The following is a 55680-nucleotide window of genomic DNA, read 5'->3' as shown; positions in this document are numbered from 1 at the left end:
TGCTGCGCAGGACGATGAACGGCCAGCTCGGTTCGGGTCTGTACCTGTCCGCCGTCCTCGGGCTCGCCCGCGAGTATCCGGAAATGCTGACACTGGCGAATCCGCTCGGTGTGCTGCTGGCTACGTCCCCACTGAAGGACCAGTGCATCCTGGCCCTCGCACCCGCCGGGATCGCGTTGCTTCCCGCCGAACTGTTCGCGGCCGTACCCGACCCGTTCGGCAATCCCACGGCCCGAACGGTGGTCGCCGAGAACAGGATGGGCGCGCTCACCCCGGCCACGCCGGTGCTGCTGTATCACGGGTCGTCGCGGGTGTTCCTCGGCGACGAATGGATTCCGGAGGAGGGGGTGATCGCGCTGCAGCAGGAGTGGTGCCGCGGCGGCGGCGACGTCACCTACGCCCCGCAGTTCGGCGAGCACCTCACCGCGGCCGTGTTCGCGCTGCCCGAGGTGGTGCGCTGGATCGACGAGCGACTGGCCGGGGTGCCTGCGGCCGCGGGATGCCGCTGACGGTTATCCGTGCACGTGCGGCAACAGCAGATCGGCCTGACCGATCTGGACGACCCGCGCCTCGTCGAGCCACTTCGCGGTCTGCTCCCGTGCCCGCGTGATCAGCTCGTCGGCGTCGCCGAAGTCGGCGGGACTCGTGTCCAGTGGGCACAGCGGGGGCACCACCCGGATGTCGGCGGCACTCTCGTACCGTTCGATGTCGAGGGCGAGCCGCTGATTGATCGCGAGGGTCACACCGAGCAACCCCATGCCCAGGGCACTTCCGGGGACCTTCGAGAGGGTGCACGCATATCCGGTCGGGAGTACCCACACGGTCGTGGCCCCCAATTCGATTGCATGGGAGATGGGCGTGTTGTTGACGACCCCGCCGTCCATCAGCGCCCGGCCGTCGATCACCACGGGTGGGAGGATGCCGGGCAGCGACGCGCTGGCGGTGACGGCGTCGACGGCCGGCCCTGTGGACAGCCGGACGTCCTTGCCGGTCAGCACGTCGGCGGCGATGACGTGCAGCGGGATCGGTGCGTCCTCCATCCGTTCGAACCGGAGATTCTGCTCCAGCAGCCTCCGGATGGCGCGGTTGGACACCAGATGGTTCCGGAGGCCGACGAAACCGGTGAATCCGGTGAGCAATCCGGTGGGGAACACCGCACTGCGGGTGAGACCACGCCACAGGTCGGCGAGTGCACGCAGATCTGCGTCGGAGGAGCCGCCGGCGAGCCAGGCACCGTTGAGCGCGCCGACGGACGTGCCGACGATGAGGTCCGGCCGAATTCCCCTGCCGATCAGGGTCTGCAACATGCCGACCTCGATGGCACCGAGGCTCGCCCCACCCGACAGAACGAAAGCTGTTGTCATGCCGCCACCGTAACGGGTCAGCCCCGCCGGTACAGGCTCGCGATGTCGTCGGCGAAGCGCTCGGTCACCACGGGACGCTTGATCTTCAGGGTGGCGGTCAGCTCTCCGTCGGCCTCCGTGAGGTCGCGGCCGAGGACGACGAACCGTTTGATCGACTCCGTGTGCGAGACGGTGGTGTTCGCGTCGTCCACCGCGCCCTGCAGGTCCCCGCGCAGCTCCTCGTCGTCGCGCAGGTCCGCCACCGTGGCGTCGGACGGCTTGCCGTGCGCGGACTTCCACTTGTCGAATTCCTGCGGATCGACGGTCAGCAGGGCACCGATGAACGGGCGGCCGTCGCCCACCACGACCGCCTGCGAGACGAGGGTGTGCGAGCGCAGCCGGTCTTCGAGGGGCCCCGGCGACACATTCTTGCCGCCGGCGGTGATCAGCAGATCCTTCTTGCGGCCGGTGATGGTGAGGTAGCCCTCGTCGTCCAGGTCGCCGAGATCGCCGGTGCGGAACCAGCCGTCGTCCAGCACGTCCCGGGTGGCGTGTTCGTTTCGCCAGTAGCCGCCGAACACGACGCCGCCGCGCAGTTCGATCTCACCGTCTGCGGCGATGCGCACGCTGTTGCCGTCCAGGGGCTGACCGACCGTCCCGATCTTCTGGGCGCCGGGGACGTTCACGCAGTGCGCGGCAGTCGATTCGGTGAGACCGTAGCCCTCGTAGACCGGAACTCCCATGCCGCGGAAGAAGTGACCGAGCCTCGGGATGAGGGCCCCGCCACCGGAGATCGCCCACCAGCAGTCGCCGCCCAGGGCGGCACGGAGTTTCGCGTAGACGAGTTTGTCGGCGAGCGCACGCTCGAGCCGGAGTCGCAGCGACGGACCGCCCGTGTCCTGGGCCTCGCTGTACGCCACCGCCGTGGTCTCGGCGAAGTCGAAGATCCGTTTCTGCAGGCCGCCCGCCGACGCCGCCTTGCGCGCCGCACCGTCCCGCACCTTCTCGAACACGCGGGGTACACCGAGAATGGTGTTGGGCCGGAAACGTTCGAATTCGCCCGTGACCGTGCCGAAGTCGGACCAGTGTGCCTGCGTCGCGCCGGCCTCGAACATCGCCAGCGACACCGCGCGCGCCAGCACGTGCGCCAGCGGAAGGAACGTCAGGACGCGGTTGCCGGGCCGGGCGACGTCACCGATCGGTGCCGCGAGCAACGCCCGCACCTCCGACAGGAAGTTCCGGTGGGTGAGGGTGCAGCCCTTGGGACGGCCCGTGGTCCCGGACGTGTACACGAGCGAGGCGAGATCGTTGGCGGTCAGCGCTACCACCCGTTTGAACACCTCGGAATCGTCGATCGACAACCCGTCCTTGATGAGCGTGCCCACCGCGTCCTCGTCGATGGTGAGGATGCGCTTCAGCGTGTAGGGGATGCCGTCACCCTCGACACTCGACGCGTGGGCCGGAGTCTCCACGAGCGCGGCGACCGCCCCTGAATCCTCGATGATCCACCGGATCTGGTCGTGCGAGGACGAGTCGTAGATCGGGACGGACGCGGCGCCGGCCGCCCAGATCGCGTAGTCGAGCAGCGACCATTCGAATCTCGTCGACGACAGCAGTGCCACACGGTCGCCGGGCTGGACACCGTTGGCGATCAAACCCTTCGCGACCCCGATGACGAGCGCGCCGAAGTCCTTGGCCGTCACGTCGACCCACCCGCCGGACTCGGGACGTGTGTACATCACCCGATCCGGATGGCTCTCGGCGTGCGCGAACACCCTCAGCACGGCGTTCTCGTGGTCGGAGACGGTGAACGTCGGGGCGCTGGTGTACTCACGCACGGGTGTCGTCTCCGATGCTGTCGTGGTCTGTGTCGCCGCCCTGGCGGAATTTCCGGAGGTGCCGGGCGAACGCGGCGATTTCACTGTCCGACCACGTGGCCACCCGGTCGCGGACTTCCTCCACGCGGCGTGCGTCGGCGCCGGCCAGCACCGCGACGCCGCCGTCGGTGAGGCTCAACGGATGACCGCTGCGGAGCGGTCCCGGCTCGGCGTGCACCCACCCCTCGTCGATGCAGCCCCGGAGTTGACGCGACACCGTGGAGCGGTGCACGCCGAATGCGTCCGAGATCTGGGTGGCCCGGCATCCCGGATTGCGGGCGACGAAGGAGAGCAGCGAATGTTGAGCGAACGTCGGGGATCCGACGGGAGGACGGTCATCGGCAACCAGTTGACGGACGAGGCGGACGAGTTCGTCATGGACGGCCACCACGCCCGACGCGGGCGTTTCCTCCGGCTCGACCTCGTTGTGTTGCACACCGCAACTGTATCCGACCACTCTGGCCTCGACCACCCGCACCCCGATTCCCTTTGTCCTTCGCTCGACTCACGTTCTGCCCATACTGCTATCGATCGTTCGGAAATTCATTCGGCCCGAATCGTCACACGGTCACAATTGGAGAACGCTTTCCGTCCACCGCTACCGGCCGGACAACGGGCGCCGTCAGAAATCCGTTGCGGCCGCGGGCCCGTCGATACACTCTGTCCGCATGCTGATCAGACGCGAGAATCCGGGCGACATCGACGCGGTGGCGGAGGTGCACCGGCAGGCCTTCGACGGCGACACTCCCCTCGAGGTCGGCCTCGTGACCCGATTGAGGTCGGGCGACGCGTGGATTCCGCAGCTGTCCCTCGTCGCCGAACTGGCCGGGTCCGTCGCCGGCCACGTGTGCCTGACCCGCGCGACCGTCGACTCCACGGACGTACTCGCGCTCGGCCCGATCGGCGTGCTCCCCGACCTCCAGCGCGACGGCGTGGGTTCGGCACTGATGCACGCCGCACTCGGCGGCGCCGACGCCAGGGACGAACCCCTGGTGGCACTGCTCGGTCACCTCGACTACTACCCGCGGTTCGGCTTCGTCTCCGGAACGTCGGTCGGGATCGAGCCGGACCAGCCCTCGTGGTCGTCCCACTTCCAGGTCCGCCGGCTCGCACGCTGGAATCCGAGCATCACCGGCACGTTCAGGTACGCCGCGCCCTTCTACGACCTGTGACGTCGTAACCGCTGGTAGTTTGAGGTGGCACGTGTCACGGGGGTGAGCGGAACCGAGGTAGGAAACGATGGAGCACGCGGCCGAGGGCGCCGGAACAGCCGGGCCGGTGGATGCGTCCGTCACGACGACCATCGTCCGCCGGGTCCTTCCCGGCTGCGCCGAGGAGTTCGCCGACTGGATCCAGACCGGACTCGGGCTGGCCCGGCTGTTTCCCGGATTCCTCGGCGGAGGATGGCTGAAGGAGAGCAGCACCTCCGATGTCTGCGTGATCGTGCTGAAGTTCGAAACCCAAGCCGCGCTGGACAACTGGTTGACATCGTCGCTGCGGAACGGATGGCTGAGGACCGGCGGGAACATCGCGGTCGAGGAGCCGGACGAGCCGGCATCCGACGTGGAGAGCCTGTTCGAACGCCCTCGACGCCGGACCGTCGCCGGCCACGGTCAGGCGGACTCCCCGGGGATCTGCGCACCCGACGGCATCCCCTCCCCCAAATAGGTCTGATAAAACGGGCGCCAGTCCGCGGACGCATCTCCACGGTGACCGGGCGCGTCGGAGCCGTCGAGGTGCCGGTCGAGGTCGGCGAGGCAGACACTCCACCCGGCGGCGTTCCTGGCTGCCGTGTTGCGGACCTCGAGAACGTTGACGAGCGTCAGGGCGCACCCGTCCGCGGTCGGCTCGACCTCGAAGTGGATCTCGTCCCCGCCCCACGTGAACGCGAGCGTGCACGGGGCGCCGTAGACGAGGACCGTCCCCGTCTCGGGGTCGCTGTGCGGTTCCGGGAGGAACTCGATGTCGCCGCCGGCGTAGGTGTCGAGGCGGACCCGTGACGGAAACCAGTGCGCGAGCTCGTCCGGCTCCGACACGGCCTCCCACAGCCTCTGGACGGGGAACGGGTACGTGCACCGGAACCGCACGGCGGGACGACCCTTGAACTCGAAATACCTTCCGTGGATCACCGGCCCACTCCCTCGCTGTCGTACCTGACGACAGCTTGACACGGGAGACCGACGTCCACACCGAAGTTGGCCGACAATTCCGAGCACCCTCCTCCCTTCCTGTCGGACAACTCCCCTACGGTGGCGGAGTGACGTCGCCTTGGTCGGAGGGACAGGTCGCATCGGTCGCCCCCGATGCCGGCTCGCTCGCTGCCGCCGCAAAGCTGTCGGCCGCGTGGTCGGAGACGGGCAGCAACGGTGGCGCGCTCTGGGGTCTGTGCCAGGGCAGCGGCAAGAGCCCCTATCGATCGGTCGTCGATCTCTCCGGGCCGGCGTACAACTGCTCGTGCCCGAGCCGGAAATTTCCCTGCAAACACACGCTCGGATTGTTGCTGATCTGGTCGCACGGCCGGGTCCCGGAGCGGTCCGAACCGCCGCCGTTCGCGGCGGACTGGCTGAGCCGCAGAGCGGGGCGGGCAGCCGCGCCGGCGGCTGCCGCCACCACGACGGCCGGTGCGAAGGCCACCGAACGCCGGACCGAGCGGGTGACGGCGGGCCTCGACGAACTCGACCTGTGGCTCACCGACCAGATCCGCGGCGGGCTCGGCGCAGCCGACATCTCGGCATCCGCGTTCGACGCCATCGCCGCCCGCATGGTCGACGCGCAGGCGCCCGGCGTCGCGTCCGCCCTGCGTCGCCTGCCGATCGTCGTGGCCACCCGCGCCGACTGGCCGGACCGGCTGCTCCGCGAGTACGCCAGGCTGCACCTCCTCGTCGTCGCCCATCGCCGTCTGAGCGAACTACCGGAACCACTGCAGGCGTCGGTGCGCTCACACGTCGGGTACCCGGTGGCCACCGACAGCGTGCGCAGCGAGCCGGGAGTCCGTGACCGGTGGATGGTCCTGGGAATGCAGACAACCGAGGAGAAGCGCCTCTTCACCCGCAAGGTGTGGTTGATCGGCCGCGACCACGGTCGGCGCGCGATCCTCCTGGACTTCGCGTACGGCTCCGCGAACTTCTCGACAGTGGTCCCGCCGCTCGGATCGCTCGTCGACGCCACCGTGCACTTCTACCCCGGCGCCGCGCCGCTGCGCGCCCAGTTCGGCGACGCCCACGAGACCCCCGAACCGTTCACCACGGTCGCACCGAGCGACATCGACACCGCTCTCGACCACTTCGCCGCCGCGGTCGGCGCCGACCCGTGGGTCCGCTCGTGGCCGGCGCTGCTCACCGGCGTCACCCCGGCATTCGACGACGGGCACTGGTTCCTCGTCGACGCGCAGGGGCGCGCGCTGCCGCTGTCCGGCGAAGACCCGGTCCTGTGGCGGCTCCTCGGAATGTCCGGCGGCCGTCCCGTCACCGTGTTCGGGGAGTGGACCAGCGAATCGCTGGTTCCCGTGTCGGTGTTCGATCGCGGCGACGTGTTCCCGCTCGGGCCCGGCACGCCCTCGCCCGCGGCGGCGGGGAGCCGGCGATGAGCGAACTCCTGTCCGCCGCCCTGCTCGGCACGGCACGGTCCACCCCCTCGTTCGAGGATCTGGCCACCGGCGAACTGACGCAAGCGGTCAGCGGTGATCCGGCGGAGACCCTGCTGGGCGCCGCCGCGCTCGAGAACGCATACCGCGACGGCGGGGTCGCCGCCTCCGCGCGCGTGCTGCCCGCCCCCGCCGAGGACGATCCGCGGCTGCAGTTGCCGTCCGCGTCCGCGTCGCACCTGATGCAGTTGCTCGCAGCCAAGTCGTGGACGCTCACCGAGTGGTTCGCGGTCGTGGCCGAGCGGAATTACCGCGCGCCGGATCATCTCGTCGCCGACCTGATGGCCGTGGCTCGCACCAACGACGCCCACCGCGAGAGCATCCTCCGACTGGTGGGCCCCCGCGGCCAGTGGCTCGCCGCGCAGAACCCGGACTGGTCGACGCTGGTCCGCCGATCCGATCGCACCGACGTGTGGACGCACGGCGCACACCAGGAACGACTGCAATGGCTCACGGCGATGCGGGCGGTGAACCCGGCGATCGCGATGACCGAACTGAGCCGCACCTGGGATTCCGAACGGGGCGAGCACCGGGCGGCGTTCATCGCCGTTCTGGGAACGGGGCTGAGTGATGCCGACTCCGCATTGCTCGAGCACGCACTCGACGACCGGCGGAAAGAAGTGCGCCAGCAGGCGGTCCAGTTGCTGCGCCAGCTGCCGAACTCCGCATACGCCGAGCGGATGGCCGCTCGCGCCCGGGCATGGGTGCGCGTGGAGAAGAAGCCGCTGCGCACCCGTCTCGTGGTGAACATGCCCGGCTCCCTGGATGATTCGGCCCGTCGCGACGGCATCGAGGACGTCCATTTCAAGAACAAGGGAATCCGCAGCTGGTGGTTGCGGATGGTGGTCACCGCCGCCCCCTTGTCGGTGTGGGAAGGCATGATCGGCTCCGCCTCCACCGCGTTGGAGATCCGGATCGAAGACCAGTGGCGGGAGGTGATGATGGAGGCGTGGACCACCGCGACCGTGCTGCAGCGCAATCCGCGCTGGGCGTCGGCTCTGCTGCACCGCGAAGGGCGGACAACCGAACGTCGCGTCGTGCCGATCGTCCCCGCCCGCGAACGCCTCGCATACATTCTGTCGGGTCGCGCCGACTCCTACCTGCTGGGCGTCGACGGCGCCGCCCTGTTCGACGGCCTGCCCCACCCCTGGCCGCTCGACCTGGCCGAGCGGGTGATCGCTCGCCTCGAGGACGTCGCCGGGCGGCACGCCGCGACCGGCAAGGACCTCGGGCAGTTCTCCCGGCACAGCCACTACTCGACCCTCCGCAGCGCCGAGACGCATTTCCCGTTCGCTGCGGCGCCGCTCCTCCGCGCAGCAGCCGAACGCACCCGTGATCCCGGCTGGCACCAGGCATTCGCCACCGTCGCCACCAACATCGACCACCGCAGAACAGTCCTGAAGGAGCTCGAGTGACCGAGATCGCGGCCGCCCAGGCCGACCTGCTACGACCCCACGCCGAGCAGGCCTACGCCGACGAACTCGCCGCCCTCGCCGCGCACGACACCCGGCCCCGGCCACCGTCGTGGAAATTGTCTCCGTGGGCGGTCGTGACGTACCTGCTCGGCGGCGAACTCGACGACGGCACCGTCATCACCCCCAAGTACGTGGGTCCCCGCCGGCTCATCGAAGTGGCCGTCGCGACGCTCGCGACCGACCGCGCGCTGCTTCTGCTCGGCGTCCCCGGCACCGCCAAGACGTGGGTGTCCGAACACCTGTCGGCGGCGGTCTCCGGCGAGTCGACCCTGCTCGTCCAGGGAACGTCGGGGACGCCGGAGGAGGCCATCCGGTACGGCTGGAACTACGCGCGGCTGCTCGCCGAGGGTCCGACAGCGGGTGCACTCGTTCCGTCCCCCGTCATGACGGCCATGCAGGGCGGGCGGATCGCACGGGTCGAGGAACTCACCCGCATTCCCGCCGATGTGCAGGACGCGCTCATCACCGTGCTGTCGGAGAAGACGCTGCCCATCCCCGAACTGGGCACCGAGGTGCAGGCCGCCAAGGGTTTCAACCTGATCGCCACCGCGAACGACCGCGACCGCGGGGTCAACGAACTGTCCTCCGCGCTGCGCAGACGGTTCAACACGGTGGTCCTGCCGCTTCCCGCCGACGAGGAGGACGAAGTCGCCATCGTCGCGCGGCGCGTCGAGCAACTCGGGTCCTCGCTGGAACTGCCGGAGATCCCGGCGACCGTCGACGAGATCCGGCGCGTGGTCACCGTGTTCCGCGAACTCCGGTCGGGCGTCACCGGCGACGGCCGCACCAAGCTGAAGTCGCCGTCCGGAACGCTGTCCACGGCGGAGGCGATCTCCGTCGTCACCAACGGACTCGCCCTCGCCGCGCACTTCGGCGACGGGGTGCTCCGCCCGTCCGACGTCGCCGCCGGCATTCTCGGGTCCGTGCTGAAGGACCCGGTGGCCGACAAAGTGGTGTGGATCGAATACCTCGAGGCCGTGGTCCGCGAACGGGAGGACTGGGGCGACTTCTACCGGGCGTGCCGCGAGGTCACCGGGTGAACTCCGACGTCCGTGTTTTCGGCATCCGCCACCACGGGCCCGGTTCGGCACGATCGGTGCGGCGGGCGCTCGACGAATTCGTCCCCGACGCCGTCCTGATCGAAGGGCCCGCGGACGCCGATCCACTGGTCGCGTTGACCGCCTCCGACACCATGGAACCTCCGGTGGCCCTGCTCGCGTATGCCACCGGGGAGCCCCGGACGGCGGCATTCTGGCCGTTCGCCGTGTTCTCCCCGGAGTGGCAGGCGCTGTCGTGGGCGGCCGGACGCGGCGTCGACGTCCGCTTCTGCGACCTTCCCGCCGCCAACACCCTCGCCGCAGACGACTCCGAGCCCCGTACCGAGGATCCGCTGACCCAGTTGGCCGCCGCGGCGGGCTACGACGACACCGAACGCTGGTGGGACGCCGTCATCGAATCGGGGTCGGGTCCCGACTCGTTCGACGCGATCACCGAGGCCATGACCGCCCTGCGGGACACCGTCGAACTCGACGAGCCCACCAGCAGGCGCGAGGCGTACATGCGGCAGACGCTGCGGAAGGTGATCAAGGGCGGCGCCCAGCGGATCGCGGTGGTGTGCGGCGCCTGGCACGCCCCGGCCCTCGCCGGTCCTCTCGGACCGGCCACCGCGGACGCGCGAATCCTCAAGGGAATCCCCAAGATCAAGACCTCGCTCACGTGGGTGCCGTGGACGCATTCGCGGCTGTCCGCGGCATCGGGGTACGGCGCCGGGATCACCTCCCCCGGCTGGTATCACCACCTGTTCACCGCACCGGACCGGACGATCACCCGCTGGCTCACGAAGGTCGCGCGGGTGCTGCGGGACGAGGACCTTCCGGTGTCGAGTGCGCACGTCATCGAATCCGTCCGTCTCGCAGACACGCTGGCGGCGATGCGAGCGCGGCCGCTCGCCGGGCTCTCCGAGGTCACCGAGGCCACCCGCGCCGTGATGTGCGACGGCGACAACGTCCTGCTCGACCTCATCACACGGCGACTCGTCGTCGGCGAGGCACTCGGCGCCGTCCCGGAAAACACCCCGACGGTTCCCCTCGACGCCGACCTGCGGGCGCGGGCGAAGACGCTGCGCCTCAAGCAGCAGGCCACCGAGAAGACCATCGACCTCGACCTGCGCCGAGACAACGACGTCGCGCGGTCCCGGCTCCTGCACCGCCTGCAGATCCTCGGTGTCGACTGGGGCACGCCGGCCGACAGTGACATCCGCGGCACCGGCACATTCCGTGAGACGTGGTCCCTCACCTGGAAACCCGAACTGGCGGTGTCGATCATCGAGGCGTCGCTGTGGGGCACCACCGTCGAGGCCGCGGCGACAGCGAAGGTGCGTGAGGAGGCGTCGGCCGGCGACGTCTCGCTCGCCCAGCTCACCGGGCTGCTCGAGCAGGCCCTCCTGTCGGATCTCGGCGATGCGCTGGCCGAACTGCTGCGGGCGCTGGAGACGGCGGCCACGCTCGACCACGACGTGATGCACCTGATGGATGCCCTGCCCGCGCTCACCCGCACCTTGCGATACGGGGACGTCCGTGGCACCGACGTCTCGTCCCTCACCCGCGTCACCGACAGCCTGCTCGTCCGCATCTGCGCCGGACTGCCCACCGCGATATCGGGTCTGGACGACGACAGCGCACTCGACCTGCGCCGCGCCGTCGACGACGTCCACGCGGCGGTGATGCTGCGCGACGACGATCGTGCGTCGGCGCGGTGGCTCGGCACACTCGCAGGCCTCGTCGACCGCAGGGACGTGAACGGCCTCGTGATCGGACGCATGGTCCGATTGCTCCGCGACGCAGGCACCGTCAGCGAAACCGAGTCCGCCACCCGACTGTCGCGGGCGCTGTCCGTCGGCGCCGATCCCTCCGCCAAGGCGGGGTGGGTCGACGGCTTCCTCGGCGGCGGTGGGCTGCTGCTGGTCCACGACCGGCAACTGCTGCAACTGCTCGACGGATGGGTGTCGGGGCTGCGCGAGCAGGACTTCGTCGACGTACTGCCACTGCTGCGGCGCACGTTCGGCGGGTTCGAAACCGGGGAACGCCGGGCGATCGGGCAGTCCGTGGAGGGCGGGTCCACCGCCGATGCCCGCGCCGAGGTCGACGCTCGCCGGGGCACGATCGCGATCCGGACCGTCGCGGACATTCTGGGGGTGACGTCGTGACCGAAGACGCGGAGCGGCTACGCCGGTGGCGGCTGCTGCTGGGCAACGCCGCCGAGGAATCCACCGGCGGTCTCGCGTCCAAGGCGGACGCGGCGATGGACGGCGCTCTGGCCGCCCTGTACGACACCAGCAGCGAAGGGTCGAAGAGCCGCCGTCGCGGCGCGGGTCTCGGCGGATCGGCGCCGAAGGTCGCGCGCTGGCTCGGCGACATCCGCACCTACTTCCCGAGCAGCGTCGTGCAGGTGATGCAGAAGGACGCCATAGACCGGCTCGGCCTCACCCAGCTGCTCCTCGAACCCGAACTGCTCGACGCCGTCGAACCGGACGTCCACCTCGTCGGCACGCTGCTGAGCCTGAACCGGGTGATGCCCGAGACCAGCAAGGCCACCGCCCGGATGGTCGTCGAGAAGGTGGTCCGGGAGGTGGAGGAACGGATCGCGCAGAAGACCAGGACCGCCGTTACCGGTGCCCTGAACCGGTCGGCCCGCATCACCAACCCCAAGTACCGCGACATCGACTGGAATCGCACGATCCGCGCCAACCTCGCGCACTACCTCCCCGAGTACAAGACGGTGGTGCCGGAGCGGCTGCTGGGATACGGCCGCCGATCGCAGGCCGTGCACCGCGACGTCGTCCTCGCCATCGACCAGTCCGGGTCGATGGCGTCGAGCGTCGTGTACGCGTCCGTGTTCGGCGCGGTCCTCGCCTCGATGCGCGCGCTGAAGACGTCGCTGGTCGTGTTCGACACGGCGGTCGTCGACCTCACCGACAAGCTGTCCGATCCCGTCGACGTGCTGTTCGGCACGCAACTCGGCGGCGGCACCGACATCAACCGGGCCATCGCCTACAGCCAGTCACTGATCGACAGACCGACCGAATCGCTGTTCGTGCTGATCTCGGACCTGTACGAGGGCGGGATCCGCGCGGAGATGCTGCGGCGGATGGCGGCGATGACGAACGCGGGCGTCCAGGTGGTTGTTCTGCTGGCACTGTCCGACGACGGCGCCCCGTCGTTCGATCACGACAACGCCGCGGCCCTCGGGGTGCTCGGCATTCCCGCATTCGCCTGCACCCCGGACAAGTTCCCGGAACTGCTGGCGCTCGCACTCGAACGCGGCGACATCGGCAGGTGGGCGGACGGTCTTCAGACGGAGTGACCGCGGGTCAGCCGGCAGCCATCCGGCGGTCGCTGTGCAGTTCGGGGTGCGCGTCGGCGCGGATCCTGAGCAGGACCAGTCCGGAGACCGAGGCGACGATCAGCGATGCGACCGTCCAGGGAACGTGCAGTTCGGAGATCCCGACTCCCGCACCGACGAGTCCCACGAAAAGCAGGCTCCACATGATCGCTTTGACTGGACCGGACCCCATGGCAATGCTCCTTCACCGAGATTACGTACATCCCCCGTGAGTTCTGGTGTGCGCGCAGAACGTTAGCCGCGTCACACTGGGGTCCCTGTGCGACACGTCGTAAACGCTCTTTCCGATACCAATCCGAGACCTGGACCCGTGAGTACTTATTAACCGCGGGCGGTTAATAAGTACTCACGGGGGCGGCTAGATGATGCTGATGGTCCCCTGGGTGGTCGCCGACGCGAGCACCCGCAGGTGGTCGTCGGACCCGCCGAGGGTGTGCTCGATGGCCGTCAGCCGGCTCACGTAGTGTCCGACCGGATACTCGGCCGTCATGCCGATGCCGCCGTGCATCTGGATCGCTTCCTGCCCGATCGTGCGGGCGGAGCGGCCGATCTGCAGCTTGGCGCGGGAGGCGACCACCGGATCGACGGTTCCGTCGGCCAGCGACATCGTCGCGTAGAGACTCATGCTGCGAGCCAGTTCCAGCAGCACGTACATGTCGGCCGCACGGTGCGTGAGCGTCTGGAACTTCGCGATCGGTACACCGAACTGCTTGCGGGTCTTCAGGTACTCGGTGGTCAGTCGCAGCGCTTCCTCCATCGCGCCGACGGCCTCCGCACACAGTGCCGCCTGCGCCCGGATCTGCGCGCTCTCGATCGCCGACGACGCGTCGCCGCCCGCACCGAGAGGCTCCGCCGGGGTGTCCGACAGTTCCACCTGCGCGGCCCGCAATCCGTCGTGGGTCGCGTAGGCGGTGCGGGTCAGGCCGCTGGCATCGGCGTCGACGAGGAACAGTCCGACCCCACCGTCCGGGAGTGCCGCCGTGACGACCAGGGTGTTCGCACTACCGCCGTGCGGAACGGGGTTCTTGGTACCAGTGAGGGTCCACGCGTCGCCGTCCTTCTTCGCGGTCGTGGACACCTGGGTGGACGGCCAGCGCACCCCCGGTTCCCGATCGGCGAAGGCCAGCAGGAGGTTGCCCTCCGACACGTCGGGCAGAATCCGGCGGCGCTGCTCCGTGCTGCCGGCCGCAGCGATCAGGCCGCCGGGCACGAGCACGGCATCGAGGACGGGTTCGGGCGCGAGGCGGCGGCCGATCTCGGTCATCACCGACGCGACCTCGACAGGTCCGGCGCCCATTCCGCCGTCTTCCTCGTCGAAGCTCAGACCCAGCAGTCCGACCTCCGCGAGTTGCTTCCACACCTGCGGGCTCCACCCCTGCTCGGTGTCGGTGACGGCGTTGCGCTTCTCCGCGTCGTAGCTGCGGCCCAGCAGTTCGCGGGTGGTGTCGCGCAGCAGTTTCTGTTCGTCGGTCAGTTCGAAGTCCATGTCACGCCCTCACAATCCGAGGATCGAGGAGGCGATGATGCTGCGCTGCACTTCGCTCGATCCGCTGTAGATGGAAACCTTGCGGTAGTTCAGATAAGTCGGAGTCGTCCGCTGCGCCCAGAGCGGCGAGGCGATGCCGTCACCTGCGGCGAAGGGCAGGGAGTCGGGTCCCGCGACGTCGGTCAGCAGTTCGAGTGTGGCCTGCTGCAGTTCGGACCCGCGCAGCTTCAGCAGCGACGACGCCGGGTTCGGCTTGCCGTCGGCCGAACTGGCCACCACCCGCAGCTGGGTGAGTTCGAGCACGATGATCTCGTTCTCCAGTTCGGCGATCCGGGCGGCGAACAGCGGATCGTCGAGCAGCGTCCCCTCGCCGACCGAGATCTCGGCTGCGCGTTCCTTCGCCTGCGCGAGACGGACTTTAGAAAATCCCAGCCGGGTCACACCGGTGCGCTCGTTGCCGAGCAGGAACTTGGCGTAGCTCCAGCCCTGGTTCTCCTCGCCCACGAGGTTCTCGGCCGGCACGCGCACGTCCTCGAAGAAGATCTCGTTGACCTCGTAGCCGCCGTCGATCAGCTTGATCGGGCGCACCGTGACGCCGGGCGTCTTCATGTCGACGAGGATGAACGAGATGCCGGCCTGCTTCTTGGGGGCGTCCGGGTTGGTGCGGGCAAGGACGAAGATCCAGTCGGCATGCTGCGCGAGGGTGGTCCACGTCTTCTGGCCGTTGATCACGTAGTCGTCGCCGTCGCGGACGGCGCGGGTCTTCAGCGACGCGAGGTCGGAGCCTGCCTCGGGTTCGGAGAATCCCTGGCACCACCAGATGTCGAGGTTGGCGGTCGGAGGAAGGAACTTCTCCTTCTGCTCCTGCGAACCGAAGGCCGCGATGACGGGGCCGACCATGCTGGTGTTGAACGCGAGCGGCTCGGGTACCGACGCGAGCTGCAGTTCGTCGAGCCAGATGTGCTTCTGCACCGGAGTCCAGTCGCGGCCGCCCCACTCGACCGGCCAGTGCGGCGTCGCGAGCCCGTTGGCGTTCAGAATCCGCTGGGACTCGATGAACCCTTCCTTCCCCACTTCTTCACCACGCGCATACCGCTCGCGGATCTCCGCCGGAATCTGCGTGGTGAAGAACGTTCGCATCTCGTCGCGGAACGCCAGCTCCTCGTCGGTCAAGGCCAGATTCATCGGAATTCCTTCGCACTCGAGGTCGGATTCATGTTCTGTTCCCGACGTTACTCCCTCGTGCGACTCCGCCGCCCGTGAGTACTTGTTAACCGCCCGCGGTTAACAAGTACTCACGGGTCAGGCGGTGCGAAGGACGAGCAGATACGCACCACCGGCGGCGTCGATCTGCGTCTCGACGTTCAGTTCCGGTGCAAGACGGGACAACCTGTCGAGCAACCACTCCGCCGCGTCCTCGGCGTCCGATTTGCCCGGGCATCGCGCCACCGCCACCCGTCCGCCCTTGCGGCCGAGTTGTTCGACCACACCGATGATCGGGGCGGGATCGACGACGAACAACCGGTCGGGCCACGGCACGACCGGTTTGACGGCACCCTTCTTGGTGTTGCACGCCCGGTGCGCGAGGCGTTCGACGCCGCCCTTCGCCTTGGCCTTCTTCGCGGTGACGACGCTGTCGATGCTGGGGCCACGCGGATCGTTGACCGACATGTCGGGGTCCACCGGTTCGTCACACAGCCAGCAACGCCACGACTCGCGGTCGCCGACCTCTCGAAGAGTACTCATGGGCGCCAACGCTACCCGGACGACTGAACCGGATCGAAGCCCGAAATCAGCCAGTTGTCGCCGGACTTGGTGAGCTCGACGGTGATGCTCGTCGCCGTTGCCGCCGGTTCCGGTTTCGCCGCACTGGTGGTGGTCTGATTGACGAACAACAGCACCGTCGCGGTGTCGGCCGCCACCTCGACCGGACCGGACGCGGCCACCGTCGCCTGGGTCGCGACCTGGCTCTCCTTGGCCGCCGGGACGACGACGTCCGTCGTGAACTGTGTGTAGTAGTCGAGGAACTCCCCCGTCAGGCGTTCCTTCGCGGCGCCGACGTCGTTCTCCACCGTGTCCGGCTTGTAGGACAGCAGGGCGATCGCGCCCTGCGAAGCGGTGTCGGTGACGGTGGCGCGGACGGCGTCGTCGACGCGCTGGTCGGGTCGGTAGAGCGCGAAGTACAGAACCCCCCGCCAGCACGGCCGCGGCCACGGTGAGCGCGCCCAGAATCAGGAGGAGTCTGCGGGACTTCGGCGATGCGTCGGTACTCACTGCACGAACCCCGCCTTCACGATCTTGTACGTGCCGTCCTCGAGTTGCATCGTCACCCGCATCCGCTGACCGCGCGGCTCCTCGGCCGCGCCGCCCGCATTGGACACCTTCTGCGCGACCGCGACGAGCACGTCCGCGGAGTCGCCGTTCTGCGTCTCGATCGCAGCCTGGCGCACCTCCCCCTGGGACTTGACCTTGGCCTCCTGCATGACCGCGATGAGGTCCTTGGATCGGGCTTCGAATTCGTCGCGGAATTCTCCGGCCGAGCCGTCGAGCACCTTCTGCACGTCTTCGTCGGCCTTCTCGAAGTCCATCGTCGTCAGATTCACGACGCCCTGCCGCGCTGCTTCGAGGATCTCAGATCTCTGCTGAGCCTCCTGCGCCGCCTGCCGGTGTGTGTAGCCGAAGTAGCCGCTGACCGCGACGAACGCGAGTGCGAGGACGGCCAGAACCACCACACCCGCGGTGACGGCCGACGTCCGGGCCTGGGGAGCGGCGTCCTCACCGGTGGGCTCTTCCGCCATGGGGTTCCTTCCGTCGGGCTGCATCTGTGTTACCTGCATCACGTCAGATGCTACCGGGTAGTCATATCAAATATTTTTGGGTGTCTCCCGTCACGGGATCCGCGGACGGAAAGGCGCGTGGGAGACCCCGCGTACGGTCGGTGATCATTACTGTTGAGGAGAAGGCAGGCGACTCGAAGGGGATCCACGATGACCAGCGATTCAGGGGCACGCAGCCGCGTGCAGTTCGGTGCCGGGGCGACGCCGGAACTCGTCAGTTCCGAGGGACGGACCATCATCGCGGACGCCGTGGTCGCCAAGATCGCCGGGATCGCCACCCGTGAGATCAACGGCGTCTACGACGTGGGCGGCGGTACCGCGCGCGCTGTCGGCGCCCTCCGCGATCGGATCCCCGGCGCCCGCGTCAACCACGCCCAGGGTGTCGCCGTCGAAGTCGGCGAGAAACAGGCCGCAATCGACATCGGCATCGTCGCGGAATACGGTGTCGCACTGCACGAACTCGCGGTCGGCATCCGGCGCAACGTCATCGCGGCCGTCGAGCGCATGACCGGGCTCGAAGTGACCGAAGTGAACATCACCGTCTTCGACGTCATGCTGTTCGACGAATCCGAGGCCGCGTCCGAGCTCGACGGCAAACCGAGGGTGCAGTGACCGGACCACTTCCATCGGACACCCACGCCGAGGACATCTCCGAACGCATCGTCGCCGCCGTCCTCGCCACCCCCGGAGTGGCAGCGATGCACGGCGGCGCGTTCGGTGAAGTCGCGACCTACCTGCCCGGACGCCGGGTGACCGGGGTGACCGTCGGCCCCACGTCCTGTGCCGTCCACCTCGCGGCTCGCTACCCCGCCAACGTCGTCGACACCGCCGAAAGAGTGCGGGCCGCAGTGGAATCGCTGGTGGACGTCCCCGTCGACGTGACCATCGAAGATCTCCTGACAGAGACAGGACAATCTCAATGAACAGCACAATCACAGGCCTGATCGTCGGGTTACTTCTCGCCATCGCCGGCATCCTCGGTGGTTTCAGCGGATTCGTCTTCGCCGTCCTCCTCGGCGCGCTGGGCATGGCCGTCGGCGCGCACCGCGACGGCCACCTCGATCTCGGCGCCATCCTCCGAAGCCGCGGCCGTGGCTGAACCCTTCACCGCACCCCCCGCCGGTCCGCATGACGACGCGGCGCTCGACGACACCGCCCTGCGCGGCGAACTGGTCATCAAGGAGCGCGCCGTCGTGAAGATCGCCGTCGCCGCAGCACTCCAGGTACCCGGCGTCGTCAAGCAGTCCGGTGGGCTGTCCCGCCTGACGGGGCGGGAACTCCCCCGCGCCGACGTCTCGACGGGAGCGGGCGCCGTCGCGATCAACCTGTACATCGCGGTGCAGTGGCCGTGCCACCTCGACCTCGTCAACCGCCGGCTCCGCGCGCAGGTGCACCGTCAGGTCGAGCAGATGACAGGCATGCCGGTCATCGAACTCAACATCGTGGTCGTCGGAACGGAATCCGCCGCCCCCGAAGACAGTTCAACCGAAGGCCGTTACTCCGAACAGGGCGATCCGGCCGTGCCGCCCACCCCGGTGGCGCCCCTCCGGCCACGCACGCCGCGCGCGACCCCGGCCGCTGTGCCCGCCGCGATCATCGTCGCCGTCGGAGCCCTCGGTCTCGCGGTCGTCGCAGCGCGTGAGCTGCTCATCATGCGCGGCACCTTCGCCAACGCGCCCTGGATCCGCAACACCGTGCAATGGCTGGGCCGGCTGCACTGGTCCGAGTGGATCGTCCCCGTCGCCGCAGGCGCGATCGTGCTGGGGGTCGTGTTCATCGTCGCGGCCCTCAAACCGCGGCCGCGCACCCACCTGCCGCTCGCAGTCGGTGACACCCCGATCGTCTGGCTCCGCCCCACCGACCTCGCTCGCAACTCCAGTAGCCACGCCAAGACCGTCCCCGGGGTGCTGTCGGCGCACACGACGGTCGACCGCAAACACGTCACCGTCCGCGTGGTGCGCACCGAGTCGACACCCGCCGGCGACGTGGCCATCTCCGTCCGCGAGGCCGTGGAACCGACGCTGTCGCTGCTCGGCACGTCCCCCGAACTCCGAGTGCAGGTGAAACCGTGAGACATCGGACCGCCGCCGTCAACCGGGTCATCGTCCTGCTCGTCGGGCTCGCACTCCTCGGATTCGGCGCGTACGCCCTGGCCTGGGACCTGCATGTTCCGATCGTCCGCGAATGGGTGTCGCGGTACGACCGCGCGCGTGTCACCGCACTCCCCGACCAGGACTGGTGGGGCTGGGCGCTCGCCGCGACGGTCGTCGTGGGGCTGGTCTTCGGGATCGTGCTCCTCGCCCTGGACCTCACCCGGCGACGCACGTCCCCCGTCGCCGTACCGGACCGCGAATCGGGCACCTACGTCACCGTCGACCTCGGCTCCCTCGCCAACGGAGTCGCCAGCGAACTCGCGCAGTACCCCGGAGTGCGGCAGACACGCGCTCGCGCCGTCATCGAACGCGGACTCCCCACCCTGTCGATCGTCGTGACCGCCGACCCCACGCTCGACCTGTACGACTTCACCCGCAAATCCGAGGACGTCGCGTCCTGGGTCGCATCGACCCTCGGCGGTGAAGAGGTCGCCACCCAGGTCCTGCTCCACCTCGACCGCGCCGACCACCCGGTGCACGTCGAAAGCTGACACGCGGCGTTCCGGTCTCGGTAGGTTCGGTGCCATGGAATACGTGGTGTTCTACGCGACCGATCCGACCACCGCCGCCAGGATTCCGGAGATCTATCCACGACACCGGGAGTACCTCGACGCGTTCGCCGCGGAAGGTGGGCTGCTCGGTATCGGACCGTTCGACGACCCGGCGAGCAACGGGTCCATGGCGATCTTCAGCAGCCGCGAGCGCGCAGAACAATTCATCGCCCGCGACCCGTTCGTCCTCGAGGGCATCGCGCATCCCAGCGACATCCGAGAATGGGATGCGTTGAACTACCGCTGAGTGTCACACCCCGAAAACGCCAATGGCGCCCACCCCGGAGGGTGAGCGCCATTGGCGTTGGTGGAGCTAGATCACTTGTTGATCTTCGTGACCTTGCCGGCGCCGACGGTACGGCCGCCTTCGCGGATCGCGAAGCGCAGGCCCTCGTCCATGGCGACGGGCTGGATCAGCTTGACGGACATCTCGGTGTTGTCACCGGGCATGACCATCTCGGTGCCCTCGGGCAGCGTCACAACGCCCGTCACGTCCGTGGTACGGAAGTAGAACTGCGGACGGTAGTTGTTGAAGAACGGCGTGTGGCGGCCGCCCTCGTCCTTGGACAGGATGTACGCCTGGCCCTCGAACTCGGTGTGCGGGGTGGTGGTGCCGGGCTTGACGACAACCTGTCCACGCTCGACATCTTCGCGCTTGATACCACGAACCAGCAGACCGACGTTGTCACCGGCCTGGCCCGAGTCGAGGAGCTTGCGGAACATCTCGATACCCGTGACCGTGGTCTTGGTCTTGGTTTCCTTGATGCCGACGATCTCGACGTCCTCGTTGACGTTGATCACGCCACGCTCGATACGCCCGGTGACGACGGTGCCACGACCGGTGATCGTGAAGACGTCCTCGACGGGCATGAGGAAGGGCTTCTCGGTCTCGCGGACCGGGTCCGGGATGGACTCGTCGACCGCAGCCATGAGCTCGAGGATGTTCTTGGTCCACTCCGGGTCGCCCTCGAGCGCCTTGAGTGCGGAGACCTTGACAACCGGAGCGTCCTCGTCGAACTCCTGCGCAGCGAGGAGCTCACGGACCTCCATCTCGACGAGCTCGATGATCTCGTCGTCGTCCACCATGTCGGCCTTGTTCAGGGCGACGAGGATGTACGGCACGCCGACCTGGCGGGCGAGCAGCACGTGCTCACGCGTCTGGGGCATCGGGCCGTCGGTGGCCGCGACCACGAGGATGGCGCCGTCCATCTGCGCCGCACCGGTGATCATGTTCTTGATGTAGTCGGCGTGACCGGGAGCATCGACGTGCGCGTAGTGGCGCTTCTCGGTCTGGTACTCAACATGCGAGATGTTGATCGTGATACCGCGAGCCTTCTCCTCAGGAGCCTTGTCGATCTCGTCGAAGGCCGAAGCCTCGTTGAGATCCGGGTACGCGTCGTGCAGAACCTTGGTGATGGCCGCGGTCAGCGTGGTCTTGCCGTGGTCGACGTGACCGATGGTGCCGATGTTCACGTGCGGCTTCGTCCGCTCGAACTTCGCCTTCGCCACTGTGTGTCCTCCTGGACTGATTGATGCTTGCGGTATGCAGCAGTGCGGTTGTTATTACTGGGTCGTGCTTCGGCCGGCTGGAACCGAGGTTACTCGCCGGTCGCCTTGGCGATGATTTCCTTCGAGACGTTCGCGGGAACCTCTGCGTAGGAATCGAACACCATGGAGAAGTTCGCCCGGCCCTGGGTCTTCGACCGCAGATCACCGATGTAACCAAACATCTCCGAGAGCGGAACCAGCGCCTTCACGACACGGGCACCACTGCGTTCCTCCATGGCCTGGATCTGGCCACGGCGGGAGTTCAGGTCGCCGATCACGTCACCCATGTATTCCTCGGGTGTGGTGACCTCGACAGCCATGAGCGGCTCGAGAATGACCGGGCCGGCCTTGCGGGCGGCTTCCTTCAGCGCCTGCGAACCGGCGACCTTGAAGGCCATTTCCGACGAGTCGACGTCGTGGTAAGCACCGTCGAGCAGCGACAGCTTCAGGTTCACCAGCGGGTAGCCGGCGAGAACGCCGTACTGCATCGCGTCCTGCGCGCCTGCATCCACGGAAGGGATGTACTCGCGAGGGATGCGACCGCCGGAGACCTTGTTCTCGAACTCGTAGGTGGCACCGTCTTCGCCGACGAACGGCTCCAGCGCGATGATCACCTTGGCGAACTGGCCCGATCCACCCGTCTGCTTCTTGTGGGTGTAGTCGTGCTTCTCGACCTTCTTGGTGATGGTCTCGCGGTAGGCAACCTGCGGCTTGCCGACGTTGGCCTCGACCTTGAACTCGCGACGCATACGGTCGACGAGGATGTCGAGGTGGAGCTCGCCCATGCCGCCGATGACGGTCTGGCCGGTCTCCTCGTCGAGCTCGACGGAGAACGTCGGGTCCTCTTCGGCGAGCTTCTGGATCGCGGTGCCCAGCTTCTCCTGGTCGGACTTGGTCTTGGGCTCGATCGAGACCTGGATGACCGGGTCCGGGAAGCTCATGGACTCGAGCACGATCGGGGCGTCCTGTGCACACAGGGTGTCACCGGTCGTGGTGTCCTTCAGACCGATCATCGCGTAGATGTGGCCGGCCACGGCCTCGTCGACCGGGTTCTCCTTGTTGGCGTGCATCTGGAAGAGCTTTCCGATGCGCTCCTTCTTGCCCTTGGTCGCGTTCATGACCTGGGCGCCCGGATCGATCCGGCCGGAGTACACGCGGACGAACGTCAGCTTGCCGAAGAACGGGTGCGAAGCGATCTTGAAGGCCAGAGCCGAGAACGGCTCTTCCTTGCTCGGCTTACGCGTGAGGATCTCTTCTTCGTTGCCCAGGGCGTGACCCTGGACCTCGCCGATGTCCAGCGGGTTCGGCAGGTAGTCGATGACCGCGTCGAGCATGGGCTGAACGCCCTTGTTCTTGAACGCGGAACCGCACAGAACCGGGTACAGCTCGGAGTTGACCGTCATCTTGCGGATGGCGCCCTTGATCTCCTCGACGGAGAGCTCCTCGCCGGCGAAGTACTTCTCCATGAGCTTTTCGTCGGACTCGGCAACCGTCTCGAGCAGCTTCTCGCGGTACTCGGCAGCCTTGTCGGCGAGATCGGCCGGGATCTCCTCGATGGTGGGCTCGGCGCCGATGGCGACCGTGCCACGCCAGGTGACAGCCTTCATCTCGACCAGGTCGACGACGCCGTCGAAGTCGTCCTCGGCGCCGATCGGCAGCTGCAGGACGAGCGGCTTCGCGCCGAGGCGGTCGATGATGGTCTGGACCGTGAAGTAGAAGTCCGCGCCCATCTTGTCCATCTTGTTGACGAAACAGATGCGCGGAACGTCGTACTTGGCGGCCTGACGCCACACCTGCTCCGACTGGGGCTCGACGCCCTCTTTGCCGTCGAACACTGCGACGGCGCCGTCGAGCACGCGGAGCGAACGCTCCACCTCGACGGTGAAGTCGACGTGGCCCGGCGTGTCGATGATGTTGATCTGGTTGTTGTTCCAGAAGCAGGTCACCGCGGCAGAGGTGATCGTGATGCCGCGTTCCTTCTCCTGTTCCATCCAGTCCGTGGTCGAGGCACCGTCGTGCGTCTCACCGATCTTGTAGTTGACACCGGTGTAGAACAGGATGCGCTCGGTGGTCGTGGTCTTGCCGGCATCGATGTGCGCCATGATGCCGATGTTGCGGACCTTGTTCAGGTCGGTCAGCACTTCCTGTGCCACAGGATTCTTCCCCGCTCGTAGCTCGTGTATCGGGTGTCGGCCTCCCCGGTGTTCCACCAGCGGGGCCATTGTCTCGAGTTGTAGATCAGCCGGTCCCCGGTAGGGGCCCGACGTGCGACGACGCCGGAGCAGTCACGGTAGGTGACTGCTCCGACGTGACGTCACCAGCGGTAGTGGGCGAATGCCTTGTTGGCTTCGGCCATCTTGTGAGTGTCCTCACGGCGCTTCACAGCGGCACCCAAGCCGTTGCTGGCATCGAGGAGCTCGTTGGCGAGACGCTCGACCATGGTCTTCTCGCGGCGCTGCCGGGAGAAGGTCACGAGCCAGCGGAGCGCGAGGGTGGTGGAGCGGCCCGGACGGACCTCGACCGGCACCTGGTAGGTGGCGCCACCGACACGGCGGCTGCGGACCTCGAGGGCGGGCTTGACGTTGTCCAGTGCGCGCTTGAGGGTGACGACCGGGTCGGTGCCGGTCTTCTCGCGCGCCTGCTCGAGTGCTTCGTAGACGATGCGCTCGGCGGTGGACTTCTTGCCGTCCAGGAGAATCTTGTTGACGAGCTGCGTCACCAGGGGCGAACCGTAGACCGGGTCGTTGATGAGCGGACGCTTCGGAGCGGGGCCCTTACGTGGCATTAGCTCTTCTCCTTCTTGGCGCCGTAGCGGCTGCGGGCCTGCTTGCGGCCCTTGACACCCTGGGTATCGAGCGAGCCACGGATGATCTTGTAGCGCACACCGGGGAGGTCCTTCACACGACCACCGCGGACGAGCACCATCGAGTGCTCCTGCAGGTTGTGACCCTCGCCCGGGATGTAAGCGGTGACCTCGACGGAGCTGGTCAAGCGCACACGCGCGACCTTACGGAGCGCCGAGTTCGGCTTCTTCGGGGTGGTGGTGTACACGCGGGTGCACACGCCACGACGCTGCGGGCTGCCCTTGAGGGCTGCCGTCTTGACCTTCGCGGTCTTGTCGCGGCGGCCCTTGCGGACCAGCTGGTTGATGGTTGGCATTTACCGGCTTTCTTCGTGTTGAACAGACTGCTCTGGACAAGCAACCTTGGCTGTTCTGAAATTAGGGATCTAGCAGTTGGGGCAAGAGAGCTGCTGCCCCTCACCCGCACCTCGAGCTGCACCCGAGGTCGGGTGTGTCGCATACCCCCACACAGGCAGCCGGATGCTCGTTCCATGCAGAAATCTGCACGAACGCGCGCACGGCAATACCTCGCTAGGCACACAGATCGGCCCGGGCATGCCGGACACGACCCACAACGATACCCGGCGGCGCGCCGGAAGGTCAAAGTGGGTTGGCAGTGGTAAGGGCTGACCTGCGATGTGGGGTACCGCTCGGAGCTGTCGGTACGGACACGGGCACATCAACTACTCAGATTGAGCGTCAGATCCGCAAGCGTCGATGCCGCTTCACACGGGTCTGCCGCCCCCGTCTGGAACTGTACCCACCAGCCGACGACGCCTGCGGAGGGAGATCCGACCGTCACTCCGCACGCCCCCGGATCGCCGGGGGGACGCATCACCACGGCCTTGCGGCCCTGGATGGTGGAGGACTCCACGGTGTACCCGAGCTTCTCGCCTGTCGACTTCTCCGTGTCGAGGGAACCCGTCTCGAACCAGTTGAACGTCACCTTCACGGGACCGTTGGCGCCGACCGCGTCCCAGCGGCAGATCGCGCCGAAGAAACCCCGTTCGATGGCGTCGGCGCCGACGGTCTGGGCGATCTGTTCGTCGGCGACGGCGTTGCACTCCTCCAGCAGGGCCGTGAACTGTTCGGTGTCACCGGACGGCGACGCCCCTTCAGCCCTGGGTGAGCCCTCGATCGTCGACCCGCACCCCGCGATCAGCCCGACCGCGGTGGCCGCGGCCAGCACCCGCACCGCACGCCACGTCCCGCTGCTCATCACTCCCCCGCTCACTTGGCCCTCGACACGCTGAGTTCGGCGAGATCGCGCGCCACCGTGCACGGATCCGCCGCGGGTTGCGCATCCGCGTACATCACCGACCAGTGCACGAAGTCACCCCCGAACTCCACACCGAGTTCGCACAGAATTCCTTCGGACGACGCAATGAATCCGGGATGCCCCTGGATGTCGATGTCGGTGGCCGGCCTGCCGATCAGCTCGGAACCCGCCCGCTCGCGGCCGATGGGGCTGCCGCGGTACCAGGAGAACGTCACGCTGGGACCGCCTATACCCGCGGTTTCCCACTCGCAGCCGACGGAATTACGCGTCACGCCGGTGAAGGTCGGCATCCCGAACGCCTTCGCCACCTCGTCGTCGGTGACCGAACCGCACTGACCGAAGAACGGGCCCGGATCGGTCACCTGCGGGAGTTGCTGCGCGGGGGGTTCGGTACCGGAATCGTCTCTGTCTCCCCCACAGCCGGCCAGACCGGCCGCGACGGTGATCAGGACGAGCGCTCCCCATTTCCGGCCCATGGTCGGTGACTCTACCGATCCCCGCGCTCTTTGCCCGGTCAGTCGAGAACGGCCACGTCGAGGCTCCGCGGCTCTACCGATTCACCGCTCCGCGGTAGTGCCGCGTCCAGCTGCGCCGCCCACTGCCGCACGATCTCCGCCCGTCGTTTGGAGTCGTCCGTGAGCACGTCGGCCAGACCGAGTCCGCGGGCGAGATCGAGGGTGGCCTGGACGAGCCGGTGCGCCACCGGGTCGGCGTCGTCGAACCCGAAGTGTTCGACGGCGGTGCGGTGCGCGACCCGCCCGAACCGCTCCTCGAGCGGCACGATCCGGGCCCGGAGTTCGGGGTCGGCTGCGGCGGCCGTCCAGACCTGCAGCGCCGCCTTGAACAGGGTGCCCGTGTAGTAGTCGACGAGCCGCGACACCACCGCCTCGGTGCGTCCCTCCCCGGTCGGCAGATCGGTGGCCTCGCGCCGCGCCTGCTCCATCCGCGCGTCGAACATGACCTCGAGCGCCGCGGTGATGAGGTCTTCGCGGGTGGGAAAATGGTGCTGGGTCGCGCCGCGGGACACCCCGGCGCGCTGGGCGACGAGACTCACCGTGGTGGCACCCCAGCCCAGCTCGGCGAGGCAGTCGATGGTGACCTCGAGGAGATGCCCGCGCGTGACCCGGCTACGGTCCTGCTTCGGTTCGCGGGTCATGTGTCACTTCCTCTCGTCGCGCTGCGCGCCCGTGAGCGGGTGACGAGTCCAGAGACTCGTCAACCACGCGCGGGGCCGGAGGCCCATCTCGGCGGCCGCTTCTGCAGAAACGCCATCATGCCCTCCCGCGCCTCCTCGGATTCGAACAGCCTCGCCGACTGGGCGGTCAGCTCGTCGGTGTAGCGGTCGAAATCGGCGAGCACACTTCGCGTCGTCAGGGTCTTCGATTCGGCCAGACCCTGCGGCGACGCCTGCCGCAACTGGTCCAGCAACTCCTCGACGGTGTCCTCGGGATCCTCGGCGGACTCGCTGATCAGCCCGACGGCCTCCGCCTCGTGGGCACCGAACTTCTCGCCCGTGAGGAGGTAGCGGCTCGCCGCGCGCGAATCGATACGCGGCAGCACCGTCAACGAGATGATCGACGCGGCAAGTCCGAGCCGGACCTCGGTGAGCGCGAACGTGCTGCGCGGGCCGGCGACGGCGATGTCGCAGGCCCCGACCAATCCCATGCCCCCGGCCCTGACGTGACCGTCGATCCGGGCAATCACCGGCTTGGGCAACTCGACGATGGCCCGCAGCAGGTCGGCCATCTGCCGGGTCCGCGAGCCGACGTCGCCGGACGTCTCACTCAGATCCGCCCCGGCGCAGAACGTGCCGCCGGTGTGGGTGAGGACGACGCCGCGGACGTCGTTGTCCGCGGCGGCGTCCCGCAATCCCTGCAGCAGTTCGTCCACGAGCCTGCCGGAGATCGCGTTCCTGTTGTGGGGCGAATCGAGGGTGAGGGTGGCGAACCCCCGGTTCACCTCGTACCGGACGTACCGGTCGGTCTCCACGTCGGTCATGTGCTGTCCGTTCGACATCAGTACGACTTCGGCAGCCCGAGCGAGTGCTGGGAGACGAAGTTCAAGATCATTTCCCGGCTCACCGGGGCCACACGGGCGATGCGTGCCGCGCCGAGCATCGCCGCGAGACCGTATTCCTTGGTCAGGCCCGCGCCACCGTGCGTCTGGACAGCCTGGTCGAGTGCCTTGATGCTGGCTTCGGCGGCGGCGTACTTGGCCATGTTGGCGGCCTCGGCGGCGCCGAAGTCGTCGCCGCTGTCGTAGAGGACGGCCGCCTTCTGCATCATCAGCTTGGCGAGTTCGAGTTCGATCTTGATCTGCGCCAGCGGATGCGAGATGCCCTGGTGCGCGCCGATCGGCTCCTTCCACACCGTGCGTTCCTTCGCGAACCGCACCGCGGCGTCCAGCGCGTACCGGCCCATGCCGATCGCCATGGCGGCGCCGAGTATGCGTTCGGGGTTGAGACCCGCGAACAGCTGCATCAACGCCGCGTCGGCCTCGCCGACGAGCGCGTCGGCGGGCAGCCGGACGTCGTCGAGGAACAGCATGAATTGGTGGTCGGGCTCGACGATGTCCATCTCCATCGGCGTCTTCACGAAGTTCTCGGCGTCGGTGGGGACGATGAACAGTGCAGGCTTCAGCTTGCCGGTCTTCGAGTCCTCGGTCCGCGCGACGATCAGCACGGCGTCGGCCTGGTCGACCCCGGAGATGTAGATCTTGTTCCCCGACAGCAGCCAGTCCTCAGCTTGACCATCACCCCTCGCTTCGCTCGACCGGACCCGACGCGCGGTGGTCGTGATCTGGTGCGAGTTCGAACCCGCGTCGGCCTCGGTGATGCCGAACGCCATGATCTTCGAACCGTCGGCGAGGCCGGGGAGCCAGGCCTGCTTCTGCTCCTCGGTGCCGTACTTGCCGATAATCGTGCCGCAGATGGCCGGCGACACGACCACCAGCAGGAGGCCGGCGCCGTGGGCCGCGAGCTCTTCCTGAACGAGGGCGAGTTCGTAGATGCCTGCCCCGCCGCCCCCGTATTCCTCGGGGAGATTGACGCCGAGGAAGCCGAGTTTGCCCGCCTCGTTCCACAATTCGGTCAGCGGTTCGCTGCGCCGCGCCCGGGGCAGCACGTAGTCGATGTAGTTGAACCGCTCCCCGAGCCTCGACACGGAGGCGCGGAGTTCCTTCTGTTCTTCGGTCTCGATGAAGCTCATAGTTCTCCTCCAGGCTGCGCTGCTTCGACTACTGCAAGGACCGTTCCCACGTCGACCTGCTGACCGGCGGTCACGGAAAGTTCGGTGAGGACACCGGAGGCCGGTGCCTTGATCGTGTGTTCCATCTTCATCGCCTCGAGCCACACGATCGGCTGACCGGCGGTCACGGTGTCGCCGGCCGCGGCGCCGAGGCGGATGACGGAACCCGGCATCGGCGCGAGCAGCGACCCCTCGGCGACGACGGCGCTAGGATCGGTGAATCGCGGTGCGGCGTGCAGGCTCACCGGGCCCAGGGCGGAGTCGACGAACACGTCGTCCCCGTACCGGGACACCGCGAACGAGCGGCGCAGCCCCGCGACGTCCAGTGCGACGTGCCGCGCCGTGGCCGACACGAGCGCGACGTCGTCGAAGCCCTCGGCCTTCAGCCCGTACCGGGTGAGCAGGTACCGGATCTCGAGGTCACCGCCTCCGCCCGTGAACGTCTTGCTCTGCGGTGCGGACGCCAGGTTCCGCCATCCGCTGGGCAGCGAGGTGTTCACGGTCGCGACGTCGCGGTTGTGCGCGGCGTCCGCGAGTGCGGCGGCCAGCGCCGACAATCGCTCGGCGTCGGCCGAGGCCAGCGGACGGGCCAGCACGTCCAGCCCGTGCGTGTCGAAGAACGCGGTGTCCGTGTCGCCGGCGAGGAATGCCGGGTGGCGGAGCACGTTGACGAGGAGGTCGCGGTTGGTGCGCAGTCCGTGGATCTGCGCACGACTCAGGGCCGTGGCCAGCCGGGTGGCCGCCTGTGTGCGGGTGGGCGCGAACGCGATGACCTTCGCGAGCATCGGGTCGTAGTGCACGCCGACGGTGGATCCGTCGACCACGCCGGAGTCGAGGCGGATGCCCGGGGTGCGGAGAACGTCGAATTCGACCGCGTTCTCGGGTAGGTCCAGGCGGTGGACCGGTCCGCTCTGTGGCTGCCAGTTCTGCGCCGGATCCTCGGCGTACAACCGGACCTCGATGGAATGGCCGGACACCGCCGGCGATTCGGCGCCGAGCGCCTGCCCGGACGCCACCTGCAGTTGCAGTTCCACGAGGTCGAGGCCGGTGGTGCATTCGGTGACCGGGTGTTCCACCTGCAGCCGGGTGTTCATCTCGAGAAAATAGAACTCGCCCGCGTCCGGGTCGTCTCCCCCTCGCTCCGCTCGACCGGAGTCATCTCCCCCTCGCTCCGCTCGACCGGAAGCCAGGAACTCGACCGTCCCCGCACCCTCGTAGTCGATCGCTTTCGCCGCGAGCCGGGCGGCCTCGAACAGTCGCTCGCGCATCCCGGGGACGGCTTCGACCAACGGCGACGGCGCCTCTTCCACCACCTTCTGGTGCCGACGCTGGATGGAGCATTCACGCTCCCCCACCGCCCAGACGGTTCCGTGCCGGTCGGCCATCACCTGGACCTCGATGTGCCTGCCCGTTTCCAGGTATCGCTCGCAGAACACGGTCGGGTCGCCGAAGGCCGACTGCGCTTCGCGGCGGGCTCCTTCCAGCTGTTCCGGGAGGTCCGCGAGCTCACGCACGACACGCATGCCGCGTCCGCCGCCACCTGCGGACGCCTTGACGAGAACCGGCAGGTCCGCTTCGGTGACGGCGCCCGGGTCGAGTTCGGCCAGCACCGGGACTCCGGCGGCAGCCATCATCTTCTTGGACTCCACCTTCGAACCCATCATCTCGATGGCGGGCGCGGGCGGCCCGATCCACGTCAGCCCCGCGTCGTGGACGGCGCGCGCGAAGTCCGCATTCTCGGAGAGGAACCCGTAGCCGGGGTGGATGGCATCGGCGCCGGCGAGCAGTGCCGCCTCGATGACGAGGTCACCGCGCAGGTACGTGTCGGCGGGACTGTTGCCCGGCAACCGGACCGCGGTGTCGGCCTCCGCGACGTGCGGGCTGAGGGCGTCGGCGTCCGAGAACACGGCGACGGTCCCGATGCCTGCGCGGCGGCAGGTGGCGAAGACGCGGCGGGCGATCTCACCGCGATTGGCAACCAGTACGGACTGGATCATTTCGGGCCTCACATCCGGAAGACGCCGAAGTTCTCGGCGCCTTCGATCGGGGCGTTGGCAATGGCCGACAGGCACATTCCCACCACGGTTCGGGTGTCGCGCGGGTCGATCACGCCGTCGTCGTAGAGGCGACCGGACAGGAACATCGGCACGGATTCCGCCTCGATCTGGTTCTCGATCATGGCGCGCATGCCGGCGTCGGCCTCTTCGTCGAACGCCTGCCCGCGGGCCTCGGCGGAGGCGCGGCTGACGATGGAGATGACACCTGCCAGCTGCGCCCCACCCATCACGGCGGATTTGGAACTGGGCCAGGCGAACAGGAAGCGCGGATCGAATGCGCGTCCGCACATGCCGTAGTGGCCGGCGCCGTAGGACGCGCCGAGCAGGATCGAGATGTGCGGGACGGTGGAGTTGGAGACGGCGTTGATCATCATCGACCCGTGCTTGATCATCCCGCCCTCCTCGTACTCCTTGCCCACCATGTAGCCGGTCGTGTTGTGCAGGAACAACAGCGGTGTGTGCGAGCGGTTGGCCAGCTGGATGAACTGGGTGGCCTTCTGCGATTCCTCGCTGAACAGAACGCCGCGCGCGTTGGCGAGGATGCCCACCGGGTATCCGTGCAGTTCGGCCCAGCCCGTGACGAGTGACGATCCGTACATCGGCTTGAACTCGTCGAAATCGGAGCCGTCGACGATGCGGGCGATCACCTCGCGGGGATCGAACGGGATCTTGAGGTCGGCGGGGACGATGCCGAGCAGTTCCTCGGGGTCCTCGAGCGGTTCGATGACCTCGGCCCGGGGCGCGGGACCCTGCTTCTTCCAGTTCAGGCGCTTGACGATGCTGCGGCCGATCCGGATGGCGTCCTGCTCGTCGACCGCGAAGTAGTCGGCGAGGCCGGACTTGCGGGCATGCATCTCGGCGCCGCCGAGGGTTTCGTCGTCCGATTCCTCACCGGTGGCCATCTTCACGAGGGGCGGTCCGGCGAGGAACACCTTGGACCGTTCCTTGATCATGACGACGTGATCGGACATGCCGGGGATGTACGCGCCGCCGGCCGTCGAGTTGCCGAAGACGAGGGCGATGGTCGGGATGCCCGCGGCGGAGAGCTGGGTGAGGTCGCGGAACATGCGGCCACCGGGGATGAACACTTCCTTCTGGGTGGGAAGGTCGGCGCCGCCGGATTCCACGAGGGAGATGACGGGGAGCCGGTTCTGCCGGGCGATGTCGTTGGCGCGGAATCCCTTCCGCAACGTCCACGGATTGCTGGTGCCGCCGCGGACCGTCGGGTCGTTGGCGACGATCAGGCACTCGACGCCCTCCACCACGCCGATACCGACGACAGTGCTGGCGCCGACCGGGAAGTCGCTGCCCCACGCCGCGAGCGGGCACAGTTCGAGGAACGGCGAGTCGGGGTCGAGGAGCAGTTCGATGCGCTCCCGGGCGAGGAGCTTGCCGCGCTTCTTGTGCCGCTCGGTGTACTTCTCGCCGCCGCCAGCGAGTGCCTTGGCGTGCTCGGTGTCGATCTCGGTGAGCTTGTCCGTCATGGCCTTCGCCGCCGCGGTGTACTCTTCGGAACTCGTGTCCAGCGTGGACTTCAACGTGGTCATGACTGATACCCCAATCGCTTGGCCGCGAGCCCCGTCAGGATCTCGGTGGTACCGCCACCGATCCCGAGGATGCGCATGTCGCGGTACTGCCGTTCCACTTCGCTCTCCCGCATGTAGCCGAGGCCGCCGAACAGCTGGACGGCCTGGTTGGCCACCCATTCGCCCGACTCGACGGCGGTGTTCTTCGCGAAGCAGACCTCCGCGATGAAGTCCTCGTTCGACACGAGCGAACGCTCCACCAGCGCTCTGGTGTAGACGCGGGCCACGTCGGTCTTGCGCGCCATCTCCGTGACCGTGTTCTGCACCGACTGCCTGCTGATCAGCGGACGGCCGAACGTCTCGCGGTCGCGCACCCACTGCAGCGTGAGGTCGAGGCACCGTTGCGCGCTCGAATAGGCCTGCGCGGCGAGGGCGATGCGCTCGGTGAGGAATGCCTGGGCGATCTGCGCGAACCCGCTGTTCTCCTCGCCGACCAGGTTGGCGGCGGGCACCCGGGCGTCGACGAACGACAACTCGGCCGTGTCCGACGCACGCCAGCCCATCTTGTCGAGTTTGCGTGCCACCTCGAAGCCCGGTGTGCCCTTCTCGATCACGAGCAGGGAGAGCCCCGATGCGCCGGGACCGCCGGTGCGGACGGCGGTGACCACGAAGTCGGCCCGGACAGCGGACGTGATGAACGTCTTGGATCCGTTGACGACGTAGTGGTCGCCGTCGCGGACCGCCGTGGTCCGCAGATGCCCGACGTCGGAACCGCCGCCGGGTTCGGTGATGGCGAGGGAGCCGATGAGCTCGCCGCGCAGGGTGGGGCGGACCCACTTCTCGATCTGCTCCGGGTCACCGGCCGCTGCGAGGTGCGGCAGCGCGATTCCCGACGTGAACAGGGAAGCGAACGCGCCACCCGATGCACCCGCCTGGTGGAATTCCTCGCAGATCAGTACCGCGTCGACGAGGTCACCGCCCTCGCCTCCGACGGATTCGGGGAAGCCGGCGCCGAGCAGACCCAGCTCGGCGGCCTCCCGGTGCAGCGCGCGGGGCAGTTCGCCGTCGCGTTCCCACTCGTCCAGGTGCGGCAGTATCTGTCGTTCGACGAAGCTGCGCACCGTCTTGCGCAGTTCCTGCCGCTCGGGTGTGTCCCACACGCTCACAACGTTGTCCCTTCGGGAAGAAGTGCTTCCGGTATGTCGAGGTGCCGGGATCTCAGCCATTCGCCGAGCCCCTTGGCCTGCGGGTCGAACCGGGCCTGGGACGCGACGCCCTGCCCGAGGATTCCCTCGATCACGAAGTTGACGGCGCGCAGTTTCGGCAGCACATATCTCGTGACGGTGAGGTCGGCGGCCTCCGGGAGGAGGCGCTTGACTTCGTCGACGGTCAGGGCGTGGACCAGCCACCGCCACTGTTCGTCGGTACGCACCCACACACCGACGTTCGCGTTGCCGCCCTTGTCCCCACTGCGCGCTCCGGCGATGGTGCCGAGCGCCACCCGGACCGTGGGTTCGGCGCCCCGCGGCTCCGGGAGTGCGGGTTCCGCGACGTCCTCGAGTTCGCGGACGTCGGTGGCGGGTTCGATGTCGACGCGCGTTCCGTCCGGCAGCACCGCGACGTGCGGCACCTCCTTGGCGTACACGTATCCCGGGGTGAACACGCCGTAGGGCTGCCCCTGCCCGGGCGGCGCCGTCAGCGTGAATCCCGGGTAGCTCGCCAGTGCCATTTCGACTGCGACGGAGGAGAATCCGCGTCCGACCGCGTTGGCGTCGGAATCCCGGACCACGCAGCGCAGCAGCGCGCTCGCGGCCTCCTCGGTGTCGGCGTCCGGGTGATCGGTGCGGGCGAGCGACCAGTCGAGTTCGGCCGGCCGCGTGGGAAGCCACCCCTCGAGCTGCCGTTTCACCAGGGCAGCCTTGGAATCGATGTCGAGGCCGGTGAGGACGAACACGGCCTCGTTGCGGAATCCCGCGAGCGTGTTCAGCGACACCTTGAGCTGCGGCGGCGGTGCCTCCCCGACGACGCCACTGATGCGCACGCGGTCGGGTCCGTCCTGCGACAGTGCGGCGGAGTCGATCCGCGCGGTCACGTCGGGACCGGCGTAGCGGCCACCGGTGATCTCGTACAGCAACTGCGCGGTGACGGTGCCGACGTTCACGGCGCCACCGGTCCCGGGGTGCTTGGTGATGACGGACGATCCGTCCGAGTCGATCTCGGCGATCGGGAATCCGGGACGGTCGAGGTCGTCGATCTCGGTGAAGAACGCGTAGTTGCCGCCCGTCGCCTGGGTGCCGCACTCGATGACGTGCCCCGCCACCACGGCGCCGGCGAGCTGGTCGAAAGCGTCTCGCTGCCAGCCGAAGTGCGCGGCCGCCGGGCCGACGATGACGGACGCGTCGGTGACACGCCCGGTGACGACGACGTCGGCGCCGGCATTCAGGCATTCGACGATGCCCCACGCGCCGAGGTAGGCGTTGGCGGTCAGCGGGCTGCCCAGCCCCAGTTCGGCGGCCCGGCCGATCAGGTCGTCGCCTTCGACGTGGGCGATCGTCGCCTGCAACCCCAGCTTGTCGGTGACCTCCCGCAACGCGTCCGCGAGACCGGCCGGGTTGAGCCCGCCGGCGTTGGCGACGATGCGGACACCCTTGTCCAGGGCCAGCCCGAGGCAGTCCTCCGCCTGACGGAGGAAAGTCTTCGCGTAGCCGCGGTTCGGGTCCTTCATGCGGTCGCGACCGAGGATCAGCATGGTGAGTTCGGCGAGATAGTCGCCGGTCAGATAGTCGAGCTCGCCGCCTTCGAGCATCTCGCGCATCGCCGACAGGCGGTCGCCGTAGAAGCCGGAGCAGTTGCCGATCCGCACGGTCATCGGGTTCCCGCCTCGCGGCCGCCGCCCGCGGGGCCCGCGAAGGCCTGAGCGATGTTCAGCCACGCGTCCGCATCCGCACCGGTGGCCTCGAGAGCGAGATCGGCTCGGTTCGCGCGCTGGGTGACGAGAAGGCAGAAGTCCTCGGCGGGCCCGGTGACCTTCTGCGCGGCATCCTCGGGTCCCCACGTCCAGACGGACACTCCGTCGGGGGCGGTCAGTTCGACGCGGAACTCCTCCGCGGGTGGGGCGAGTTCGTTGACGGCGTAGGCGAAGTCGCGGGTGCGGACACCGAGGTGGGCGATGCTCTTCAACCGCTCGGTGGGTGTGCGCGGCACCGAGAGCGCGTCGGCGACGTCCTGGCCGTGCGCCCACGTCTCCATCAACCGGGCGGTGGCCATCGAGGCCGCCTTCATCGGCGGGCCGTACCAGAGGATCTTCTGTCCCGGCGGCACCGCCAGGAGAGCCTCCGCGAGTCGAGCCCGGGCCGAGCGCCAGGCCTCGAGCAGTTCCGCAGGTTGCCGCCGGGCGTGCTCCTCGGCGCCGGCATCGACGAAGCCGGCCGGGTTCGAGGCGGCCACCGTCAGTTGCTCGGTGAAGCCGTCGGGGTCGGTGATCGCCAGGAGGGCGGCCTCGTCGGTCCACAGCAGATGTCCGATCTGGTGGGCGACGGTCCAGCCCTCGGCCGGTGTCGGATCGGCCCAGCGGGAGTCGGGGAGGTCGGCGACCAGGGCATCCAGTGAATCGCTCTCGGCGCACAAGTCGTCGATGAACCTCTGCAGTTCAGCCATGCGACCAGCATCACACCGGCCCGATAAAAAAGCAAGCACGATTGATTGTTATTTGGCTGCGGATCGTCCGGCGAGCTGCCACGCTGGTCACGTGATACGACAGTTGCTCACCCATGCCGCGCTCAACCCCCTCCCCTCCCCGCGCGCACTGGCCGCCCGAGTCGTACCGGGAACCGGCCACCGCATCGCCGGGAAACGGATCCTCGTCACCGGTGGTTCCTCGGGGGTCGGGGAAGCGGCCGCACGCCGGCTCGCCGCCCTCGGCGCGGAGGTGGTCCTCGTGGCCCGCGGCTCCGACGCCCTCGAGTCCGTGCGCGACGACATCCTGCGGTCCGGTTGCGACGCGCACGCCGTCCCCTGCGACCTCACGGACCCGGAGTCCGTCGACGCCCTCGTCGCTCGAGTGCTCGGGGAGATCGGCCCAGTCGATGTACTCGTCAACAACGCCGGGCGGTCGATCCGGCGGACGGTCGAGGACTCGCTGGACCGATTCCACGACTTCGAACGCACCATGGCTGTCAACTACTTCGGCTCGACGCGGCTGACCCTCGCGTTGCTCCCGTCGATGATCGAGCGCCGCGAGGGCCACATCATCAACGTCGCGACGTGGGGAGTACCCGCCGGCGTGATGCCCAAGTTCTCCGCCTACCACGCGTCCAAGGCAGCCGTCGGCGCGTTCGGCCGAAGCCTCGGCGCCGAAGTGCGCGACCGCGGAATCTCCGTGACAACCCTGGACTTTCCCTTGGTCCGGACTCCGATGATCGCGCCCACCACGGACTACGACGCGATGGCGGCCCTGACTCCCGAGCAGGCGGCGGAATGGTTCGTCACCGCCGTGCGCACCCGGCCGATCGAACTGCTCCCCAGTTACGCCGAACTGTTCCGGGTGCTCGGCACGTTCGCGCCGTCCGCCACCGACGCACTGGTACGGCGCACCGGCATCTGAGCGCAATGACAGACTGGGACGGTCTCGAATCCGCGCTCACACCCGAGGGAGTCGTCCATGACCGACGCCGTGCTCACCACCCGCGAAGGCGACATCGTCACCTGGACGCTCAACCGTCCGGAGGCGCGCAACCCGATCTCCGAGCCGGACGTGATCGAGGCGCTCGAGAATGCGGTGGCCGACGTCAACGGTGATCCCAGCGTGCGCGTCGCGATCGTCACGGGTGCGGGTTCGGCGTTCTCCTCCGGCGGCAACGTCAAGCACATGCGCGACCGCGCCGGAATGTTCGGCGGCTCCCCCGCCGACCTGCGGCAGGGTTACCGGCACGGCATCCAGCGCATTCCGCTGGCCCTCTACCACTGTGAGGTGCCGACCATCGCCGCCGTCAACGGACCCGCGATCGGTGCCGGATGCGACCTGTCGCTGATGTGCGACATGCGGATCGCCTCCACGGCCGCCGTGTTCGCGGAGAGCTTCGTCAAGGTCGGACTCGTTCCCGGCGACGGCGGCGCCTGGTTCCTGCCGCAGGCCGTCGGGATGGCGCGCGCCAGCGAGATGGCGTTCACCGGCGACGCGATCGACGCCGCGAAAGCCCTCGAGTGGGGACTCGTCTCGCAGGTCACCGAACCCGAGGAACTCCTCGGCGCGGCACGGGCGCTCGCCGAGCGGGTGGCGGTCAACCCGCCGCAGGTGCTGCGGATGACCAAGAAGCTGCTCCGCGAGGGCCGTCACCAGAGCCTCGAGAGCCTCCTCGAACTGTCGGCGGCCATGCAGTCGCTCGCCCATCACACCGCGGACCATCACGAGGCGGTCGGCGCGATGCTCGATCGCCGCAGCCCGAACTTCACCGGCCAGTGAACCCGGGCATCGCACACCGGTGACAGCCGAGCCGCGCAGTCAGCTTCTTCCCGTCGTCTCGGTCCTCGGATCGGTGCTGTCCGTCCAGTTCGGCGCCGCCTTCGCGAGCACCCTGTTCGAGGCGGTGGGCGCCAGTGGCGCGGTGTCGCTGCGGCTGACGATCGCGGCGATCATCCTCGGGGTGATCGTGCGGCCGCGGTGGCGACGGTGGACACGAACGCAACGCGAGGGCATCCTCGCACTCGGAGTGGCGCTGGCCGTCATGAATTCGGCGTTCTACGAGGCCCTCGCGCGGCTCCCGCTCGGCACCGCCGTCACCATCGAGTTCCTGGGGCCGCTCACCCTCGCCGCCGTGCTGTCGCGAAGACTGCGGGACGGTGTGTGGGTGCTGGCGGCGCTGACCGGGGTGATCATGCTCGGCCTGCGCGAGAACTCGGGCGCCGAGTCCCTCGACCTCGTGGGGGTGGCATTCGCGCTCACCGCCGGCGCGGCGTGGGCCGGTTACATCGTCGCCGGCTCGAACCTCGCGGCAACGGTTCCCAGCGCGGACGGCCTGGCCGGCGCGAGCATCGTCGCGGCGGCCCTGACGCTTCCGCTCGGCGCGGTGTCCGGCGGCACCGCACTGTTCGACCCCCGGATCCTGGCCGTGGGCGCGGCGGTGGCCCTGCTGTCGTCGGTGATTCCGTACTCGCTCGAGCTACGGGCGCTGCAGGTGATGAGCAAGAAGGTGTTCGCCGTGCTCATCGCGCTCGAGCCTGCGGCCGCGACCCTCGCCGGGGTGATCGTGCTCGGGCAGGTCCTCGGACTGCAGTCGCTGGCCGCGATCGCGCTCGTCGTCGCGGCCGGTGTCGGCTCCGTCCTGAGCAACCGGTAGCGGCACGGCCGGCGGGCGGGGCTGGCAGGATCGACGCGTGAGCACAGCGAACCTGACCCGAGCCGAAACCGCCGAACGTTCCCGCGCGATCGACGTTCTCGGCTATCGGGTGGAACTGGACGTACTCGGCGCCGTCGACCGGGAGGTCGGGACGTTCGCGACCACCACGACCGTCGAGTTCACCGCCCGCACGTCCACGACCTGGCTCGACTTCCTCGGCGCCGGTGTGGAGTCGGTGACGGTCAACGGCGCCGACGTCCCCGTCGCCTACGACGGCGCCCGCATTGCGTTGACCGGGCTGCGTGAATCCAACGTCGTGATCGTCGCCGCCCGGGGCGAGTACAGCCGTTCCGGTGAGGGTCTGCACCGGTTCCTCGACCCGGCGGACGGGCAGACGTACCTGTACACGCAGTACGAACCGGCCGACGCGCGGCGGGTGTTCGCGTGCTTCGAACAGCCGGACCTGAAGGCGCCGTTCACGTTCGTCGTCACCGCGCCGCGGGAGTGGGAGGTGGTCTCCAACCAGCAGGTCGCCGAGCGGGACGACACCACCGGCGGGCAGGTCGTCACGTTCGCGCCGACACTGCCGATCTCCACCTACATCACCGCGGTCGTGGCCGGGCCCTACCACCGGGTCGACTCGGAATGGAGTGGCGGCGACGTCCCGATCCCGCTGGGCGTCCTGTGCCGCGCCTCGCTTGCGCAGTACCTCGACGCGGACACGATCTTCGAGATCACCCGGCAGGGGCTGGGGTTCTTCACCGACGGTTTCGATTACCCCTACCCGTTCGGCAAGTACGACCAGGTGTTCGTCCCCGAGTACAACCTCGGCGCCATGGAGAACCCCGGCTGTGTGACATTCACCGAGGCGTACGTGTTCCGCGGCGCCGCCACCGACTCCCAGTACGAGGGCCGGGCGAACACGATCCTGCACGAGATGGCCCACATGTGGTTCGGCGACCTCGTCACGATGGTGTGGTGGGACGACCTGTGGCTCAAGGAATCGTTCGCCGACTACATGGGCGCACTGGCCAACGCGGAGGCCACCCGGTGGACCGGCGCGTGGGTGGCCTTCGCCAACCGTCGCAAGGCATGGGCGTACCTGCAGGACCAGTTGCCGACGACGCATCCGATCGTCGCGGACATCGTCGACCTCGAGGCCGCGAAACTGAACTTCGACGGCATCACGTACGCGAAGGGCGCCAGCGTCCTCAAGCAACTCGTCGCGTACGCCGGGCGTGATGCGTTCTTCGAGGGGGCACGCCGCTACTTCCGCGCCCACGCCTTCGGGAACACCACCCTGACGGATCTGCTGACGGAACTGTCGGCGACGTCGGGCCGGGATTTGACGAGCTGGGCGCGCGCCTGGCTGCAGACCACCGGCGTGTCCGCACTGAGCCTGCAGCGCGGCGCCGACGGGCGCGCCGCGATCGTGCAGACCGATCCGCGTCCGCACCGGCTCGGCGTCGGGCGCTACGACTTCGACGACACCGGCGACCTCGTGTGCGTGGAGCGGGTGGAGGTCGACCTCACCGACGCCCGCACCCCGATCGACCTCGCCGACGCGCCGCTCGTGTTGCTCAACGACGCCGACCTGACGTACGCGAAGGTACGGCTGGACGACCGATCGCTGACCACCGTCGAGACGTCGCTCGACCGGCTGCGCGACCCGCTGGCGCGGGGCCTGATCTGGTCGTCGCTGTGGAACGCGACCCGCGACAGCGAACTGGGTGCCACGCGGTATCTGTCGATGGCCCAGCGGTTCTCACCGGCGGAGTCGCACCTGACCCTCCTCACGTCGGTGCAGGCCAACGCCCCCTATGCGATCGAGCACTTCCTCCCCGAGACGTCGCGCGACACCGCCCGTCTCGACTGGCTCGAGCACACCTGGCGCACGTTGTGGGACGCCACGCCGGGTTCGGGAAGCCAACTCGCCTGGGCACGGGCGGTGGCGTCCGCAGCGGCGATGGACGGCAGTCGCGCGGCCGGCATCCGATCGATTCTCGAGGCCGGCGGGCCGGCACCGACCGGGCTGTCGCTCGACCCGGATCTGCGCTGGGGATTCTGGGGCGCGCTCGCCGCCACCGGGCACGCCGACGACGCGGACCTCGACGGGGAGCTACGCCGCGACGACACCGGTTCCGGTCGCACCGCGTACCTGCGGGCGAGTTTCTCGCGACCGGACCCGGACGTGAAGGCGAAGGCCTGGGAATCGATCTTCCACGACCGCACACTGTCCAACGAACATCTCGGGGCGATCATCGCCGGGTTCCGCGCAGGCGCCCGGCACGACCTCGTCGAGGGTTACGCCGCCGACTACTTCGCCTCGATCCGCTCGGTGTGGGAGGAGCGCAGTATCGAAATCGCGCGGCGGATCGTGGTCGGGCTGTTCCCGTCCGAGCCCACACTCGACGCGGCGGACGGATGGCTCGATACCAACGCCGATGCGCCCGCCGCGCTACGACGGCTGGTGCTCGAGCAACGGGATCATCTCGCCCGAGACCTGCGAGCGCAGGCGTTCAACAGCCGTTCGGACGTCACCGGCTGACCGGCCGGGCACCGTTCGACGTGCGGGCCGTCCACCGTTCCAGGGCGTCCCGCCACCGGCCGGACGCACTGTCGCCCGCCCAGGCGATGTAGCCGTCGGGACGCACGAGCAGTGCGGGGCCCTCGTCGGTCCGGGTCACCGCGTGGACACCGCCCGGGACGGGAGCCCCGGGCGCGGTGACCAGGACGAAACCGCCCGAGCGCATCACCTCGTACAGCCGTCCGCCGTCGGTGGGCAGGTCCTCGGCACGTCGGCCGACCAGGGTGCTCTCACCGGCGGCGTGGCCGTACCCGATTCCGATCCCCGAGAACATCCGGGCGATCGCGTCGCCGATCGGCGGGAAGGAGAGAAGCGCCGCCACTGCCCCGTTCCGGAGCTTCCGGAGGATCCACGGCCGGACGATCATCATGCGCATCGTGGCACCGCTCGACCGCAGAACCAGCCGTCCCACCGGGTGCCGCTCGGAGTGGTACGTGTCGAGAACCGCGTCGTCCGCGCCGTCCAGGACGGCCGCGAGTTTCCAGCCGAGATTGACGGCGTCCTGAATGCCGGTGTTCATTCCCTGCCCACCGGCAGGCGAATGCACGTGGGCTGCATCGCCGGCGAGAAACACCCGACCCGTCCGATACTGCGGGACCTGCCGTTCGTCGCTGTGGAAACGCGACTGCCAGCGCACGCCGCCGAGACCGTAGTCTGTGCCCATGGCGACCTCGATGGTGCTGCGCAGTTCCTCCCGGTCCACGGGCGCGGTGTCGTCCACCTGATGCCGCCGATTCCAGGCGATCACCCGAAACAGGTTGTCGCCGTAGGGTGCGATGAACGCGAATCCGTCGCGGACGGCGTTGACGGTCACGAGATTGTCGGGTGGGTTCTCGAGTTCGACGTCGGCGAGCATGATCGACCGCAGCACGGCCTTGCCGGGGAACGGTTGCCCGATCATCGTCCGGACCGCGCTGTGCGCGCCGTCCGCACCGACCGCATACATCGCCTGGAACGTGCTGTCGCGTCCCGAACTGTGGTGGCCGTGAACACGGACGCCGTTCCCGTCCTGCTCCACCCCGGTCACGGTGAACCCGCGGATGATGTCGGCGCCGCGGTCCCGGGCATGTTCCTCCAGGAGGGTGTCGACGTTCCGCTGCGGGGTGACGAGGACGAACGGGAACCGGGACCGCAGGCGTCCGAGGTTCAGCGCTGCACCGCGCCACAGCTTCAGACCCGGCGAGGCGGCGCCGGTGGCGACGAGTCGGTCGGCGAGTCCGCGGGCGTCGAGCAGTTCGAGGGTGCGGGCGTGGACGCCGAATGCGCGGCTGAGGGTGGACGGTGCGGCGCGCTTGTCCAGCACCGTCACCGATCGGCCCGCCGCCGCCAGCTCTCCCGCGAGCATGCATCCGGTGGGTCCCGCGCCGATCACCACCACGTCGATGTGCGTCATGACGTTGCCTCCGATCGAAAGTGTCCCGACTAAGTCAACAACCGTTGACTTCCACGGTAGGCGCATCCCCGCGCGAGGTCAACAGCTGTTGACTTACACTCTGGGAATGCCCGACCGCCGCGCCCGCTCCGCCGTCGCCACCCGCGCCGCGATACTCGACGCCGCCCGCGCCCGATTCGGCACCGACGGCTACGAACGCACGACGATGCGCGCCGTCGCGTCCGATGTGGGCGTCGACCCCGCACTGGTGGTCCGGTATTTCGGCAACAAGGAATCACTGTTCGCCGAGGCCGCCGAATTCGATCTGCACCTGCCCGACCTCCACGACGTTCCCGCGAAGGACCTCGCGGCCGTGCTCATGCCGCGCTTCTTCGCGGTGTGGGAGAACAACGGCGCGTTCCTCCCCCTGCTCCGCGCGGCCGCGAGCAGCCCGCGGGCCGCCGAGGCGATGTTGCAGGTCTTCGCCCGCCAGGTAGCGCCCGCGCTGGCCGTGGTCACGGCGGACCGCCCGGACGAACGCGCGGCCCTCGTCGGGTCGCAGGTCCTCGGACTCGCCTTCTCGCGCTACGTACTCCGGGTGCCCCCCGTGGCGAACATGACGCACGAGCAGCTGATGCGCTGGGTCGGGCCGGTGCTCGAGTACTACCTCACGACGGAACCGCGGTAGCCCTGCCGGTGATGCCTGCCGCCGTTCAGCATCCAGCGGACGTCGAGCTCACTCGTGCTGCGGCTGTGCCGCCTGATCGTGAACGACGTGATCGGCAACCGCTCGACGACGCTCGCCTCGGCACGCGGATCACCCGCGATGCCCTGTTCCAGAACCGAATACGCGGTGTGGTTGACCGAATGCACGGCAAGCCGGAGCGCGTCGAGCGCCGTGGGTCGCGGCCCGAACGCGGCGAGCGTGTGACCACCGTCCATCGCGGTTTCGACCACCGCGTAGAAATGCCAGTCTGCGCCCGAATCGCCAGTCATGATGCGCCTCACTCGATGTGCTTCTGTGAGCTGTGCCATGACGATATCGCGGGGGTACGACACGTTTTCGGAGCCGCGCCGCTCAGGCGACGGACCTGCGGCCGATTCCGAACAGCTCCTGGGGGACGTCGATCCCCTTGAGCCGGTGACTGCCCGCCGGTTCACCCCAGAACTCGTCGGTGTCGAGTTCGTCGTAGAACTCGCCGGTCACGACCACCTCGTGAGACGGCGCGACCGCGACGACGCGGCTGGCCATGTTCACGGGCCTGCCGAACCAGTCGCCCGCGCTCGGCACGGCTGTGCCCCAGGCGATCCCGGCCCGCAGCGGCGGAAGCCCCTCGGCGCGGGCGGCCTGCACGAGGTCGAGCGCGGTGTACGCCAGCGCGTTGGGATCGGCCGAGACCAACATGACGGCGTCGCCGATCGTCTTCACCAGACGCACCGGCGGAAGCACCAGATCGGTGGCCAGCCCATCGAGCCGCTCGGCCACCCGCCCCAGATCGGCGGGCGCCACCTGCTCACCGAGCAGCGTGAATCCGACGAGGTCGGCGAAACAGACGCCGATCTCCTGCGCCCCCCGAACCTGCAGGTTCGAGTCCCTGGCGATACCCACCGCATCGGAGCGCAGTTGGTGGCGCAGAGTGGTGGCGATGAGATGAGCCAGGATCTGCGCCTCGAAATCCGCGATGCGCCGCACCTCCACCGCATACCGCAGGGCCACCTCGGGGTGATCGCGCGTCGCCTCGAGCCGCTCCTGCAGGAGCGCGTCCGCGGCGTCGGCGACCGTCCAGAGGTTGCGGCCGAGGACCCGGGCGGCCGCGAAGATTCCGCTCTCGTCGAGCCCCAGATCCCGGTACTGCTTGAGTCCGCGCGCGAGGTCGAGGTCGCCGTCGTCGTAGAACGTCCCGTCCTCCGACGCACCCCGGCCGATCGCCCGGAACCACCGACGGGCATCCTCCACGGTGACGCCGGTCTTCTCGGAGATCTCGTCGATGCCGTACCGGCCCTTCGGCGCCAGCGCGTGCTCGAGCAGCAGGTGCGCGAGCCGATTGTTCCGCGAGGCGACGCGGAGTTCGTCGATCGACACCCCGTCCTCGATCAGGGTGTTCAGGACGCCCATGCGCGCAGAGCGATCCGATCCGCTGAGTCCGTCGAGGAGGCCGGCGGCCTCGAACTCGTGGAGTTGCGTGGGCGGCGGACCCGGGCGTCGGAGCGGGCGAGGCGGCGGGGACACCAGACGTCCCGTTCGGGGCGTGATCCGTCGGGGCTGTCGCGGGTTGCGCACGTCCTCATCGTCCCAGGAACGACGTCGCCCTTCGCCGTAAACCTGCGAACTCGCTTCCCCCGCGACCATGACCGAACTATATTCGGTATGTGCCGATTCAAAGTCTGTTGCTGGATGCGGCGGAGGGCCACTTCGCCCGCCGCGGCGTCCTCGCGACGCGGCTCGCCGACATCCGGCACGAGGCCGGTGTCAGTGTGGGAGCCGTCTACCACCACTTCCCGAACAAGGAAGAGCTGTACCTCCAGGTCTGGTTACGCGCGCTCGCCGACTATCAGGACGGATTCCGGGCCGCGCTCTCGGAATGCGCCGATGCGCGGTCGGGGGTGGAAGGCGCTGTCGTCCGCCACCTGCAGTGGGTGTCCGGCAACCCGCAGCGGGCCACCATCCTCGCCGCGCCCCGGCCCCCGGGCATCGACGGGCGGGCCGATTCCACCAACGCGGCGTTCTTCCGCGACGTCACCCACTGGTGGCGGGTCCACGAACACTACGGAACGGTCCGCCGGTTCGACTTCGACGTGCTCTACGCGTTGTGGCTGGGCCCGGCCCAGGAGTACTCCCGCCAGTGGCTCGCGGGCGCCATGACCACCGACCCCACCGCGGTGGCGCCCGAACTGGCGCGCGCCGCGTGGAATTCGCTACGGAACCAGGAGTAGAGGCATGACAGTGGACGTCGCACTCACCGCCGACACCGCGCAGGCCGTGCTGGAGGCCCAGCCGTTCAGCGTGCTGGTCGGCGCCCGCATGACCCAGTTCGGCGAGGGCGGCGCCACCCTCGAGATCCCCGTCCGGGACGAACTGCGGCAACAGAACGGCTTCGTGCACGGCGGCGTCCTGTCGTACGCCGCCGACAACGCTCTGACGTTCGCCGCGGGCACCGTACTCGGCGCGAACATCATGACCGCGGGCTTCACGATCACCTACCTCCGCCCCGCCCAGGGCGTGCTGCTGCGGGCGGACGCCCGAGCCGACGCGTCGACCCGGCGGCAGGCGTTGTGCCGGTGCGACATCTACGCGGTGCAGGACGACGGCTCGGAGGTACTGTGCGCCGCCGCCCAAGGCACGGCGACGGTCAAGCAGCCGCGGTAGTCGCGGCCGCACGGGATGGAACGATGGGACCATGGCTGAATCCGTCGACCGCGCATCCGTGGACAGGGCGCGTGAGCGCATCACCGGCCTGATCCGCCGGACACCCACGTTCCGTGCCACCGTCCCCACCGTGCGCGGCGCCGTACCGGTGATCTTCAAACTCGAGTTCCTGCAGTACGGTGGCTCGTTCAAGGTGCGGGGCAGCCTCAACGCGCTGCTCCACGCAGAGGAGGACGGGCGGCTCGACGATGCGGGTGTCGTCATCGCGTCCGGCGGGAACGCCGCCATCGGCGCGGCCTGGGCGTCGCGGCTGCGGGGCGTGAAGTGCACGGTGGTCGTCCCCGTCACGGCACCCGACGTCAAGATCGACAAGCTGATCGCGCTCGGCGCGGACGTGCGCAAGGTCGGTGCTCGATACGCCGAGGCGGCCGAGTATGCGGACGAACTCGCGACGTCCTCGAACGCCCTCGCCCTGCACGCCTACGATCTCCCCGACATCGTCGCCGGGGCAGGCACCATGGCCCTCGAGATCCAGGACGACGTCGCCGAGCCGCTGTCCTACGTGATCGCCGTCGGCGGCGGCGGACTGCTCTCCGGTGTCGTCGCAGGCAGCGGCGAGGACGACAGCATCTACGGCGTGGAACCGAGCGGAGCGGCGACGCTGCACTCCGCGGTCGCCGCCCGGCAGCCCGTGGACATCGACATCGACAGCATCGCCGGCGATTCCCTGGGCGCCACCAAGATCGGTTCCATCGCCTGGGACACCGTCCGGTCGCGGCCCGTGTCCAGCCTGATCGTCGACGACGACGCCCTCATCGACGCGCGAACACTGCTGTGGGAGGAGTTCCGGATCGTCGTCGAGCACGGCACCGCCGCGGCTCTCGCTGCGATCGTCACCGGACAGCTCGCCCCCGCCGACGACAAGCCGCTCTGTGTGGTGCTCTGCGGCGCCAACACGTCGATGACCAGCTACTGATTCGCCGACGTCTCAGCCACGCGGTTTCAGCCGGCTGTTCGGCAGTTCGGGTGCGGGCAGCGGATCGCCGTCGTAACCCTCGACCGTGCCGAACCGGGGGTCGGCGGGCGCCGAGCCCCGGAGCTCGGACTGCCACTCGCGGCGGTAGCCGACGATGTCCTCGTGGCTACGGCCGAGGAAGTTCCACCACATGATCACCTGCTCGCCCAGCGGCTCACCACCGAGCAGCAGCAGCCGGGCCCGGGTCCCGCCCGTGTTGCGCAGCGCCACCAGCGATTCCCCGGGCGGCTGATAGCCGAGTTCCGCCCACCGCAGCGTGGTCCCGCGCAGCTGCACCTCACCCTCGTCGACGAGCACCCCGACCTCGAAGCCGCGCTGGATGTCGAGGGTGACGTCGGCGCCCGGCTCCAGGAGGATCTCAGCGCCGAGCAGCGGCGTGAACGTGCGGACCGGTGACGTGGAGCCCGCCGTGCTCCCGAGGAACACCCGCACGGTCGCGCCGTCCAGTTCGACCGGGTCGGGTGCGTACGTCTCGAACGCCGGATCCGCGTCCTGCGCCGACGCCGGCAACGCGACCCACAGCTGCGCGCCGTGCAGGATGCGCGTCTGCGGGGTCGAGACCTCGGAGTGCGCGATCCCCCGCCCCGCGGTCATCAGGTTGAGCTCACCGGGACGCACCATCGCATGCGAGCCGATGCTGTCGCGGTGTTCGATCTCGCCGGTGAACAACCAGCTCACCGTCTGCAGTCCGGTGTGCGGGTGCGGCGGAACGTTCATCCCGCCCGTCGTCCCGACGTCGTCCGGACCGTAGTGGTCGGCGAAGCACCAGGCTCCGATCAGCGACCGCTCCCGCTGCGGGAGGGTGCGCCGCACCGGCATCGCGCGGGGACCGCCGAGCGGAACCTCGCGCGCGCCGAGCACCTGGATGCCCCCGCCGTCGGGGTGCGACTCGCACCGCTCTTCCACCGAATTCGTCTCCAGATTGCTCACTGTTCCATCGTGCCTTCCGTCAGTCCTGTGCGCCGCGCAGTTTCGCGCAGAGTTCGGTGAGTGTGTCGAGTTCGTCGTCGGACAGTGCCGGGCCGACGTGCCGCCGGATGCTCGCCGCGTGCCTGCGTCCGACGGACTTCTGCAGACGAGCACCCTCGTCCGTCAAAGCGACGACGGTCCCCCGGCGGTCGCCGGGATCGCACTCCCGCGTGACGAATCCGGACCGGGCCAGTCGCTCGACGAGCCGGCTCAGCGACGGCTGGCTGAGCAGGATCTCCCGATTGAGATCGTGCAGGCGCAGTCTGTGTCCGGGTGCCCGGGCGAGGGTGAACAGCACGTCGTATTCGCGCATGCTCACCTCGTCCCACACGTCGTCGGCGGCGAGGTTGCGCATCACCGCGACCTGGGCGCGGAAGAGTGCCTCCCACGCCTCGGCCGCGCGTTCGGTCCTACTGACGGGCGGCATCGACCGGCTCGCGATCGGCCTTCATCGACGCGTGCGTCGGCGGGTTGTCCGGCACGCCGGCAGGTCGCCGGGCAGCGAATTCCTTGCGCAGCACGGGCACGACCTCGCCGCCGAGCAGATCCAGCTGCTCGAGCACCGTCTTCAGGGGTAGTCCCGCATGGTCGACGAGGAACAACTGCCGCTGGTAGTCGCCGAAGAAGTCGGCGAACGCCAGGGTCTTCTCGATCACCTGCTCCGGTGTGCCGACGGTCAGCGGGGTCTGCTCGGTGAAGTCCTCGAGGCTCGGCCCGTGGCCGTAGACGGGGGCGTTGTCGAAGTAGGGCCGGAACTCGTCGACGGCGTCCTTGGCGTTCCTGCGCATGAACACCTGCCCGCCCAGTCCGACGATCGCCTGGTCCGCGCGGCCGTGACCGTAGTGCTCGTACCGCTCGCGGTAGAGGTTGATCAGGGCGATGTAATGCTCCTTCGGCCAGAAGATGTTGTTGGCGAAGAAGCCGTCACCGTGGAACGCCGCGATTTCGGCGATCTCCGGACTGCGGATCGAGCCGTGCCACACGAAGGGCGGGATGCCGTCGAGCGGACGCGGCGTGGACGTGAACCCCTGCAGCGGGGTGCGGAACTGGCCCTGCCAGTCCACGACGTCCTCGTCCCACAGCCGGCGCAGCAGCCGGTAGTGCTCGAGCGCCAGCGGAATCCCCTGGCGGATGTCCTGACCGAACCACGGGTAGACGGGGGCCGTGTTTCCGCGACCCATCATGAGATCCACCCGGCCCTCCGCGAGGTGCTGCAGCATCGCGTAGTCCTCGGCGATCTTCACCGGGTCGTTGGTGGTGATCAGCGTCGTGGACGTCGACAGGATGATCTTCTCGGTCTGCGCTGCGAGGTAGCCGAGCATGGTGGTCGGGGAGGACGGCACGAACGGCGGGTTGTGGTGCTCGCCGGTGGCGAACACGTCGAGCCCGACATCCTCCGCATGCGTGGCGATGGTCGTCATCGCCTTGATGCGCTCGTGCTCGGTGGGGGTGCGGCCGGTGGTGGGATCGGGGGTCACGTCGCCGACGGTGAAGATTCCGAACTGCATAGCTGTTCCTCTCGCGCCAGAACTCCATGCATTTGCATGAACCTATTGCAACATTCAACCACTTCGCTCTATTCCGGAAACGGCCGAGGGCGGCAAGCGCNAGTGCGCTTGCCGCCCTCGGCGACGATCGGATCGAACGAGCCCGATCAGTGCATCATGACCGTCGGGGCACCTTCGGCCTCGAGCTTCGGGTTGACCGACTTCTTCCGCGGCAGCAGGAACGCCGGGATGAGCGTCAACGCGATCAGCACGGTGGCGACCAGGAACGTGTTGCCGAACGCATCGGCGGCCTGGCTCAGGACCTGATCCACCATTCCGGGAGGCTCCTGCGCGGCGACCTCGGGCACGTGCTGCATCGCGACCGTCTGGCTGTCGAGACCGCGATCGAGCAGCTGGTTGGTGAGGACCACCGACATGACGGCGGTACCGATCGAACCGGCGGTCTGCTGGACGATGTTCATCAGCGTGGAACCGCGCGCGACCTGCTCGTTGGACAGCGTGACGATGGCTGCGGTCATCAGCGGCATCATGGTGCAGCCCATGCCCATGCCCATCACGAACAGCGCACCCATCAGCAGCCAGGTCGGCGAGTCCGACGCCACCTGCGTGAAGACGCCCAGACCGATCAGGATCAGCGGCAGACCCGTCAGCACGATCTTGCCGGGCCCGATCTTGTCGACGAGACGTCCGGCCACCGGCATGGTCAGCATCGCGCCGATACCCTGCGGAGCCATCAGGAGACCGGCCGCGAGGGTGGTGTGCCCGCCCACCTGGATGAAGTAGCTGGGGAACAGCAGACCGGCCCCCATGAACGCGACGATGAACAGCGAGGTCGTGATGACCGCGACCGACAGCTGCCGGTTCTTGAACAGGTGCAGATCGATCAGCGGGTGATCCTTGCGGAGCGCGTGGAACACGAACGCGACGATCAGCGCCAGGCCGACCGCACCGGGCACGAGCACGCGAGCCGAAGCAACGGTCCCCACCTCCGGGATGGACGACACACCGAACAGGAACAGAGCCAGACCCGGCGACAGCAGCAGCATGCCGAGGAAGTCGAAGGACTCGGACGGCGACGCATTGTCGGACGGCAGGATGATGAACGCGGCGGCCAGGGCGATGATGCCGATGGGCAGGTTGATCAGGAAGATCCAGTGCCAGCTCGCCGCCTCGATCAGCCAGCCACCGAGGATCGGACCACCGATGGGGCCGAGCAGCATGGGGATTCCGAGAACCGCCATGACCCGGCCGACACGGTCGGGGCCGGCCGCCTTCGTCATGATCGTCATGCCGAGCGGCATCAACATGCCGCCGCCGAGGCCCTGCAGGACGCGGAAACCGATGAGCGACGTGATGTCCCACGCGAAGCTACACAGCACCGAGCCGAGCACGAACAGCACGAGCGCCGTCATGTAGAGGCGCTTGGTGCCGAATCGGTCGGCCGCCCACCCGGTGACGGGAATGACGGTGGCCAGGGCGAGCGTGTACGCGGTCATCGTCCACGCGACGGTGGCGTACGTGGTGTCGAACTCCGTGGCGAACGTCGGCAACGCGACGCTGACGACGGTGACGTCGAGGATCGACATGATGGCACCGAGCACCACCACGGACGCGATCTTGAGGACCGTGCCGTCGAGCTTGTCGGGCGCCGCGTTCGCGGCGGTCGGCGATGTCATCCGGGTATCTCCTGGTTGAGTTCTCGCAGGGACTCCCCCGCGAGGATCGGTTGTAGTGCCTCGATCAGCCGAGTCCGCTCGATCTCCGGAACCCGCCATGCGAACCGTCGCAACTGATCACGCTTGCATTCGATGTGCTGGGTAGCGACCTTATGTCCGGCCTCCGACAGGGAGACCCGCTTGACCCGCCGGTCGCGTTCGTCCTCCCGGCGAACGACCAGACCCAGTTTCACGAGTTGATCGACGTTCCGACCCGCTGCGGCCACCGAGAGCCGCAACCGCTCGGCCACCTCGTTGATCGGAAGTGGCTCACCGTGCTGAACCAGCGCGAAGAGCATGCGCACCTGCGAAAACGTGAGGTCCAGTTCGATGAGGTTGTCCATCGACTCCGACTCCCCCGCACTCAACAGTTGGGTGAAGAAATCGTTGAGTAGTTCGAAGAGAAGATCAGGAGATTTGTCGGGCACCCTCGAATGCTAGCGCTCATGCAACTATTGCCCAAGGGCAACTATGGCGCAACCGAATAAATGGTGTCAGGTATCACAGTCCGCGGCGGCAGCCTGGACCTGCGGATTCAGTCCTGGACGAGCACCGCTTTACCCAGCACGAGGCCTGCCTCGAGGTCACGCAGTGCGTCCGCGGCCCGCTCGAGGGGATACCGCGAGGTGACCACGGGACGCAGTCCGCGTTCGACGTGCCGGATCAACGCGGCATGCACCTCTTCCAGCGCAGTCGGTTCGGTCCGGATGAACTCACCCCACGCCGCACCCACGATGCTGATGTTGCGGAACAGCACCCGGTTCACCTTCACCTCGGGGATCGTCCCGCCCGCGAAACCGATCACGACCAGCCGGCCTTCCGGGGCCAGCACCCGGACGGCCTCGTCGAACGCGTCGCCGCCGACCGGGTCGACCACGATCTGCGCGCCGCGGCCGCCGGTCAGCTCACGGACCCGGGCGCCCCAGCCGTCGTCGAGGCGGACGACCTCGTCGGCCCCCAGTTCGCGCAGGAAGTCGTCGGCGCCGTCCCGGCGCACCACCGCGATCACGCGGGCGCCGTGCGCCTTGGCCAGCTGGATGGTGGACGTCCCCACCCCACCCGCCGCGCCGAGGACGACGACGGTTTCGCCTGCCCGCAGCCGGGCCCGGCGCTCCAGCGCGAATTCCATCGTCTGGTAGTTGACGATCAGCGACGCCGCTTCGTCGAAATCAAGAATCGACGGACTGGGCAGCACCTGCGCCGGCGGCACCGCGACCCGTTCGGCGTAACCGCCGACCTGCGACGCCGCGAGCACCCGCTGTCCGGGCTCGAATCCGCTGTCGACCGGTGCCGACACCACGACACCCGCAACTTCGGCGCCGGGAACGAACGGCAACTCGGGGCCGAGCTGATACTTGCCGTAGCTGATCAGCAGGTCGGGGAAGCACACGCCGCTGGCCTTGACGTCGATCAGGACGAGCCCCTCGGCCGCCGGTTCGGGTACATCCTGCAGCGTCATGCCGCCCGGCCCCGACAGCTCCGTCACCACCACTGCGCGCATGCTCGAAACACTAGACGCGCAGGGGCGGCGAGAGGCGTCAACGAGCGAACAGCCGCTTCCGCTTGCGGGCGACGGACACCAGCTCGACCTTGTCGGTCATCTTTACGCGGGGCCGGCCGGACCCCGCCGCGCGGCCGGTCTCCGCCTTGTCGATCGCCCGCCAGCCCGGGAACCCGATCTGTTCCGGCTGGCGCCGCTCGATCAGCTTCTTCACGTCCTTCCGGGTGCCGACCGTGCCGAGGAGTTTTCCGGCCTCGAAATCTGCGAGCAGCGACGACACCGTCTCCTTCGCGCACGCCTTGTTGGTGCCGATGACGCCGCTGGGTCCGCGCTTGATCCATCCGGTCACGTACACCCGGTCGGTGACCCGGCCGTGCTCGTTGGGGATCACGCCGCGCTTCTCGTCGAACGCGACACCGCCGACGGGGTTGCCGCGGTAGCCGATGGAGCGCAGCACGAGCGAGGTGTCCAGCGAACCCTCCTCGCCGCGAGCCCGGGCGGACAACGCGCCGGAGTCGTCGACCACCAGTTCGTTGCGTCCGTAGCGCAGAGCCTCGGCCTTGCCGGAACCGGTGACCTCGAGCGGCGACGTCAGGTAGCGGAACACGATGCGCTTGTGTCCGGGCCGCGGGGCACGCTGCGCGAACTCCCGCGCGAGCCGGACCTTCATCGCGGTGGCCGGATCGTCGAGCAGTGCCTCACTGGCCGAGTCGAGGTCGAGATCGGCGTCGTCGATGACGACGTCCACGTTCTCGAGGTCGCCGAGCGCCAGGAACTCGGGGTTGCTGTAGGCGGCCTGCGCAGGCCCGCGGCGGCCGAGCAGAACGACTTCCTCGATGTTGCTGCGCCGCAGCGCGGCGAGAGCGTGATCGGCGATGTCCGTCCGTTCCAGCTCCTCGACGTTCATCGTGAGGATGCGGGCCACGTCGAGCGCGACGTTGCCGTTGCCGACGATCACCGCGCGCTTCGCGGACAGGTCGAACGTGCGCTCCGCGTAGTCCGGGTGGCCGTTGTACCAGGCCACGAACTCGGTGGCGGCGTGCACGCCGGGAAGATCCTCGCCCGGGATCCCCAGACGCCGGTCGCTCGACGCCCCGACGGCGTAGATGACGGCGTGGTGATTCTCCAGCAGCTCGTCGTGGGTGACGTGTTTGCCGACCTCGACGTTGAGGTGGAACTCGAAGTTCGGCCGGTCGAGGCTCCACTCGAACATCCGGGTCACCTCCTTGGTGCCGGGATGGTCGGGTGCGACACCCGCGCGGACGAGTCCCCACGGGGTCGGGAGCTTCTCGAACATCTCGACCTCGACGTCGGACCGTTCGAGCAGTTCACCGGCGGCGTAGCAGGCCGCCGGGCCGGCGCCGACGACGGCGACCCGGAGCTTGCCGAGGTCGCGGCGCGGCGGGGTCGCGGGTGTGAGGGGGATCCACCCGGTCGGCATGGGGTTGGTCGTGTAGTACTCGGCGTTGATGTCCTTGTAGCGCGTGAGCGAGCCGATGAGCTTGTCTTCCGGGAAGATCGCGTCGACCGGACACGCGTCGACGCAGGCCCCGCAGTCGATGCAGGTTTCCGGGTCGATGTGCAGCATCTCGGTCTGCGCGAATTCCCGCTCCTCCGGTGTCGGATGGATGCAGTTCACGGGGCATGCGGAGACGCAGCTCGCGTCGTTGCAGCACGCCTGGGTGATGACATATGCCATTGCGGTTTCCTCACACCTGTCCGGACCATCGAACTCGTTTGTGTTACACGTAGTAACAGTTATATGAACTGTACTGAGAATCGCGTCCGCAAACAAGCACCGGCGCCGGGATGGAAGAATCGGGGCTCCGTCCACGAGCGAAGGAACCGCATCTTGGCACTCGACCGACCCCTCGCCGCTGTCCCCGCACGCGGCCGCTTCTTCGAGACGTCCTGGCCGGTCCGCACCGGCGACATCGATGCCGCCAAGCGCCTGCGCCTCGACGGGATCGCGCGGTATCTGCAGGACGCCGGACTGGACAACCTCGACGCGGTCGACGCCGCCGACAGCCACCCGCTGTGGATCGTCCGGCGCACCGTCATCGACGTCGTACGACCGGCGGTATGGCCCGAGCGGGTGCACCTCCGGCGCTGGTGCTCCGCGCTCTCGACCCGCTGGACGAATATGCGGGTCCAGATCGAGGGTGAGGCGGGTGCACTCATCGAGACCGAAGGTTTCTGGATCCACATCAGCGGCGAAACCGGAATGCCCACCCGCATCGACGACGGGTTCATCGAACGCCTCGGCGAGTCGGCGGAGGAACACCGGCTCAAATGGAAGCGCTGGCTCGTCGAGAATGCGCCGGCCGCCGAGGAGGACGGCATCGTGGATACCGAGTTCGTCCTACGCCGCACCGACATCGACCCGTTCGACCACGTCAACAACGCCGTCTACTGGCAGGCCGTCGAAGAACTGCTCGCCGACCACGAGCATCCGGGCGGCGGTCGCCTCGTCGACAATCCCCATCGCGCCGTGCTCGAATACCTTTCGCCCATCGTGTCGACCGACCGGATCGTCCTGCGTTCGAGGCGGGACGAGACGTCGCTGACCGTGTGGTTCCTGGTCGACGACGCCCTGCGGGCCGTGGCCCGGGTCGGGCCACTCACCACCTGATCAGACCATCTGCTGGGTGCCGATCACCCGCAACAGGTCGAGCCGGGCCCGCGCGTCGGAGCCCGGCTGCGGCATGTACACGAGCAGATGCTGGTAGGCGCTCGGGGTCAGCAGCGTCTCGCAGACGAGGTCGATGCGTCCGACCTCGGGGTGGAGGACGGTCTTGGTGTCGGACCTGCGGACGGCCACATCGTGCCTGTCCCAGAGCGCCGCGAACTCGGCGCTGCTCTCGTAGAGGCGGTCCACCAATTCCGTCACGTCGGCGTCACCGGCCCGCCGGGCAGCCGTCGCCCGCAGATCCGCGACGTGGTTTCCGGCGAGCCGCTCGTGATCGTCCTCGGGGAACATCCCGCGCTCGCCGGGGTGCGCGAACCACCGCCACGGCACGTACCGGT

Annotated in this window: 58 protein-coding genes (2 of these 58 cut by a window edge); 23 read left to right on the top strand and 35 right to left on the bottom strand. The window is 68.4% G+C overall.

Going from position 1 to position 55680, the window contains the following annotated elements:
- On the top strand, positions 1–509 hold the final stretch of the coding sequence (locus ACNJ7E_RS30105; RefSeq protein ID WP_489686847.1) for a lipase family protein. The gene continues 712 nt to the left of window position 1, outside the view; only the last 509 of its 1221 coding nucleotides appear in the window; its start codon lies beyond the left edge, outside the window; its stop codon occupies positions 507–509.
- 3 nt (positions 510–512) lie between these two features.
- On the opposite strand, the gene ACNJ7E_RS30100 is transcribed toward ACNJ7E_RS30105, so the two are convergent.
- From ACNJ7E_RS30100 to ACNJ7E_RS30090, 3 genes are read right to left on the bottom strand one after another with little or no spacing between them, the layout of a single operon-like run.
- The gene (locus ACNJ7E_RS30100; RefSeq protein ID WP_418341660.1) at positions 513–1364 is read right to left on the bottom strand and encodes a patatin-like phospholipase family protein; all 852 of its coding nucleotides are present in this window, start codon (positions 1362–1364) and stop codon (positions 513–515) included.
- Positions 1365–1381: 17 nt separating this feature from the next.
- The gene (locus tag ACNJ7E_RS30095; protein WP_418341659.1) at positions 1382–3181 is read right to left on the bottom strand and encodes an AMP-dependent synthetase/ligase; all 1800 of its coding nucleotides are present in this window, start codon (positions 3179–3181) and stop codon (positions 1382–1384) included.
- The gene (locus ACNJ7E_RS30090; RefSeq protein ID WP_105418891.1) at positions 3174–3698 is read right to left on the bottom strand and encodes a MarR family winged helix-turn-helix transcriptional regulator; all 525 of its coding nucleotides are present in this window, start codon (positions 3696–3698) and stop codon (positions 3174–3176) included. Before ACNJ7E_RS30090 ends, ACNJ7E_RS30095 begins: the two co-directional genes overlap by 8 nt.
- 190 nt (positions 3699–3888) lie before the next feature.
- Between ACNJ7E_RS30090 and ACNJ7E_RS30085 the strand changes: the two genes are divergently transcribed.
- On the top strand, positions 3889–4392 hold the full coding sequence (locus ACNJ7E_RS30085) for a GNAT family N-acetyltransferase (protein WP_418341658.1): 504 nt from the start codon (positions 3889–3891) through the stop codon (positions 4390–4392).
- 67 nt (positions 4393–4459) lie between these two features.
- Positions 4460–4888, top strand: a complete 429-nt coding sequence (locus tag ACNJ7E_RS30080) for an antibiotic biosynthesis monooxygenase (protein WP_418341657.1) — start codon at positions 4460–4462, stop codon at positions 4886–4888.
- On the opposite strand, the gene ACNJ7E_RS30075 is transcribed toward ACNJ7E_RS30080, so the two are convergent.
- Complete coding sequence (locus ACNJ7E_RS30075) at positions 4834–5349, bottom strand: SRPBCC family protein (protein WP_280779973.1); 516 nt, start codon at positions 5347–5349, stop codon at positions 4834–4836. The genes ACNJ7E_RS30080 and ACNJ7E_RS30075 overlap by 55 nt on opposite strands.
- 128 nt (positions 5350–5477) lie before the next feature.
- On the opposite strand from ACNJ7E_RS30075, the gene ACNJ7E_RS30070 reads away from it, so the two are divergent.
- From ACNJ7E_RS30070 to ACNJ7E_RS30050, 5 genes are read left to right on the top strand one after another with little or no spacing between them, the layout of a single operon-like run.
- Positions 5478–6806 (top strand): SWIM zinc finger family protein, encoded by a 1329-nt coding sequence (locus tag ACNJ7E_RS30070; RefSeq protein WP_418341656.1) that lies wholly within the window; start codon positions 5478–5480, stop codon positions 6804–6806.
- A complete protein-coding gene (locus ACNJ7E_RS30065) occupies positions 6803–8278 on the top strand; it encodes a DUF5691 domain-containing protein (protein ID WP_418341655.1) in 1476 nt (491 codons plus the stop codon). Before ACNJ7E_RS30070 ends, ACNJ7E_RS30065 begins: the two co-directional genes overlap by 4 nt.
- Positions 8275–9378 (top strand): ATP-binding protein, encoded by a 1104-nt coding sequence (locus ACNJ7E_RS30060; RefSeq protein ID WP_280779970.1) that lies wholly within the window; start codon positions 8275–8277, stop codon positions 9376–9378. The genes ACNJ7E_RS30065 and ACNJ7E_RS30060 overlap by 4 nt, the downstream gene beginning before the upstream one ends.
- On the top strand, positions 9375–11543 hold the full coding sequence (locus ACNJ7E_RS30055; protein ID WP_418341654.1) for a DUF5682 family protein: 2169 nt from the start codon (positions 9375–9377) through the stop codon (positions 11541–11543). The genes ACNJ7E_RS30060 and ACNJ7E_RS30055 overlap by 4 nt, the downstream gene beginning before the upstream one ends.
- Positions 11540–12700 (top strand): VWA domain-containing protein, encoded by a 1161-nt coding sequence (locus tag ACNJ7E_RS30050; protein ID WP_280779968.1) that lies wholly within the window; start codon positions 11540–11542, stop codon positions 12698–12700. The genes ACNJ7E_RS30055 and ACNJ7E_RS30050 overlap by 4 nt, the downstream gene beginning before the upstream one ends.
- Before the next feature lie 7 nt (positions 12701–12707).
- Here the strand turns inward: ACNJ7E_RS30050 and ACNJ7E_RS30045 are convergent, their stop codons facing one another.
- From ACNJ7E_RS30045 to ACNJ7E_RS30020, 6 genes are all read right to left on the bottom strand, one after another.
- Entirely contained in the window at positions 12708–12911 is a 204-nt protein-coding gene (locus ACNJ7E_RS30045; RefSeq protein WP_005252231.1) for a hypothetical protein, read from the bottom strand.
- 186 nt (positions 12912–13097) lie between these two features.
- Positions 13098–14225: an acyl-CoA dehydrogenase family protein gene (locus ACNJ7E_RS30040; RefSeq protein ID WP_280779967.1), complete on the bottom strand. Its 1128-nt coding sequence runs from the start codon at positions 14223–14225 to the stop codon at positions 13098–13100.
- Between the two features lie 9 nt (positions 14226–14234).
- On the bottom strand, positions 14235–15410 hold the full coding sequence (locus tag ACNJ7E_RS30035) for an acyl-CoA dehydrogenase family protein (protein WP_418341653.1): 1176 nt from the start codon (positions 15408–15410) through the stop codon (positions 14235–14237).
- Positions 15411–15527: 117 nt separating this feature from the next.
- Entirely contained in the window at positions 15528–15971 is a 444-nt protein-coding gene (locus tag ACNJ7E_RS30030; RefSeq protein ID WP_005252226.1) for a hypothetical protein, read from the bottom strand.
- A gap of 11 nt (positions 15972–15982) precedes the next feature.
- A complete protein-coding gene (locus tag ACNJ7E_RS30025; protein ID WP_489686848.1) occupies positions 15983–16318 on the bottom strand; it encodes a hypothetical protein in 336 nt (111 codons plus the stop codon).
- A 177-nt stretch (positions 16319–16495) separates the two neighbouring features.
- On the bottom strand, positions 16496–17023 hold the full coding sequence (locus tag ACNJ7E_RS30020; protein WP_418341651.1) for a hypothetical protein: 528 nt from the start codon (positions 17021–17023) through the stop codon (positions 16496–16498).
- A gap of 189 nt (positions 17024–17212) precedes the next feature.
- Here ACNJ7E_RS30020 and ACNJ7E_RS30015 point away from each other — a divergent pair, with 189 nt between their 5' ends.
- Genes ACNJ7E_RS30015 through ACNJ7E_RS29990 form a run of 6 tightly spaced genes read left to right on the top strand, consistent with a single transcriptional unit; the run spans position 17213 to position 20013 of the window.
- Positions 17213–17674, top strand: a complete 462-nt coding sequence (locus ACNJ7E_RS30015; protein ID WP_005252221.1) for an Asp23/Gls24 family envelope stress response protein — start codon at positions 17213–17215, stop codon at positions 17672–17674.
- A complete protein-coding gene (locus tag ACNJ7E_RS30010; protein ID WP_280779963.1) occupies positions 17671–17985 on the top strand; it encodes an Asp23/Gls24 family envelope stress response protein in 315 nt (104 codons plus the stop codon). The genes ACNJ7E_RS30015 and ACNJ7E_RS30010 overlap by 4 nt, the downstream gene beginning before the upstream one ends.
- Entirely contained in the window at positions 17982–18161 is a 180-nt protein-coding gene (locus ACNJ7E_RS30005; RefSeq protein ID WP_005252219.1) for a hypothetical protein, read from the top strand. The genes ACNJ7E_RS30010 and ACNJ7E_RS30005 overlap by 4 nt, the downstream gene beginning before the upstream one ends.
- Positions 18154–19134, top strand: coding sequence for a DUF6286 domain-containing Asp23/Gls24 family envelope stress response protein (locus ACNJ7E_RS30000; RefSeq protein ID WP_280779962.1), 981 nt, complete (start codon positions 18154–18156; stop codon positions 19132–19134). Before ACNJ7E_RS30005 ends, ACNJ7E_RS30000 begins: the two co-directional genes overlap by 8 nt.
- On the top strand, positions 19131–19706 hold the full coding sequence (locus tag ACNJ7E_RS29995) for an Asp23/Gls24 family envelope stress response protein (RefSeq protein ID WP_009474621.1): 576 nt from the start codon (positions 19131–19133) through the stop codon (positions 19704–19706). Before ACNJ7E_RS30000 ends, ACNJ7E_RS29995 begins: the two co-directional genes overlap by 4 nt.
- A 34-nt stretch (positions 19707–19740) precedes the next feature.
- A complete protein-coding gene (locus tag ACNJ7E_RS29990; RefSeq protein ID WP_280779961.1) occupies positions 19741–20013 on the top strand; it encodes a YciI family protein in 273 nt (90 codons plus the stop codon).
- A 71-nt stretch (positions 20014–20084) separates the two neighbouring features.
- Here ACNJ7E_RS29990 and tuf read toward each other — a convergent pair whose 3' ends face one another.
- From tuf to ACNJ7E_RS29920, 14 genes are all read right to left on the bottom strand, one after another.
- Entirely contained in the window at positions 20085–21275 is a 1191-nt protein-coding gene (gene tuf / locus ACNJ7E_RS29985; RefSeq protein WP_005252203.1) for an elongation factor Tu, read from the bottom strand.
- Positions 21276–21364: 89 nt separating this feature from the next.
- A complete protein-coding gene (gene fusA / locus ACNJ7E_RS29980; protein WP_005258137.1) occupies positions 21365–23467 on the bottom strand; it encodes an elongation factor G in 2103 nt (700 codons plus the stop codon).
- Between the two features lie 161 nt (positions 23468–23628).
- On the bottom strand, positions 23629–24099 hold the full coding sequence (gene rpsG / locus ACNJ7E_RS29975; RefSeq protein WP_005252199.1) for a 30S ribosomal protein S7: 471 nt from the start codon (positions 24097–24099) through the stop codon (positions 23629–23631).
- Positions 24099–24473: a 30S ribosomal protein S12 gene (gene rpsL, locus ACNJ7E_RS29970; protein ID WP_005252198.1), complete on the bottom strand. Its 375-nt coding sequence runs from the start codon at positions 24471–24473 to the stop codon at positions 24099–24101. The genes rpsG and rpsL overlap by 1 nt, the downstream gene beginning before the upstream one ends.
- 362 nt (positions 24474–24835) lie before the next feature.
- Positions 24836–25375, bottom strand: a complete 540-nt coding sequence (locus ACNJ7E_RS29965) for a DUF3558 domain-containing protein (protein WP_280779960.1) — start codon at positions 25373–25375, stop codon at positions 24836–24838.
- 11 nt (positions 25376–25386) lie between these two features.
- Positions 25387–25911: a DUF3558 domain-containing protein gene (locus ACNJ7E_RS29960; RefSeq protein ID WP_418341650.1), complete on the bottom strand. Its 525-nt coding sequence runs from the start codon at positions 25909–25911 to the stop codon at positions 25387–25389.
- Between the two features lie 38 nt (positions 25912–25949).
- Positions 25950–26591 (bottom strand): TetR/AcrR family transcriptional regulator, encoded by a 642-nt coding sequence (locus tag ACNJ7E_RS29955; protein ID WP_418341649.1) that lies wholly within the window; start codon positions 26589–26591, stop codon positions 25950–25952.
- A gap of 59 nt (positions 26592–26650) precedes the next feature.
- Positions 26651–27451, bottom strand: a complete 801-nt coding sequence (locus ACNJ7E_RS29950) for an enoyl-CoA hydratase family protein (RefSeq protein ID WP_418341648.1) — start codon at positions 27449–27451, stop codon at positions 26651–26653.
- Positions 27451–28641: an acyl-CoA dehydrogenase family protein gene (locus tag ACNJ7E_RS29945; RefSeq protein WP_105418848.1), complete on the bottom strand. Its 1191-nt coding sequence runs from the start codon at positions 28639–28641 to the stop codon at positions 27451–27453. Before ACNJ7E_RS29945 ends, ACNJ7E_RS29950 begins: the two co-directional genes overlap by 1 nt.
- Positions 28638–30677 (bottom strand): acetyl/propionyl/methylcrotonyl-CoA carboxylase subunit alpha, encoded by a 2040-nt coding sequence (locus ACNJ7E_RS29940; protein ID WP_280779956.1) that lies wholly within the window; start codon positions 30675–30677, stop codon positions 28638–28640. Before ACNJ7E_RS29940 ends, ACNJ7E_RS29945 begins: the two co-directional genes overlap by 4 nt.
- Before the next feature lie 8 nt (positions 30678–30685).
- Positions 30686–32284, bottom strand: a complete 1599-nt coding sequence (locus tag ACNJ7E_RS29935) for an acyl-CoA carboxylase subunit beta (RefSeq protein ID WP_280779955.1) — start codon at positions 32282–32284, stop codon at positions 30686–30688.
- Positions 32281–33429, bottom strand: coding sequence for an acyl-CoA dehydrogenase family protein (locus ACNJ7E_RS29930; protein WP_418341647.1), 1149 nt, complete (start codon positions 33427–33429; stop codon positions 32281–32283). Before ACNJ7E_RS29930 ends, ACNJ7E_RS29935 begins: the two co-directional genes overlap by 4 nt.
- Complete coding sequence (locus tag ACNJ7E_RS29925; protein ID WP_418341646.1) at positions 33426–35132, bottom strand: acyclic terpene utilization AtuA family protein; 1707 nt, start codon at positions 35130–35132, stop codon at positions 33426–33428. The genes ACNJ7E_RS29930 and ACNJ7E_RS29925 overlap by 4 nt, the downstream gene beginning before the upstream one ends.
- Positions 35129–35920: a TIGR03084 family metal-binding protein gene (locus tag ACNJ7E_RS29920; RefSeq protein ID WP_418341645.1), complete on the bottom strand. Its 792-nt coding sequence runs from the start codon at positions 35918–35920 to the stop codon at positions 35129–35131. Before ACNJ7E_RS29920 ends, ACNJ7E_RS29925 begins: the two co-directional genes overlap by 4 nt.
- Between ACNJ7E_RS29920 and ACNJ7E_RS29915 the strand changes: the two genes are divergently transcribed.
- From ACNJ7E_RS29915 to pepN, 4 genes are read left to right on the top strand one after another with little or no spacing between them, the layout of a single operon-like run.
- Positions 35898–36866, top strand: a complete 969-nt coding sequence (locus ACNJ7E_RS29915; protein WP_418341644.1) for an SDR family oxidoreductase — start codon at positions 35898–35900, stop codon at positions 36864–36866. The two genes, ACNJ7E_RS29920 and ACNJ7E_RS29915, sit on opposite strands and share 23 nt — an antisense overlap.
- A 57-nt stretch (positions 36867–36923) precedes the next feature.
- Positions 36924–37724, top strand: coding sequence for a crotonase/enoyl-CoA hydratase family protein (locus ACNJ7E_RS29910; protein WP_280779951.1), 801 nt, complete (start codon positions 36924–36926; stop codon positions 37722–37724).
- Between the two features lie 19 nt (positions 37725–37743).
- On the top strand, positions 37744–38598 hold the full coding sequence (locus tag ACNJ7E_RS29905; RefSeq protein ID WP_317570081.1) for an EamA family transporter: 855 nt from the start codon (positions 37744–37746) through the stop codon (positions 38596–38598).
- Positions 38599–38635: 37 nt separating this feature from the next.
- Positions 38636–41146: an aminopeptidase N gene (gene pepN, locus ACNJ7E_RS29900; protein WP_418341643.1), complete on the top strand. Its 2511-nt coding sequence runs from the start codon at positions 38636–38638 to the stop codon at positions 41144–41146.
- Here pepN and ACNJ7E_RS29895 read toward each other — a convergent pair.
- Positions 41136–42578 carry an FAD-dependent oxidoreductase gene (locus ACNJ7E_RS29895; RefSeq protein ID WP_280779949.1) on the bottom strand — a complete coding sequence of 481 codons (1443 nt, stop codon included), beginning with the start codon at positions 42576–42578 and terminating at the stop codon, positions 41136–41138. The genes pepN and ACNJ7E_RS29895 overlap by 11 nt on opposite strands.
- A gap of 106 nt (positions 42579–42684) precedes the next feature.
- Here ACNJ7E_RS29895 and ACNJ7E_RS29890 point away from each other — a divergent pair, with 106 nt between their 5' ends.
- Positions 42685–43245, top strand: a complete 561-nt coding sequence (locus ACNJ7E_RS29890; RefSeq protein WP_418341642.1) for a TetR/AcrR family transcriptional regulator — start codon at positions 42685–42687, stop codon at positions 43243–43245.
- Here the strand turns inward: ACNJ7E_RS29890 and ACNJ7E_RS29885 are convergent.
- Together ACNJ7E_RS29885 and ACNJ7E_RS29880 are read right to left on the bottom strand one after the other, a co-directional pair.
- A complete protein-coding gene (locus ACNJ7E_RS29885; RefSeq protein ID WP_280779947.1) occupies positions 43221–43553 on the bottom strand; it encodes a hypothetical protein in 333 nt (110 codons plus the stop codon). The two genes, ACNJ7E_RS29890 and ACNJ7E_RS29885, sit on opposite strands and share 25 nt — an antisense overlap.
- An 82-nt stretch (positions 43554–43635) precedes the next feature.
- Positions 43636–44838, bottom strand: a complete 1203-nt coding sequence (locus ACNJ7E_RS29880; RefSeq protein ID WP_280780023.1) for an adenylate/guanylate cyclase domain-containing protein — start codon at positions 44836–44838, stop codon at positions 43636–43638.
- Between the two features lie 89 nt (positions 44839–44927).
- Here ACNJ7E_RS29880 and ACNJ7E_RS29875 point away from each other — a divergent pair, with 89 nt between their 5' ends.
- The 3 genes from ACNJ7E_RS29875 to ACNJ7E_RS29865 are packed head-to-tail and all read left to right on the top strand — an operon-like array spanning position 44928 to position 46900.
- A complete protein-coding gene (locus ACNJ7E_RS29875; RefSeq protein ID WP_280779946.1) occupies positions 44928–45491 on the top strand; it encodes a TetR/AcrR family transcriptional regulator in 564 nt (187 codons plus the stop codon).
- Positions 45492–45495: 4 nt separating this feature from the next.
- On the top strand, positions 45496–45924 hold the full coding sequence (locus tag ACNJ7E_RS29870) for a PaaI family thioesterase (protein WP_280779945.1): 429 nt from the start codon (positions 45496–45498) through the stop codon (positions 45922–45924).
- A gap of 31 nt (positions 45925–45955) precedes the next feature.
- Entirely contained in the window at positions 45956–46900 is a 945-nt protein-coding gene (locus tag ACNJ7E_RS29865) for a serine/threonine dehydratase (RefSeq protein WP_418341641.1), read from the top strand.
- Positions 46901–46912: 12 nt separating this feature from the next.
- Here ACNJ7E_RS29865 and ACNJ7E_RS29860 read toward each other — a convergent pair whose 3' ends face one another.
- From ACNJ7E_RS29860 to ACNJ7E_RS29830, 7 genes are all read right to left on the bottom strand, one after another.
- Entirely contained in the window at positions 46913–47890 is a 978-nt protein-coding gene (locus ACNJ7E_RS29860; protein WP_280779944.1) for a pirin family protein, read from the bottom strand.
- A 19-nt stretch (positions 47891–47909) separates the two neighbouring features.
- Complete coding sequence (locus ACNJ7E_RS29855) at positions 47910–48356, bottom strand: MarR family winged helix-turn-helix transcriptional regulator (protein WP_280779943.1); 447 nt, start codon at positions 48354–48356, stop codon at positions 47910–47912.
- The gene (locus tag ACNJ7E_RS29850; protein ID WP_280779942.1) at positions 48340–49437 is read right to left on the bottom strand and encodes an LLM class flavin-dependent oxidoreductase; all 1098 of its coding nucleotides are present in this window, start codon (positions 49435–49437) and stop codon (positions 48340–48342) included. Before ACNJ7E_RS29850 ends, ACNJ7E_RS29855 begins: the two co-directional genes overlap by 17 nt.
- 146 nt (positions 49438–49583) lie before the next feature.
- Positions 49584–51113: a DHA2 family efflux MFS transporter permease subunit gene (locus tag ACNJ7E_RS29845; RefSeq protein WP_105418818.1), complete on the bottom strand. Its 1530-nt coding sequence runs from the start codon at positions 51111–51113 to the stop codon at positions 49584–49586.
- A complete protein-coding gene (locus tag ACNJ7E_RS29840) occupies positions 51110–51580 on the bottom strand; it encodes a MarR family winged helix-turn-helix transcriptional regulator (RefSeq protein ID WP_065492023.1) in 471 nt (156 codons plus the stop codon). The genes ACNJ7E_RS29845 and ACNJ7E_RS29840 overlap by 4 nt, the downstream gene beginning before the upstream one ends.
- Positions 51581–51687: 107 nt before the next feature.
- On the bottom strand, positions 51688–52653 hold the full coding sequence (locus ACNJ7E_RS29835) for an NADPH:quinone oxidoreductase family protein (protein WP_283352886.1): 966 nt from the start codon (positions 52651–52653) through the stop codon (positions 51688–51690).
- Positions 52654–52690: 37 nt separating this feature from the next.
- On the bottom strand, positions 52691–54352 hold the full coding sequence (locus ACNJ7E_RS29830; RefSeq protein ID WP_280779940.1) for an FAD-dependent oxidoreductase: 1662 nt from the start codon (positions 54350–54352) through the stop codon (positions 52691–52693).
- Positions 54353–54505: 153 nt separating this feature from the next.
- Here ACNJ7E_RS29830 and ACNJ7E_RS29825 point away from each other — a divergent pair, with 153 nt between their 5' ends.
- Positions 54506–55285: an acyl-[acyl-carrier-protein] thioesterase gene (locus ACNJ7E_RS29825; RefSeq protein ID WP_280779939.1), complete on the top strand. Its 780-nt coding sequence runs from the start codon at positions 54506–54508 to the stop codon at positions 55283–55285.
- On the opposite strand, the gene ACNJ7E_RS29820 is transcribed toward ACNJ7E_RS29825, so the two are convergent.
- Positions 55286–55680: the 3' end of a helix-turn-helix transcriptional regulator gene (locus ACNJ7E_RS29820; RefSeq protein WP_280779938.1), read on the bottom strand. 442 nt of this gene lie beyond the right edge of the window; the window shows 395 of its 837 coding nt (coding positions 443–837); its start codon lies off the right edge, out of view; its stop codon occupies positions 55286–55288. It lies immediately after the preceding gene.

The organism is Rhodococcus mengyinensis, from assembly GCF_048381435.1.
Taxonomy (GTDB): Bacteria; Actinomycetota; Actinomycetes; order Mycobacteriales; family Mycobacteriaceae; genus Rhodococcus_F; species Rhodococcus_F opacus_D.
The sequence above is the reverse complement of the archived record's forward strand: the minus strand, read 5'-3'. Positions and strand labels throughout refer to the sequence as shown.

What these genes read in the sequence shown, in the direction of transcription:
- ACNJ7E_RS30100 (WP_418341660.1), bottom strand. Translation starts at nt 1,364, where the DNA reads ATGACAACAGCTTTCGTTCTGTCGGGTGGGGCGAGCCTCGGTGCCATC.
- ACNJ7E_RS30085 (WP_418341658.1), top strand. Translation starts at nt 3,889, where the DNA reads ATGCTGATCAGACGCGAGAATCCGGGCGACATCGACGCGGTGGCGGAG.
- ACNJ7E_RS30080 (WP_418341657.1), top strand. Translation starts at nt 4,460, where the DNA reads ATGGAGCACGCGGCCGAGGGCGCCGGAACAGCCGGGCCGGTGGATGCG.
- ACNJ7E_RS30065 (WP_418341655.1), top strand. Translation starts at nt 6,803, where the DNA reads ATGAGCGAACTCCTGTCCGCCGCCCTGCTCGGCACGGCACGGTCCACC.
- ACNJ7E_RS30045 (WP_005252231.1), bottom strand. Translation starts at nt 12,911, where the DNA reads ATGGGGTCCGGTCCAGTCAAAGCGATCATGTGGAGCCTGCTTTTCGTG.
- ACNJ7E_RS30040 (WP_280779967.1), bottom strand. Translation starts at nt 14,225, where the DNA reads ATGGACTTCGAACTGACCGACGAACAGAAACTGCTGCGCGACACCACC.
- ACNJ7E_RS30035 (WP_418341653.1), bottom strand. Translation starts at nt 15,410, where the DNA reads ATGAATCTGGCCTTGACCGACGAGGAGCTGGCGTTCCGCGACGAGATG.
- ACNJ7E_RS30030 (WP_005252226.1), bottom strand. Translation starts at nt 15,971, where the DNA reads ATGAGTACTCTTCGAGAGGTCGGCGACCGCGAGTCGTGGCGTTGCTGG.
- ACNJ7E_RS30020 (WP_418341651.1), bottom strand. Translation starts at nt 17,023, where the DNA reads ATGGCGGAAGAGCCCACCGGTGAGGACGCCGCTCCCCAGGCCCGGACG.
- ACNJ7E_RS30015 (WP_005252221.1), top strand. Translation starts at nt 17,213, where the DNA reads ATGACCAGCGATTCAGGGGCACGCAGCCGCGTGCAGTTCGGTGCCGGG.
- ACNJ7E_RS30005 (WP_005252219.1), top strand. Translation starts at nt 17,982, where the DNA reads ATGAACAGCACAATCACAGGCCTGATCGTCGGGTTACTTCTCGCCATC.
- ACNJ7E_RS29990 (WP_280779961.1), top strand. Translation starts at nt 19,741, where the DNA reads ATGGAATACGTGGTGTTCTACGCGACCGATCCGACCACCGCCGCCAGG.
- rpsG (WP_005252199.1), bottom strand. Translation starts at nt 24,099, where the DNA reads ATGCCACGTAAGGGCCCCGCTCCGAAGCGTCCGCTCATCAACGACCCG.
- rpsL (WP_005252198.1), bottom strand. Translation starts at nt 24,473, where the DNA reads ATGCCAACCATCAACCAGCTGGTCCGCAAGGGCCGCCGCGACAAGACC.
- ACNJ7E_RS29965 (WP_280779960.1), bottom strand. Translation starts at nt 25,375, where the DNA reads ATGAGCAGCGGGACGTGGCGTGCGGTGCGGGTGCTGGCCGCGGCCACC.
- ACNJ7E_RS29960 (WP_418341650.1), bottom strand. Translation starts at nt 25,911, where the DNA reads ATGGGCCGGAAATGGGGAGCGCTCGTCCTGATCACCGTCGCGGCCGGT.
- ACNJ7E_RS29955 (WP_418341649.1), bottom strand. Translation starts at nt 26,591, where the DNA reads ATGACCCGCGAACCGAAGCAGGACCGTAGCCGGGTCACGCGCGGGCAT.
- ACNJ7E_RS29950 (WP_418341648.1), bottom strand. Translation starts at nt 27,451, where the DNA reads ATGTCGAACGGACAGCACATGACCGACGTGGAGACCGACCGGTACGTC.
- ACNJ7E_RS29945 (WP_105418848.1), bottom strand. Translation starts at nt 28,641, where the DNA reads ATGAGCTTCATCGAGACCGAAGAACAGAAGGAACTCCGCGCCTCCGTG.
- ACNJ7E_RS29940 (WP_280779956.1), bottom strand. Translation starts at nt 30,677, where the DNA reads ATGATCCAGTCCGTACTGGTTGCCAATCGCGGTGAGATCGCCCGCCGC.
- ACNJ7E_RS29935 (WP_280779955.1), bottom strand. Translation starts at nt 32,284, where the DNA reads ATGACCACGTTGAAGTCCACGCTGGACACGAGTTCCGAAGAGTACACC.
- ACNJ7E_RS29925 (WP_418341646.1), bottom strand. Translation starts at nt 35,132, where the DNA reads ATGACCGTGCGGATCGGCAACTGCTCCGGCTTCTACGGCGACCGCCTG.
- ACNJ7E_RS29915 (WP_418341644.1), top strand. Translation starts at nt 35,898, where the DNA reads ATGAACCTCTGCAGTTCAGCCATGCGACCAGCATCACACCGGCCCGAT.
- ACNJ7E_RS29920 (WP_418341645.1), bottom strand. Translation starts at nt 35,920, where the DNA reads ATGGCTGAACTGCAGAGGTTCATCGACGACTTGTGCGCCGAGAGCGAT.
- ACNJ7E_RS29910 (WP_280779951.1), top strand. Translation starts at nt 36,924, where the DNA reads ATGACCGACGCCGTGCTCACCACCCGCGAAGGCGACATCGTCACCTGG.
- ACNJ7E_RS29895 (WP_280779949.1), bottom strand. Translation starts at nt 42,578, where the DNA reads ATGACGCACATCGACGTGGTGGTGATCGGCGCGGGACCCACCGGATGC.
- ACNJ7E_RS29890 (WP_418341642.1), top strand. Translation starts at nt 42,685, where the DNA reads ATGCCCGACCGCCGCGCCCGCTCCGCCGTCGCCACCCGCGCCGCGATA.
- ACNJ7E_RS29885 (WP_280779947.1), bottom strand. Translation starts at nt 43,553, where the DNA reads ATGACTGGCGATTCGGGCGCAGACTGGCATTTCTACGCGGTGGTCGAA.
- ACNJ7E_RS29870 (WP_280779945.1), top strand. Translation starts at nt 45,496, where the DNA reads ATGACAGTGGACGTCGCACTCACCGCCGACACCGCGCAGGCCGTGCTG.
- ACNJ7E_RS29865 (WP_418341641.1), top strand. Translation starts at nt 45,956, where the DNA reads ATGGCTGAATCCGTCGACCGCGCATCCGTGGACAGGGCGCGTGAGCGC.
- ACNJ7E_RS29855 (WP_280779943.1), bottom strand. Translation starts at nt 48,356, where the DNA reads ATGCCGCCCGTCAGTAGGACCGAACGCGCGGCCGAGGCGTGGGAGGCA.
- ACNJ7E_RS29850 (WP_280779942.1), bottom strand. Translation starts at nt 49,437, where the DNA reads ATGCAGTTCGGAATCTTCACCGTCGGCGACGTGACCCCCGATCCCACC.
- ACNJ7E_RS29845 (WP_105418818.1), bottom strand. Translation starts at nt 51,113, where the DNA reads ATGACATCGCCGACCGCCGCGAACGCGGCGCCCGACAAGCTCGACGGC.
- ACNJ7E_RS29835 (WP_283352886.1), bottom strand. Translation starts at nt 52,653, where the DNA reads ATGCGCGCAGTGGTGGTGACGGAGCTGTCGGGGCCGGGCGGCATGACG.
- ACNJ7E_RS29830 (WP_280779940.1), bottom strand. Translation starts at nt 54,352, where the DNA reads ATGGCATATGTCATCACCCAGGCGTGCTGCAACGACGCGAGCTGCGTC.